The 57,671-nt window shown below is 35.4% G+C and carries 58 protein-coding genes (2 of these 58 running past the window's edge); 30 read left to right on the forward strand and 28 right to left on the reverse strand.

Annotated features, from left to right (window positions below; genetic code table 11):
- The 3 genes from O0955_RS06810 to O0955_RS06820 form a co-directional block, all read right to left on the reverse strand.
- A protein-coding gene (locus O0955_RS06810; RefSeq protein WP_269426788.1) for an MbnP family protein crosses the window boundary here: on the reverse strand, positions 1-449 show its 5' portion. The gene continues 325 nt to the left of window position 1, outside the view; 449 of the gene's 774 nt are visible here — the first part of the coding sequence; the start codon lies at positions 447-449; its stop codon lies off the left edge, out of view.
- Positions 450-647: 198 nt separating this feature from the next.
- On the reverse strand, positions 648-1,019 hold the full coding sequence (locus O0955_RS06815) for a hypothetical protein (protein ID WP_269426789.1): 372 nt from the start codon (positions 1,017-1,019) through the stop codon (positions 648-650).
- A 189-nt stretch (positions 1,020-1,208) separates the two neighbouring features.
- Complete coding sequence (locus O0955_RS06820) at positions 1,209-2,945, reverse strand: phospho-sugar mutase (protein WP_269426790.1); 1,737 nt, start codon at positions 2,943-2,945, stop codon at positions 1,209-1,211.
- 183 nt (positions 2,946-3,128) lie between these two features.
- On the opposite strand from O0955_RS06820, the gene O0955_RS06825 reads away from it, so the two are divergent.
- A complete protein-coding gene (locus O0955_RS06825) occupies positions 3,129-4,442 on the forward strand; it encodes an aspartate kinase (protein ID WP_269426791.1) in 1,314 nt (437 codons plus the stop codon).
- On the opposite strand, the gene O0955_RS06830 is transcribed toward O0955_RS06825, so the two are convergent.
- Positions 4,431-4,595: a hypothetical protein gene (locus O0955_RS06830; protein ID WP_269426792.1), complete on the reverse strand. Its 165-nt coding sequence runs from the start codon at positions 4,593-4,595 to the stop codon at positions 4,431-4,433. The two genes, O0955_RS06825 and O0955_RS06830, sit on opposite strands and share 12 nt — an antisense overlap.
- A gap of 223 nt (positions 4,596-4,818) precedes the next feature.
- Here O0955_RS06830 and lysA point away from each other — a divergent pair, with 223 nt between their 5' ends.
- Positions 4,819-5,973: a diaminopimelate decarboxylase gene (gene lysA, locus O0955_RS06835; RefSeq protein WP_269426793.1), complete on the forward strand. Its 1,155-nt coding sequence runs from the start codon at positions 4,819-4,821 to the stop codon at positions 5,971-5,973.
- 95 nt (positions 5,974-6,068) lie between these two features.
- Here lysA and O0955_RS06840 read toward each other — a convergent pair whose 3' ends face one another.
- From O0955_RS06840 to O0955_RS06850, 3 genes are read right to left on the reverse strand one after another with little or no spacing between them, the layout of a single operon-like run.
- Positions 6,069-6,281: a hypothetical protein gene (locus tag O0955_RS06840; RefSeq protein ID WP_269426794.1), complete on the reverse strand. Its 213-nt coding sequence runs from the start codon at positions 6,279-6,281 to the stop codon at positions 6,069-6,071.
- Between the two features lie 48 nt (positions 6,282-6,329).
- Positions 6,330-6,707: an SRPBCC domain-containing protein gene (locus tag O0955_RS06845; protein ID WP_269426795.1), complete on the reverse strand. Its 378-nt coding sequence runs from the start codon at positions 6,705-6,707 to the stop codon at positions 6,330-6,332.
- Positions 6,708-6,740: 33 nt separating this feature from the next.
- Positions 6,741-7,931 carry an acyl-CoA dehydrogenase family protein gene (locus O0955_RS06850; protein ID WP_269426796.1) on the reverse strand — a complete coding sequence of 397 codons (1,191 nt, stop codon included), beginning with the start codon at positions 7,929-7,931 and terminating at the stop codon, positions 6,741-6,743.
- 113 nt (positions 7,932-8,044) lie between these two features.
- On the opposite strand from O0955_RS06850, the gene O0955_RS06855 reads away from it, so the two are divergent.
- The 3 genes from O0955_RS06855 to O0955_RS06865 are packed head-to-tail and all read left to right on the forward strand — an operon-like array spanning position 8,045 to position 10,787.
- Complete coding sequence (locus O0955_RS06855; RefSeq protein ID WP_269426797.1) at positions 8,045-8,413, forward strand: dihydroneopterin aldolase; 369 nt, start codon at positions 8,045-8,047, stop codon at positions 8,411-8,413.
- 1 nt (position 8,414) lies between these two features.
- Positions 8,415-9,824 (forward strand): FAD-binding oxidoreductase, encoded by a 1,410-nt coding sequence (locus tag O0955_RS06860; RefSeq protein ID WP_269426798.1) that lies wholly within the window; start codon positions 8,415-8,417, stop codon positions 9,822-9,824.
- 33 nt (positions 9,825-9,857) lie between these two features.
- Positions 9,858-10,787, forward strand: coding sequence for an alpha/beta fold hydrolase (locus O0955_RS06865; RefSeq protein ID WP_269426799.1), 930 nt, complete (start codon positions 9,858-9,860; stop codon positions 10,785-10,787).
- Here O0955_RS06865 and O0955_RS06870 read toward each other — a convergent pair.
- Positions 10,781-11,221 carry an acyl-CoA thioesterase gene (locus O0955_RS06870; protein ID WP_269426800.1) on the reverse strand — a complete coding sequence of 147 codons (441 nt, stop codon included), beginning with the start codon at positions 11,219-11,221 and terminating at the stop codon, positions 10,781-10,783. The two genes, O0955_RS06865 and O0955_RS06870, sit on opposite strands and share 7 nt — an antisense overlap.
- A 115-nt stretch (positions 11,222-11,336) precedes the next feature.
- Between O0955_RS06870 and O0955_RS06875 the strand changes: the two genes are divergently transcribed.
- Together O0955_RS06875 and O0955_RS06880 are read left to right on the forward strand one after the other, a co-directional pair.
- Entirely contained in the window at positions 11,337-11,771 is a 435-nt protein-coding gene (locus O0955_RS06875; RefSeq protein ID WP_269426801.1) for an Hsp20/alpha crystallin family protein, read from the forward strand.
- A gap of 150 nt (positions 11,772-11,921) precedes the next feature.
- Positions 11,922-13,235 carry a nicotinamide mononucleotide adenylyltransferase gene (locus O0955_RS06880; protein ID WP_269426802.1) on the forward strand — a complete coding sequence of 438 codons (1,314 nt, stop codon included), beginning with the start codon at positions 11,922-11,924 and terminating at the stop codon, positions 13,233-13,235.
- Positions 13,236-13,266: 31 nt separating this feature from the next.
- Here O0955_RS06880 and O0955_RS06885 read toward each other — a convergent pair whose 3' ends face one another.
- On the reverse strand, positions 13,267-14,292 hold the full coding sequence (locus O0955_RS06885; protein WP_269426803.1) for a S66 peptidase family protein: 1,026 nt from the start codon (positions 14,290-14,292) through the stop codon (positions 13,267-13,269).
- A 761-nt stretch (positions 14,293-15,053) separates the two neighbouring features.
- Between O0955_RS06885 and O0955_RS06890 the strand changes: the two genes are divergently transcribed.
- Complete coding sequence (locus O0955_RS06890) at positions 15,054-16,355, forward strand: DEAD/DEAH box helicase (protein ID WP_269426804.1); 1,302 nt, start codon at positions 15,054-15,056, stop codon at positions 16,353-16,355.
- 94 nt (positions 16,356-16,449) lie between these two features.
- On the opposite strand, the gene O0955_RS06895 is transcribed toward O0955_RS06890, so the two are convergent.
- The 4 genes from O0955_RS06895 to O0955_RS06910 form a co-directional block, all read right to left on the reverse strand.
- Positions 16,450-17,727 (reverse strand): OmpA family protein, encoded by a 1,278-nt coding sequence (locus O0955_RS06895; protein WP_269426805.1) that lies wholly within the window; start codon positions 17,725-17,727, stop codon positions 16,450-16,452.
- Between the two features lie 210 nt (positions 17,728-17,937).
- Positions 17,938-18,603 (reverse strand): YdeI/OmpD-associated family protein, encoded by a 666-nt coding sequence (locus O0955_RS06900; RefSeq protein WP_269426806.1) that lies wholly within the window; start codon positions 18,601-18,603, stop codon positions 17,938-17,940.
- A 33-nt stretch (positions 18,604-18,636) separates the two neighbouring features.
- Positions 18,637-19,167, reverse strand: coding sequence for an RNA methyltransferase (locus O0955_RS06905; RefSeq protein WP_269426807.1), 531 nt, complete (start codon positions 19,165-19,167; stop codon positions 18,637-18,639).
- Between the two features lie 20 nt (positions 19,168-19,187).
- Positions 19,188-20,339 carry a galactokinase gene (locus O0955_RS06910; RefSeq protein ID WP_269426808.1) on the reverse strand — a complete coding sequence of 384 codons (1,152 nt, stop codon included), beginning with the start codon at positions 20,337-20,339 and terminating at the stop codon, positions 19,188-19,190.
- 75 nt (positions 20,340-20,414) lie between these two features.
- Here O0955_RS06910 and O0955_RS06915 point away from each other — a divergent pair, with 75 nt between their 5' ends.
- Both O0955_RS06915 and O0955_RS06920 read left to right on the forward strand, forming a co-directional pair.
- Entirely contained in the window at positions 20,415-21,464 is a 1,050-nt protein-coding gene (locus O0955_RS06915; protein WP_269426809.1) for an aldose epimerase family protein, read from the forward strand.
- A gap of 3 nt (positions 21,465-21,467) precedes the next feature.
- Entirely contained in the window at positions 21,468-21,863 is a 396-nt protein-coding gene (locus tag O0955_RS06920; RefSeq protein WP_269426810.1) for a DUF1398 domain-containing protein, read from the forward strand.
- A 119-nt stretch (positions 21,864-21,982) separates the two neighbouring features.
- Here O0955_RS06920 and O0955_RS06925 read toward each other — a convergent pair whose 3' ends face one another.
- From O0955_RS06925 to ribD, 4 genes are read right to left on the reverse strand one after another with little or no spacing between them, the layout of a single operon-like run.
- Positions 21,983-22,843, reverse strand: a complete 861-nt coding sequence (locus O0955_RS06925) for a nucleoside phosphorylase (protein ID WP_269426811.1) — start codon at positions 22,841-22,843, stop codon at positions 21,983-21,985.
- 42 nt (positions 22,844-22,885) lie between these two features.
- Entirely contained in the window at positions 22,886-23,500 is a 615-nt protein-coding gene (locus O0955_RS06930; protein WP_269426812.1) for an IMPACT family protein, read from the reverse strand.
- The gene (locus O0955_RS06935; RefSeq protein WP_269426813.1) at positions 23,490-24,356 is read right to left on the reverse strand and encodes a DMT family transporter; all 867 of its coding nucleotides are present in this window, start codon (positions 24,354-24,356) and stop codon (positions 23,490-23,492) included. The genes O0955_RS06930 and O0955_RS06935 overlap by 11 nt, the downstream gene beginning before the upstream one ends.
- The gene (ribD, locus tag O0955_RS06940; protein ID WP_269426814.1) at positions 24,356-25,408 is read right to left on the reverse strand and encodes a bifunctional diaminohydroxyphosphoribosylaminopyrimidine deaminase/5-amino-6-(5-phosphoribosylamino)uracil reductase RibD; all 1,053 of its coding nucleotides are present in this window, start codon (positions 25,406-25,408) and stop codon (positions 24,356-24,358) included. Before ribD ends, O0955_RS06935 begins: the two co-directional genes overlap by 1 nt.
- Before the next feature lie 88 nt (positions 25,409-25,496).
- Here ribD and prmC point away from each other — a divergent pair, with 88 nt between their 5' ends.
- On the forward strand, positions 25,497-26,357 hold the full coding sequence (gene prmC, locus O0955_RS06945) for a peptide chain release factor N(5)-glutamine methyltransferase (protein WP_269426815.1): 861 nt from the start codon (positions 25,497-25,499) through the stop codon (positions 26,355-26,357).
- Here prmC and O0955_RS06950 read toward each other — a convergent pair.
- Complete coding sequence (locus O0955_RS06950) at positions 26,347-26,865, reverse strand: hypothetical protein (RefSeq protein ID WP_269426816.1); 519 nt, start codon at positions 26,863-26,865, stop codon at positions 26,347-26,349. The genes prmC and O0955_RS06950 overlap by 11 nt on opposite strands.
- Positions 26,866-26,883: 18 nt before the next feature.
- Complete coding sequence (gene xerD / locus O0955_RS06955) at positions 26,884-27,783, reverse strand: site-specific tyrosine recombinase XerD (RefSeq protein ID WP_269426817.1); 900 nt, start codon at positions 27,781-27,783, stop codon at positions 26,884-26,886.
- Positions 27,784-27,941: 158 nt separating this feature from the next.
- Here xerD and aroQ point away from each other — a divergent pair, with 158 nt between their 5' ends.
- A complete protein-coding gene (gene aroQ / locus O0955_RS06960) occupies positions 27,942-28,373 on the forward strand; it encodes a type II 3-dehydroquinate dehydratase (RefSeq protein WP_269426818.1) in 432 nt (143 codons plus the stop codon).
- A complete protein-coding gene (locus O0955_RS06965; RefSeq protein ID WP_269426819.1) occupies positions 28,366-29,085 on the forward strand; it encodes a TlpA family protein disulfide reductase in 720 nt (239 codons plus the stop codon). Before aroQ ends, O0955_RS06965 begins: the two co-directional genes overlap by 8 nt.
- A gap of 82 nt (positions 29,086-29,167) precedes the next feature.
- On the opposite strand, the gene O0955_RS06970 is transcribed toward O0955_RS06965, so the two are convergent.
- Together O0955_RS06970 and O0955_RS06975 are read right to left on the reverse strand one after the other, a co-directional pair.
- Complete coding sequence (locus tag O0955_RS06970; RefSeq protein ID WP_269426820.1) at positions 29,168-30,181, reverse strand: glycosyltransferase family 2 protein; 1,014 nt, start codon at positions 30,179-30,181, stop codon at positions 29,168-29,170.
- Between the two features lie 6 nt (positions 30,182-30,187).
- Complete coding sequence (locus O0955_RS06975; RefSeq protein ID WP_269426821.1) at positions 30,188-31,060, reverse strand: lysophospholipid acyltransferase family protein; 873 nt, start codon at positions 31,058-31,060, stop codon at positions 30,188-30,190.
- Positions 31,061-31,099: 39 nt separating this feature from the next.
- On the opposite strand from O0955_RS06975, the gene O0955_RS06980 reads away from it, so the two are divergent.
- The 4 genes from O0955_RS06980 to bioB all read left to right on the forward strand — a co-directional run bounded on the left by O0955_RS06980 (position 31,100) and on the right by bioB (position 35,364).
- Positions 31,100-31,711 (forward strand): WbqC family protein, encoded by a 612-nt coding sequence (locus O0955_RS06980; protein WP_269426822.1) that lies wholly within the window; start codon positions 31,100-31,102, stop codon positions 31,709-31,711.
- Between the two features lie 3 nt (positions 31,712-31,714).
- Positions 31,715-32,836, forward strand: a complete 1,122-nt coding sequence (gene corA / locus O0955_RS06985) for a magnesium/cobalt transporter CorA (RefSeq protein WP_269426823.1) — start codon at positions 31,715-31,717, stop codon at positions 32,834-32,836.
- 93 nt (positions 32,837-32,929) lie between these two features.
- Positions 32,930-34,279, forward strand: coding sequence for a magnesium transporter (mgtE, locus tag O0955_RS06990; RefSeq protein ID WP_269426824.1), 1,350 nt, complete (start codon positions 32,930-32,932; stop codon positions 34,277-34,279).
- 80 nt (positions 34,280-34,359) lie between these two features.
- Positions 34,360-35,364, forward strand: a complete 1,005-nt coding sequence (gene bioB, locus O0955_RS06995) for a biotin synthase BioB (protein WP_269426825.1) — start codon at positions 34,360-34,362, stop codon at positions 35,362-35,364.
- A 62-nt stretch (positions 35,365-35,426) separates the two neighbouring features.
- Here bioB and O0955_RS07000 read toward each other — a convergent pair whose 3' ends face one another.
- The gene (locus O0955_RS07000; protein ID WP_269426826.1) at positions 35,427-35,837 is read right to left on the reverse strand and encodes an organic hydroperoxide resistance protein; all 411 of its coding nucleotides are present in this window, start codon (positions 35,835-35,837) and stop codon (positions 35,427-35,429) included.
- A gap of 435 nt (positions 35,838-36,272) precedes the next feature.
- On the opposite strand from O0955_RS07000, the gene O0955_RS07005 reads away from it, so the two are divergent.
- Genes O0955_RS07005 through O0955_RS07015 form a run of 3 tightly spaced genes read left to right on the forward strand, consistent with a single transcriptional unit; the run spans position 36,273 to position 40,129 of the window.
- Positions 36,273-38,687, forward strand: a complete 2,415-nt coding sequence (locus tag O0955_RS07005; RefSeq protein ID WP_269426827.1) for a T9SS type B sorting domain-containing protein — start codon at positions 36,273-36,275, stop codon at positions 38,685-38,687.
- Positions 38,687-39,685: a PorP/SprF family type IX secretion system membrane protein gene (locus O0955_RS07010; protein WP_269426828.1), complete on the forward strand. Its 999-nt coding sequence runs from the start codon at positions 38,687-38,689 to the stop codon at positions 39,683-39,685. Before O0955_RS07005 ends, O0955_RS07010 begins: the two co-directional genes overlap by 1 nt.
- A 3-nt stretch (positions 39,686-39,688) precedes the next feature.
- The gene (locus O0955_RS07015; RefSeq protein WP_269426829.1) at positions 39,689-40,129 is read left to right on the forward strand and encodes a hypothetical protein; all 441 of its coding nucleotides are present in this window, start codon (positions 39,689-39,691) and stop codon (positions 40,127-40,129) included.
- Here the strand turns inward: O0955_RS07015 and O0955_RS07020 are convergent.
- Positions 40,126-42,285: an FUSC family protein gene (locus tag O0955_RS07020; protein ID WP_269426830.1), complete on the reverse strand. Its 2,160-nt coding sequence runs from the start codon at positions 42,283-42,285 to the stop codon at positions 40,126-40,128. The genes O0955_RS07015 and O0955_RS07020 overlap by 4 nt on opposite strands.
- A 784-nt stretch (positions 42,286-43,069) precedes the next feature.
- On the opposite strand from O0955_RS07020, the gene O0955_RS07025 reads away from it, so the two are divergent.
- Both O0955_RS07025 and O0955_RS07030 read left to right on the forward strand, forming a co-directional pair.
- Positions 43,070-44,422 carry a PhoH family protein gene (locus O0955_RS07025; protein ID WP_269426831.1) on the forward strand — a complete coding sequence of 451 codons (1,353 nt, stop codon included), beginning with the start codon at positions 43,070-43,072 and terminating at the stop codon, positions 44,420-44,422.
- A gap of 38 nt (positions 44,423-44,460) precedes the next feature.
- Complete coding sequence (locus tag O0955_RS07030) at positions 44,461-45,249, forward strand: hypothetical protein (RefSeq protein ID WP_269426832.1); 789 nt, start codon at positions 44,461-44,463, stop codon at positions 45,247-45,249.
- On the opposite strand, the gene O0955_RS07035 is transcribed toward O0955_RS07030, so the two are convergent.
- Positions 45,224-46,435, reverse strand: coding sequence for a TCR/Tet family MFS transporter (locus O0955_RS07035; RefSeq protein ID WP_269426833.1), 1,212 nt, complete (start codon positions 46,433-46,435; stop codon positions 45,224-45,226). The two genes, O0955_RS07030 and O0955_RS07035, sit on opposite strands and share 26 nt — an antisense overlap.
- Positions 46,436-46,627: 192 nt before the next feature.
- Here O0955_RS07035 and gyrA point away from each other — a divergent pair, with 192 nt between their 5' ends.
- The 5 genes from gyrA to O0955_RS07060 all read left to right on the forward strand — a co-directional run bounded on the left by gyrA (position 46,628) and on the right by O0955_RS07060 (position 52,954).
- The gene (gene gyrA / locus O0955_RS07040) at positions 46,628-49,201 is read left to right on the forward strand and encodes a DNA gyrase subunit A (RefSeq protein WP_269426834.1); all 2,574 of its coding nucleotides are present in this window, start codon (positions 46,628-46,630) and stop codon (positions 49,199-49,201) included.
- A 31-nt stretch (positions 49,202-49,232) separates the two neighbouring features.
- Positions 49,233-50,315 carry a tetratricopeptide repeat protein gene (locus tag O0955_RS07045; RefSeq protein ID WP_269426835.1) on the forward strand — a complete coding sequence of 361 codons (1,083 nt, stop codon included), beginning with the start codon at positions 49,233-49,235 and terminating at the stop codon, positions 50,313-50,315.
- A 105-nt stretch (positions 50,316-50,420) separates the two neighbouring features.
- Complete coding sequence (locus O0955_RS07050; protein ID WP_269426836.1) at positions 50,421-51,566, forward strand: tetratricopeptide repeat protein; 1,146 nt, start codon at positions 50,421-50,423, stop codon at positions 51,564-51,566.
- 236 nt (positions 51,567-51,802) lie between these two features.
- Positions 51,803-52,192, forward strand: coding sequence for a VOC family protein (locus O0955_RS07055; RefSeq protein WP_269426837.1), 390 nt, complete (start codon positions 51,803-51,805; stop codon positions 52,190-52,192).
- Positions 52,193-52,255: 63 nt separating this feature from the next.
- A complete protein-coding gene (locus O0955_RS07060; RefSeq protein ID WP_269426838.1) occupies positions 52,256-52,954 on the forward strand; it encodes an endonuclease V in 699 nt (232 codons plus the stop codon).
- Here O0955_RS07060 and hemF read toward each other — a convergent pair.
- The 4 genes from hemF to O0955_RS07080 form a co-directional block, all read right to left on the reverse strand.
- A complete protein-coding gene (gene hemF, locus O0955_RS07065) occupies positions 52,951-53,844 on the reverse strand; it encodes an oxygen-dependent coproporphyrinogen oxidase (protein ID WP_269426839.1) in 894 nt (297 codons plus the stop codon). The two genes, O0955_RS07060 and hemF, sit on opposite strands and share 4 nt — an antisense overlap.
- Before the next feature lie 144 nt (positions 53,845-53,988).
- The gene (locus O0955_RS07070; protein ID WP_269426840.1) at positions 53,989-55,218 is read right to left on the reverse strand and encodes an MFS transporter; all 1,230 of its coding nucleotides are present in this window, start codon (positions 55,216-55,218) and stop codon (positions 53,989-53,991) included.
- 169 nt (positions 55,219-55,387) lie between these two features.
- The gene (locus tag O0955_RS07075; RefSeq protein WP_269426841.1) at positions 55,388-55,597 is read right to left on the reverse strand and encodes a coproporphyrinogen III oxidase; all 210 of its coding nucleotides are present in this window, start codon (positions 55,595-55,597) and stop codon (positions 55,388-55,390) included.
- A gap of 74 nt (positions 55,598-55,671) precedes the next feature.
- Positions 55,672-55,980 (reverse strand): phosphoribosylpyrophosphate synthetase, encoded by a 309-nt coding sequence (locus O0955_RS07080; RefSeq protein ID WP_269426842.1) that lies wholly within the window; start codon positions 55,978-55,980, stop codon positions 55,672-55,674.
- Positions 55,981-56,059: 79 nt separating this feature from the next.
- On the opposite strand from O0955_RS07080, the gene O0955_RS07085 reads away from it, so the two are divergent.
- The 3 genes from O0955_RS07085 to O0955_RS07095 form a co-directional block, all read left to right on the forward strand.
- A complete protein-coding gene (locus tag O0955_RS07085; RefSeq protein WP_269426843.1) occupies positions 56,060-56,545 on the forward strand; it encodes a PaaI family thioesterase in 486 nt (161 codons plus the stop codon).
- Positions 56,546-56,556: 11 nt separating this feature from the next.
- On the forward strand, positions 56,557-57,186 hold the full coding sequence (locus O0955_RS07090) for an AlbA family DNA-binding domain-containing protein (protein ID WP_269426844.1): 630 nt from the start codon (positions 56,557-56,559) through the stop codon (positions 57,184-57,186).
- 215 nt (positions 57,187-57,401) lie between these two features.
- Positions 57,402-57,671, forward strand: the start of a protein-coding gene (locus O0955_RS07095) for an MATE family efflux transporter (protein ID WP_269426845.1). 1,101 nt of this gene lie beyond the right edge of the window; the window shows 270 of its 1,371 coding nt (coding positions 1-270); the start codon lies at positions 57,402-57,404; its stop codon lies beyond the right edge, outside the window.

A 57,671-nucleotide genomic window follows, 5' to 3' on the forward strand; every position in this document is an offset into this window, starting at 1 on the left:
CTGTTCCAGGTCCAGAACATGCCATTTGTTGGATCCAAAGCGCCTGTTTGCGCACCTGCAAAATTACGGGCATAGTCAACGCCGATGGTGTATTCAATTTTGGTATAATCACCTGTTGGAATGTTATTTAAGGTGATCATTTTAGAGTTGTCTTTTGAAGCATCTATTAAAAAATAACTTTCTGGTACTGCAAATACGGTTCCATCAGCTTTAGTTAATTTAACATTGCTTACATAATATTTAAAAACATTGATCTTAAAATCTTCGCCTTTAGCGTTTTTATAAGTACTTGTTCCTAAGGTTAATGCAGCACCATTAACCTGGTTTTCAAACTCTATATTAAAAGAAGATTTAGTGTCTGTAGCAATGCTATCGTTGTTTTTTTTGCATGAAGCAGATAAAAGTATAACAGGACAAATTAATGCCAGTAAGTATTGTGATAATTTCATTTTTTGAAATATGGATAAGTGAATTCATAATCTTCTGTCATTTCTGAATGCAATGAAGATCTACATTTTAGTAGAAATTGGTATTACAGCAGAAAGCAGATTAGTAGTTCCTGGCCTAGAGATTCTTCGCTACGCTCAGAATGACAAATAGCCTAAAACATGCGGTAGCAGAGCTATCACATAAAAGAATAAATTTATTTAAACCAGTTTCGGTGGCTGGAAAATGGATAAATGTAAAGAAGGAAGTGGTTTTTGTAAATAACCAATTTCAGATTTTATCTCAAAGAAAGGAATATCATGATTAAGAACAACGAATTTAAAAGAAGGCTCTGCTTCAATTACCCTGCGCAGATTTTCCTGTTCTGTTTTATTCTTTTTTTCAAGTTCTTTTAATTTGGTCGCTAAAAAACATTTACCATCACAATGTAGTTCAGGATGTTCTTTATTGATACAAAATACGCTTGTGATGTATTCTTTATTAAGTTTATAGCCAGAATATACAACCAACTGCATGGCGCCGTTGGATAATATTGATGTGATTAAGAAGAATATAAGGATTCTTTTGAACATAGCTATTGGTTGCAAATGTACAAACGAATTTGATTGCAACAAATAAAATTTTGTTTCCTTTGTTCAATGTAATCACCTAAAATGTTTACACTGATTGTTATTGCAAGGCACGTTTAAATAATTTGCCACGGAAATCACAGATTAACACAGATAATTCTGTGCATTCAATGCCTCCGTGGCAAAATTGAATTATGCTTGTAAATCAGTCATTACAGCTTTAATTTTCTCTGCAAGTTTTTCGTTAACAGTATCAAAATCTGCTCTGCTGGCTAATGGTGCATTAACGCTGCAATAAAATTTAATTTTAGGCTCTGTTCCACTCGGGCGGGCAGAAACAATACTTCCATCTTCGGTAATAAATTGAAGCACATCCGATTTAGGTAAGGCTAATTTACTTACTTTTCCGGTGGATAAATCAGTTTCATTTCCTAATTCATAATCTTTTAATAATGAAACTTTTGAACCTCCTAGCGTAGCAGGTGGATTATTTCTAAATTTTTCCATCATTGCTTTAATTTCTTCTGCGCCGGTTTTGCCTTTTTTGGTTATAGAAACTAAATCTTCTTTATACAAGCCATATTCTATGTAGGTATCAAGCAGAGCATCGTATAAACTATTTCCTTTATCCTTATAGTAAGCGGTCATTTCTGCAATAAATGCAGCAGAAACTACCGCATCTTTATCACGTACCAAATCGCCGATTAAATAACCGTAACTTTCTTCACCACCGCCAATAAAGTATTTTTTACCCTCAAGCTCAGTCATAATCTGACCGATCCATTTAAATCCGGTTAAGGTATTGTAAAAAGTAACGTTCTTTTTCTTAGCAATTTCTTCAATCAGGTTAGAAGTAACAATGGTTTTAACAATAAACTTATTTCCATCTAACTTACCTTTTTCTTCCCAGGCACTTAATAAATAATTAATCAGCAAACTTCCAGTTTGGTTACCATTAAGCAATAACCATTCGCCGGTATTATCTTTTACTGCAATACCTACACGGTCAGCATCCGGATCAGTTGCTAAAACTAAATCTGCATCAATTTCTTTAGCTTTTTTAAGCGCCAGTGTTAATGCTTCTTTTTCTTCAGGATTAGGATAAACTACCGTAGGAAAGTTTCCGTCCGGTATACTTTGTTCTTCAACCAGCGTTACATTGGTAAAACCAAATTGTTGCAGCGCTTTAGGTACTAAAGTTATTCCGGTACCGTGAATAGGAGAATAAACAATTTTTAAATCATGCTGTCTTTTTATGGCATCTGGTGAGATAGAAAGGGCCGTAATGCCATCTAAGTAAAGTTTATCTACATCCTCGCCAATTAACTCAATATTTGCATCAACGCGATCAAATTTAACTTCATCAATGCTGGAGATTTTATTGACTTCATCAATAACCAATTTATCATCAGGCGCAGTAAGCTGACCACCATCGGCACCATAGGCCTTATAACCATTGTATTCTTTAGGATTATGGGAAGCTGTTAACATTACACCACTTTTACAACCAAAATGACGAACTGCAAAAGAAAGCTCAGGTGTTGGTCTTAGTGCGGAGAAGAAATAAACATGTATTCCGTTTGCAGAGAAAACATCCGCTGTGATTTTTGCAAAATAATCAGAGTTATTGCGACTGTCATGCGCAATGGCCACCTTAATTTTTTCTCCAGGGTATTTATTGTTCAAATAATTAGCTAAACCCTGAGTTGCCGTACCAATAGTATATTTATTTATCCGGTTAGAACCTGCACCCATGATGCCGCGTAAACCTCCGGTTCCAAATTCTAAACTTTTATAAAATGCATCAGTAAGTTCTGTAACTGCATCTTTATCTACAAGAGCCTGAATTTCAGCTTTTGTATTTTCATCGTAATTTCCACTTAACCACTTATTAATGGTGGTTTGTGTTGCTTGATCAATTGCTTGCATTGAGCTTGTTTTTAATTTAATATCTGGTTTTGAACAATTTTAAATGAGGGATGTTTGGTGTAAATCAAAATATTTTGATTTGTTCCAAATTTTATTTTGTTGAGGATGTTGATTTTAAACTCCTTTTGTTTAATTTCACGCCCCGATACAATAATAAAGAAAATTACATATTCCAGTATAAAAATGAAAATATTAAAATTTGGGGGTACCTCTGTAGGTAGTCCCGAGCGCATGACGAAGTTGTTGGATATCATTAATCCAAATGAAGAGCAGATTGTGGTTTTATCGGCTGTTGCCGGAACTACAAATAGTTTAGTAGAAATTGCAAGTAATTTTTTAGCTGGAGATAAGAAGAAGGGAAGCGATTGCGTTGAAAACCTGTATCAAAAATATAAAACCTTTGTTATTGAACTTTTGCCGGCTGCAGAGTTTCAGGAGCAGGGTAATGAAGTAATTGATTACCATTTTGGTTTTTTAGCAGGTTTGGCCAACGATATTTTTACTACAATTGAAGAAAAAGTAGTTTTAGCGCAAGGCGAATTGTTATCGACAACTTTATACCACATTTACTTAAAATCTATCGGAGTACCTTCTGTTTTACTTCCGGCTTTAGATTTTATGAAAACTGATGAGGATAGTGAGCCCGATATTCCTTTTACAACGAAGCACTTAACGCCTTTATTGGAAAAACATAAGGATAACAAACTTTTTATTACTCAAGGTTACATTTGCCGCAATAGTTTTGGCGAAGTAGATAATTTGCGCCGTGGCGGAAGTGATTATACAGCCTCATTACTAGGTGCTGCTATTTTAGCAGAAGAAGTTCAAATCTGGACAGATATTGATGGCATGCATAACAACGACCCACGTATTGTTAAGGGGACCAAACCAATTGCTCAGTTATCTTTTGATGAAGCAGCCGAGCTGGCTTATTTTGGAGCGAAGATTCTTCACCCACAATCTGTTTTTCCGGCGCAGAAATATAAAATTCCGGTTCGTTTATTAAATACCATGGAGCCGCAAGCCGCCGGTACATTAATTACGCACGATAGCGAAAAAGGTAAAATAAAGTCAATCGCTGCTAAAGATGGCATTACGGCAATCCGTATCCAGTCAAGCCGCATGTTGCTGGCTTATGGCTTTTTACGCAGGGTATTTGAAGTTTTTGAACGTTATAAAACACCAATTGATATGATTACGACATCTGAGGTTGCTGTATCTTTAACGATTGATGAAACTGCTCATTTACCAAAAATCATCGAAGAACTGGAAAGTTTTGGTACTGTTGAGGTTGATACCGATCACAGTATTGTTTGTGTAGTTGGCGATTTCTGTTCTGAAAAACATGGCTTTGCAAGCAGGGTTTTAGAAGGGTTGAAACACATTCCAATCCGTATGATTTCTTACGGAGGAAGCAATTACAATGTTTCTTTACTCATATTAAGCGAGTATAAAACTGAAGCTTTAAGAAGTTTGCACAACCGTTTATTCGAATAATAAAAAGAAACAGGCGGTAAGCACCATAAGGCCGATAAAGAGATGAATGGCTAAGAAATTTATCGGTAAAAGTCCTTTTTTATACTTCTGGTAAGAATTTAATAAACCCAGGGTAATGATAAGCGTAATAAATATGGCGGCTGCAATTTTCATAAAATGTTGTTTGTAAAAGATGGTGAACTGATCAGAAAAATTAAGACCAGGTCATAATCTTCTAAAGAATAATAGAAATAAAACAATAAAAAGTAAAAGGATAAAAAACCTGATTTTACCATCATATTGTTTCCGGGTAATTCTTGCATGCTTAAAATCCAGGTGGTTACCCCAATAAATTAGGCCAAAGAAAATAATTAAAATTATAATAAGGAATTTGAACATGTTCGCCGATAAAGATATATCAAAGTTTAACAATATAGAAACACCTTTTTACTACTACGATACTAATTTGTTGCAGAAAACATTGCGCACTTGTGCTGATGCTGCCGCTGCATATAAATTTCATATCCATTATGCTTTAAAGGCTAATTTTAATCAGGTTTTGCTTGATCAGATCAAAGAAATTGGTTTTGGTGCGGATTGTGTAAGTGCTGGTGAGGTTAGAAAAGCGGTAGAAATTGGTTTCGATCGTAAAAAAATCGTTTTTGCAGGTGTTGGTAAATCTGATAAAGAAATTAATGAGGCTTTAGATCTTGATATTTTCTGTTTTAATGTTGAATCTATTCAGGAATTGGAAGTTTTAAATGAACTTGCTGTAAAAAAAGGAAAAACCGCTCAGGTGGCTATCCGCATTAACCCAAATGTAGATGCACATACACACCACAACATTACCACAGGATTGGATGAAAATAAATTCGGAATTAACTCATGGGATTTACCGGAATGTGCCGAAACTTTAAAAGCATCTCCAAATCTTAAATTTATTGGTATTCACTTTCACATCGGATCGCAGATTACAAACTTAGACGTTTACAAAAATCTTTGTGTTCGCGTAAATGAATTTGCCAAATGGTTTGAAGATAAAGGTTTTACTTTAAAAGTTTTAAACGTAGGCGGTGGTTTAGGTATTAATTATTACGAACCTGATCACCAGATCCCTGATTTTGAATCCTATTTTAAAATATTCAATGAATTTTTAGACGTTAAACCAGATCAGGAAGTTCATTTTGAATTAGGCAGGGCTTTAGTTGGACAGTCTGCCTCCCTAATTACCAGGGTGTTATACATTAAAAATGGCAAGAAAAAGAATTTTGTTGTTCTTGATGCCGGGATGACCGAATTGATGCGTCCTGCATTGTATCAGGCCTATCATAAAATTGAAAACTTAACCAGAGGTGCAGGCAATTCTACCAAATATGATATTGTTGGACCAATTTGTGAAAGTACAGATTGCTTTGGTAAGGAAGTAGAACAACCTGAATCTTTTAGAGGTGATATTTTTGCCATCCGTAGTGCAGGTGCGTATGGAGAGGTAATGGCTTCAAAATATAACTTAAGAGATGCTATAAGATCTGTTTATAGCAACGAGATATAAAAAAACGTCATGCTGAGGAATTAAGAACCTGTTTCTGAATATCAATTATTTCAATCATTTACAGGTTCTTCATTCCTCCAGAATGACAAATTTAATTATTTCCTTCGTGCAGTTACGAAAATAAAAACTCCGGCAATTAAAATAATGCCACCCACATAAGGCGGCCAGTTTACATTTTTCTGCTTATCTGCAGATATCTGAATGGGACCGGCATCAACAACTTTTTCTTTTTTGGTATAAGAAAAACCTGTCCAAACCAACATGATAACGCCCAGAAAAATTAATATAACTCCAAATGTTTTGTTCATGATTTTAGATATTGGTTAAAATCATAACAAGCAAGGTGTATTTAAGTTTTAATCTTCAAAGAAATCAATCAGTCCGCCAAGGTAATTTTCTTCAATACCTTCGGTAAATTCTTTAAAGTCTTCTTCAGGAATATTAGTTTGTCTGTATTCTAAAGATGTTCCCGGTTTATCCTCATGCAGTTTAATGGTTACAATAGAAGGTTCGTTATCTTCACCAAAATACCATTGCTGTACAATTTTTTTATTAGGTTCAAATTCCAGGTTCTTTCCTACAATATCACCATCCCATAAAGAGAATTCAGTATCAGCCTTTTCTTCAAATTCTACTTCAGCACCCGTCCAAAGTTTTATACTGATGTCTTTTGTCAAAGCCAGATAAACCTCTTCAGGAGTAGCTGGAATGTAGACGTATTTCTTAAAATCCATTTTGTCTTTTATGTAAAATTTAAACGTACAAATCTACTTAAAAGCATTTAAACCCGTTACATCCATTCCGGTAATCAATAAATGAATATCATGTGTGCCCTCATACGTTACCACAGATTCCAGATTCATCATATGGCGCATAATTGAATATTCACCTGTAATACCCATTCCACCAAGCATTTGACGGGCGTTTCTGGCAATATCCAATGCAATTTCTACACTATTTCTTTTAGCCATAGATATTTGCTCGGCTGTTGCCCTGTTTTCACTTTTTAAAACACCCAAACGCCAAACCAATAATTGTCCTTTGGTAATTTCGGTAACCATTTCGGCCAGTTTCTTTTGTTGTAACTGAAAACCTCCAATTGGTTTTCCAAATTGAACCCTTTCTTTAGAATATCTTAAAGCCGTATCGTAACAATCCATTGCCGCACCAAGTGCACCCCAGGCAATACCGTAACGGGCCTGATTTAAACAACCCAGAGGCCCTTTTAAACCACTTATCTCCGGAAAAATATTTTCCTTAGGGATTTTAACATTATCAAAAACTAATTCTCCGGTTGCCGAAGCCCGCAAGCTCCATTTATTGTGGGTTTCAGGGGTAGAAAATCCTTCCATGCCACGCTCCACAACCATTCCTCTGATTTTTCCTGACTCATCTTTAGCCCAAACCACGGCAATGTCTGCAAATGGTGCATTGCTGATCCACATTTTAGCTCCATTTAAAACATAATGAGATCCTGCATCTTTTATATTGGTCACCATACCGCCAGGGTTCGATCCATGATCTGGTTCTGTTAGGCCAAAACAGCCCATCATTTCGCCACTGGCCAACTTAGGCAAATATTTTTTACGTTGTTCTTCCGTTCCGTATGCATAAATAGGGTACATCACTAAGGAGCCCTGAACCGAAGCGGTAGAACGAATTCCAGAGTCTCCACGCTCAATTTCCTGCATTAAAATTCCATAGGCTGTATAATCCAGTCCTGCACCACCATATTCAACCGGGATAGTAGGGCCAAAAGCGCCAATATCTGCCAATCCTTTAATTAAATGTTTCGGAAATTCTGCTTTTTGTGCATAATCTTCAATAACCGGGCTAACTTCTTTTTTTACCCATTCTCTTGCAGTAGAACGGATTAATTTGTGTTCGTCTGTTAAAAGTTCATCTAATAAATAGTAATCCGGAGCTTCGTAAAGGTCTTTTTTTGCTGATTTGCTCATGTAAAGTGAAATTATCTGGTTAAGAGATTATGTTAAATTCAAAGGTAACAATTTACCGCAATGGGCATTATATTCATGAATAAAAATTTAATTTTGTTTCACAAACAGATATAATGAGTTATTTAAAACAAACTGTCGCCTTAAAAGATGTAAAATGTTTTGCTTTGCATGGTTTTTACCCTGAAGAACAATTAACAGGCAATCATTTTATTGTAGATTTGGAAACTATATTTACACCTTCGGGCTTTGATGACGAATTGAAGCAAACGGTAAATTATGAAGACCTGAATGCAATTATTTTGGCAGAAATGAAAAATACACAAAAGCTTTTAGAAACCGTTTTGCACAATATGATTTCAAAAGTTGCAGCCTTATATCCGTTTGTAGAGATTATAAATGCAAGCATTAAAAAATTAAATCCACCAATGCCCGGACAAATAGGCCATTCTTTTGTAAAACTAACCTATACAGCAGCAAAATAAAATGAACTTTACCAAATTAAACCCTCAGATATTAGCAGAAATTAAAAGCATTTTAGGCGAAAACGCAGTTTTTACAGATGCCGAAAGTTTGGATAATTATAGCCATGATGAAACAGAAGATTTACGTTACCAACCAGAGGTTGTTGTAAAACCAAAAACAACTGCCGAGGTTTCTGCTTTGCTTAAACTTTGTAATGGTTATGGCATTCCGGTTACGCCGAGAGGTGGCGGGACTGGATTAAGTGGCGCCGCTTTGCCAATTTATGGAGGCGTTTCTTTATCCATGGAAAAATTTAAAGCCATTATAGAAATAGATACAGAGAATTTACAAGCCACTGTTGAGCCCGGGGTAATTACCGAAGAGTTTATTAATGCAGTGGCTGAACAAGGGCTTTTATATCCGGTAGACCCAAGCAGCAAAGGTTCTTGTTTTATAGGTGGAAACGTGGCGCATGGATCTGGTGGACCAAGAGTTGTAAAATATGGAACCATTCGTGAGTATATCTTAAATCTGGAAGTCGTTTTACCTAATGGAGAGGTAATCTGGACAGGCGCCAATACGTTAAAATATGCTTCAGGTTATAATTTAACACAGTTGATGATTGGTTCGGAAGGAACATTAGCTGTTGTAACTAAAATCGTGACTAAGCTTTTGCCCAAGCCACAAAACTCAGTTTTAATGATGGGTTCTTTCAGCACAAATGAAGAGGCTTGTGCAGCTGTTTCAGCAATATTCAGGGCTGGTGTAACGCCATCTGCTTTAGAGTTTATGGAACGGAAAGGAGTGGAGTGGGTAATTAAATATGACGACATCAAATTTGATCTTAAAGATGATGTTAAAGCCTTATTAATGATTGAATTTGATGGAGATGATTTGGATGACATTTTTAAAAATTGTGAGAAAACCAATATCGTTTTAGAAGATCATAAATGTACGGAAGTGCTTTTCGCTGATTCCTCGGCTCAAAAAGAAGAATTGTGGAGGATGCGCCGAACAATGGCCGAATCGGTCAAATCTAATTCAGTTTATAAGGAAGAAGATACCGTGGTGCCAAGAGCTGCTTTACCGGAATTAATTAATGGAATTAAAGAAATTGGTGCAAAATATGGTTTTGAAAGTGTTTGCTATGGACATGCTGGTGATGGAAACCTACACGTAAACATTATTAAAGCCGGAATGAGTGATGATGACTGGAAAAACAAATTGAAATTTGGCATTACAGAAATTTTTGAACTTACAAGAGATTTAGGTGGAACTTTATCGGGAGAGCACGGCATTGGCCTGGTTCAAAAAGATTATATGCCAATAAAATATTCAGAGATTCATTTAAATCTAATGCGTGGAATAAAACAGGTTTTTGACCCAAAAGGCATATTAAATCCAGGCAAAATGATTCCTGACTTAAAATAACCAACTTAAACGTCATTTAGATTATTAATGCTCATGAAACCTATTTTAGTTTCACTATACCTTATTTTAAGCATATTCTTTGCGAAAGCACAAACAATTTATAGTCACGCATATGGTAATCGCACCAATAAAGCCGTTATATTTATTCACGGCGGACCAAGTGGTAATTCAACACTTTTTGAAGGCACAACTGCTCAAAAACTGGCTGATAAAGGCTTTTATGTAATTGTTTACGATAGAAGAGGTGAAGGCCGGTCGGCAGATCCTGATGCAAAATTTACTTATCAGGAGGCTTTTAATGATCTAAATGGTATTTACGAAAAGTACAACCTTAAATCGGCTAATATTATTGCACACAGTTTTGGCGGATTGGTTGGTACATTGTTTTCAGAAAAATATCCTAAAAAGGTAAATACATTAATATTGGCTGGCGCTTTATTCTCCCAGCAAGAAACTTATAACCATATTTTAACCTCGGTTAAAAAGATATATGCCTTAAAAAATGATACCACTATGCTCAAAACAGTTGCCTATGTAGAAGGTTTGGATAAAAATTCAGCCGAATATAGAAAAGGTTGTTTCGATCTGGCCGGAAAAAATGGTTACTTTAAATTGGAGCACCCAGATAAAGAGGCGGTTGATTTAAACAAAAATTATGAAGCTGGTATTTTTTATAAAACCAATATCAGGAATCACAATGCCCCAATAAATTTTTATAAGAACGAACCACTTAAAAACATTGATACAAAAGCCATTCTGAAGAAAATAAAAGATAAGAAAATCCGTCTTTTTGCAATTTATGGTAAGCAAGACGGAATTTTTTCTGACAAGCAAATTGAGGATATGAAACATATTACCGGAAAAAATAACTTTGTTTATTTGGATAATTGCTCACATTATCTTTTTGTTGATCAACAACAGTCATTCTTATCGGCAGTTAAAAAATGGCTTAAAGTTTATTGATTTAGTTGTTCAAAATCTAACATTTTTTGTTTTTCGGCTTCAGGTATGGCCACCGGTTTGCCATTTGCATAATCAACTGCAATACACACAGTTTTTCCCTTACTGCAAATTACTTCTTCAGTACCTTTAATTTTTACAATCTGATAATCCAGATCAAAACTGGTATTGCCTATTCTGGATGTTTTAACATGTACGGCTATTTTATCATCCATCAAAATTGGTAAAATATAGTCCAGCTCGGCATGCGCTATAACAATCCCGGTTTTTTTCCAGTCCCAATTAATAATCTCTTCCCAATATTTTGTACGGGCTATTTCCAGGTAGGTAAAATAAACCGAATTGTTTACATGTCCCATCATATCAAAGTCTATAAAACGAAGTGGAATATTGGTTTTATAGTTAAAAAAGTCAGAAAAACGCTTTATGTCTGTCAATTTGTCTTTTGATTTACTTGTTTTTTGCCAAAATGTCTTAAAAATCATAAAAATAGGGATTGGTATATAAGTTGAATAGGATGAATTATCAATTTAAAAATAAAAAATTAAAGATATGACACTTGTAAATTTCAACAACAAAACCCGCAACACAGCTCCTTACTTTAACAATGTTTTTGATTCATTGTTTAGCGATGCGATAACTAAAAATAAAATGGTTGATAAATCGCCAAATGTTAATATTAGCGAAAGCGAAACTGCTTACGTAATTGAATTGGCTGCACCGGGTTTAAAGAAAGAAGATTTTCAAATTAATTTAAAGAAAGATACCTTATCGGTTTGGGCAGAAGTTAAAAAAGACGAAACTCAGGTTGTAAAAGATTTTACACGTAAGGAGTTTGATTACAGTTCGTTTGCAAGATCATTTAACTTACCAGACAGTGCGGATGGCGACAAAATTACTGCCGAGTATAAAGACGGTATTTTAAGCATCAACATTGGTAAAAAAGATGAGGCTAAATTACAACACAAAGAAATTGTAGTCGCATAAAAGTTTTTTCATAATAGTTTAGTTTAAGTTTAGGTTTATAAGGATAACGCTGGATGGCGTTATCCTTATTTTTTGTTCTGTACAGTATTTAGATTCATTTTATATTGCATCTGGATTTATCCTAACGTCATTTTTTTGTACTTTTGCGCCATGGAAAGAGAAATTCTGGATACTAAACGAAAAGCATTAAAAATAAATCTTGACCCGGCTATATATGGCACTTTCGCTGAGATTGGAGCAGGTCAGGAAGTTTCCAGAAACTTTTTTAATGCAGGGGCAGCATCCGGAACAGTAGCAAAAACCATGTCGGCCTACGATATGACTTTTAGTGATGCCATTTATGGAGCAGAAGCTTCGGGCCGTTACGTGAGTCAAAACCGGCTTCTACAAATGCTCGACCATGAATTTGGCTTGCTGAATGAGCGTTTATCTGGTGAGAAATACGAAAGCCGTACTTTTTTTGCCTTTGCAGATACCGTAACCACCCTGAATTATAAACGTACTAACGAACCTCATGGTTGGGTCGGGCTCCGTTTCCAAAATGAACCGGGTGGTTTGCCTAACGAAATCTTTTTTCACGTACGCCTGTTGGATACTGATGTAAATATGCAACAGCGTGTTTTGGGGATTATTGGCGTTAATTTACTTTATGCGGCATTTTATCATTACCGGGATCCTAAATTAATGGTAGAATCTTTAGCTGATAACCTGACTATCGGCTCAGTAGAAATTGATTTAATTTCTGTAAAAGGTCCTGCTTTTCCCGATACAAACAATATTCTGCTTAATCTTTATATGATTATGAAGGATTTTTCTGCAGCTGCAATTTTTGATGCGGATGCGCACCCCCGTCAGGCTAAAGATTTATTGTATAAAAAGGACATTATGATTTTGCGTACCAAATATGGTCAGAAATCTAATCCTAATTTTAACTTATTTAATAAAGCAACAGAGCAATTTAAGCGTACCAATCATGTAGAGGAAGGAAATTTGGCCGTGATGATTGAGGTTTTATTGACCAATGTTTTAACTGAAGCGCAGGAAACGCCTGATGATATTGATTTGGAAGCAGTAGCGAAGAGAACCCAGGATATGTGTGATACCGGGAACATTGTGATTGTATCTAATTTTACGCGTCATAATCGCCTTGCAAAATATTTAGACCGTTGTAAACCAAAAAGTGTTGGCTTGGCTACTAACATCAATAACTTGAAGTTTGTATTTAATTCGACCAACTTTGGTGAGAATTATTCTGGTCAGTTATTGAGCTATGTAAATGACATGTTCAGCAAAAATGTTAGGTTATTCGCCTATCCATTTTTGGATAAGAAAACCAACGAGGTGATTACTACAGCCAATATGCCAATAACTGCTGAAGCTAAACCTTTATTTGACTTCCTGCTTATAAACGGCTATATTACAGATATTAAAGATTACAGCGAAGACGAAGTGAAAACCGTTTAGATTGCTTTTTGAAATCATTTCTGGTGGTTATCTATATTGTTTTTAATACCGTTCCGGTTTCATTAACCTGTAACTGATATTGACTTCCGCACTTCAAAGCGAAGTTATTTCGCTGATGGCCAACCGGAAAATCAAAGGCAACGGGGTAATTATATTCTTTGATTTTTTCCGTTACAATTTCATAAATAGTTTTACCAAATTCCTCTCCGGCATCATCCGGTTTAACTTTAAAACCACCAATAACCAATCCTTTAAGTTTATCCAGCTTTCCGCTTCGTTTTAAGTTCCAAAACATTCTGTCTAAACTATAAAGATATTCTCCGGTATCTTCCACGAAAAGAATTTTATGATCTGTATTTAAATCAGACTGACTCCCACAAAGCGTTTCAATGATGCTTAGGTTTCCGCCAACTAAAATACCCTCAGCCTTTCCTGGTTTATTATTTACATGGGCGGGGGCAAGCGCAGCCATATCTTCGCCAATTAATGCGTTTTTAATGGATAGAATGGTTTCTATTTGTATAGGCTCTGCTTTGTTCCAGTCATCAGGAAAACTATTGCACATTTTAGAATGAATAGATGCAATACCAAATTGTCTGGCTAAATGGCAATGTAAAACTGTGATATCACTAAAACCTATAATCCATTTTGGGTTTCTTTTAAAGCCAGAAAAATCCAGTTGATCAACAATACGCACAAAACCGTAACCACCCCGTGCGCACATAATGGCCTTAATGTTAGGATCATCAAGCATTTTTTGAAAATCTATCAGTCTTTCGGAGTCGGTACCACCATATGTAAAATCACGTTTGCCTATCGTATCGCCAATTTTTAGGTTAAAACCCCAGCTTTGCATTTGTAAAACAGAAGGTTGGATTTGTTCGGTTGTAATGTATCCGGCCGGACTGGTTATGCCAATGGTATCACCGGCTTTAAGATATGGCGGAATTTTAAAATTGGAGGAATTGTCAGGCTCGATTGTATTTGCTAAACTTTTAAATGCAGGCAATAATGCTGCTGAAGCAATAAATGAAGAAAGGAAATGTTTTCGGTTCATCTAAAATGTGATATTTTAAACGAATATAGGATTTGAAATGCTGAAACTAAGGTAACAAAAATATGAAAAGGGATTTATATCCATAAATCCCTTTAAACCAAACAAATTAATCTGTAAAAGATTAGTATAATGTGAATTAACTATATAACCAGATAAATTAAAAATTGTTTTTTAATCGGATATTTTTTTCAAAAAAATAAGGCTATCCATCGCGGATAGCCTTAGCTAACAACAAAACAAATATATGATAACCAAATCATCAAGCCTGCGTGCAGACTTGTAAAGCATGTGAGCGCATACTTTGCGGCCTAGTAATGGATTCGAACCATTATGTGTAAGTTTATGAAACTCCAACCTTTCCTTTCAGTCAACTGGCCAGAATTTCTATAATTGTTTGAGTGTTAAATAATCTTTCAGTTCAGCAATTTGTTCATCGTTTAAAGTATCTTTATCCTCTGGAATTATCTCTTTCTGTTCTTCATTTTTAAGAGGATAGACGAAAATTGGATATTCATCTATTGCGGGATATTGAAAATAAATAGACATAATTATAATCCTTTAAAATTTTAACCATAAACTACATTAACTGCTAATGTTAGGCAAAGATATAAATTAGTATATAATTTCTATAGAATTAGTAGTATTTATTTTAAAATAATTTTCACCTCTTAAATAAGGTAAACAGCGCATTATAAATTCATGTTCTTAAAAGCTAATTATTTTCAGGATATTTGCATTCTTATTCACTAATCAAAAAAATTGTGTCTTTAGATAAATTAAAACTCAGTAAGCCACTTGTTGCGGCCATGACAGATGCCGGATTTCTAACTCCAAAAGAGGTTCAGTTAAAAACAATGTCGAGGATTTTAGGCGGGCAGGATGTTATTGCTGTTGGACCAGAGGGGATTGGCAAAACTACTACATATGTACTAGCTACGCTGATGAAGCTTAAATATGCTTTTGAAGAAGCACCAAGAGCCTTAATTTTAGTGCCTGATGCAGAACATGTGGCTGAAGTAATAGCGCAATTTAATTTGCTAAACAGAAATAAAACATTTCGTATTGCAGGCATAGATAGTTCTGGAAGTATTGATGCACAAATGAACGAGCTTACTGATGGGGTGGATATTATTGTAGCTGTACCAGACAGGGCACGCGCTTTATATTTAAAACTGGCTTTAAATACGAACAAGATTCAAATGTTTATCGTAGATAATGCGGAGTTAATTGTTAAAAAAGGTTTGCAATTGCCTGTTGTAGAACTCGCAAATAGTGCTCAGAAATCACAGCATATTATTTTTACCGAGGTTTTGCATGATAAATTAAACCACATGCTTAATCCTTTTATGAAATTTCCGGCAGTTATAGAAATTCAGGAACTTGGAGAGAAGGAAGCAGAAGTGCATCAGCAACTATTATATCAGGTACCTAATTTTAGAACCAAGCTTAATTTACTGACTCTTTTATTGGGCGATGCTGAAGTATTTGATAAAGTAGTTGTGTTTGTAAATACCAAATTAACTGCTCAAACGGTTTATAAAAACTTTAATCATGTTAATGAGGGTGAAATAAGCATTTACAGGCCCTTATTTTTTGATGATGCGGGTTTTGATGACATTCAGGATTTTAAAAATATTGCTGAAGCAAGGGTTTTAATTGTAGCCAATGAAGGTTTACAGGATCTTGATATTTCGGGTATTCCATTTGTTATTCATATGGAATTGCCTGAACAGAAAGAAACGCTGATTAAAAGAATTGTAAAACATGGCGACGAAGAAGTGGTGGCCATTACTTTTTCAACAGATATTGAATTAATAGAAGTTAGAAAAATTGAACATGCAGTGGGCGAGTTGATGCAGGTTATGGATTTGCCGGATGATTTAAAAGTGGTAGATCCTGCGAGTGCAAAAACTAAAAAGAAAAAAACAACTGAAGAAGAGGATGAAGCTTCTGATCGTGGTGCTGCATTTCATGAAAAGAAAGCTAGTAATGTTAAAAATTATAACTACAGCGCTGGCACAAAAGCTAAAATGACTTATAAAAACAAGAAAGGATTATCTTAACTCTTTCTTTTAGATTATTTATTCATCATAAAATCCTGAACATAAAAAAAGTCCCGATTTTCATCGGGACTTTTTTATTATCGTTAATTTACGACTAGTATAAAGTAAACTCTACACGACGGTTTTGTTGACGACCAGTTGCAGTTTTGTTTGTTGCAATTGGTTGATCAGGACCGTAACCTGTAGCTTCAACTCTTGAAGCATTAGCACCTTGAGATACTAAATAAGCTTTTACCGCTTCTGCTCTGTCTTTAGATAAACGTAAGTTTAATTCTCTTGAACCTGTGTTATCTGTGTGACCAGCTAATTTTAAGCTGAAGTTTTTCTCAACTAATAAAGCAGCAACACGATTTAAAGTAGCATAAGATTTAGAACGGATAGTCGATTTACCTAAATCGAATTCTAAGTTAGAAATCGCATCTTTAACAACTTTACGATCTTCGTCTGTTACAACAACTTTAGTTTCTTTAATTACTTCACGTTGAACTTTGATAGGGCAACCTGAACCATCAACTACAGTACCTGAAGCAGTTCCAGGACATTTGTCAAATTTGTTTGCAACACCATCATTATCATCATCACCTAAATCTTTAGCATATTGCTCACGGTCTCTTGCTGCATTTTGCTCTGCTGTAGATAATGCTCTTCTTAGATCAGCACTTTCTTCAGCACTTTCTTTACGTAAATGCGCTAAAGAACTATAGTTTGCTAATTGAGGCTTGTCTTTACTTCCTAAAGCAAACTCTAAACCAGCATGTGCATAAGCAAACCTAGGTTTAGTGTCTGTTCCATAATTAGGAGATTTAACAAAGTTTACATCATAACCTAAATCTAAGTTAATCCCTTTTGCAATACCTAATTTAGCACCAGCACCAACTGGAATAAACCATCCTTCTCTGCCACCATCATTAACAGTATTAGAACCTGATGTTGCACTTGATTCTACGCCCATATAACCAGCACCAGCTTTGATATAAGGAATTAATACAGCATTTTCTTTGTTAATATTAATGTTTGCTACATTTAAAACCGCTGTTAAAGCACCAGACCAATTAATTGATGATTTAGTGCTAAAATTATCTCCAACTGTTTTAATGTTTCCTCTTAAGAAATCTGCTTGCAAACCTAAGCTAGGAATTATTTGTTTCTTAATAAATGCACCATAACCAATACTTTTAAATTCTTCAGCTCTATAGCTTTCAGAACCGAAAATGGTGTTTGGAGATAAAATGCCACCATGAACACCTACAGACCATGTTCTGAAGTCTTGAGTAGAGAAACGACTTGTCGTCGGCGTCTCTTGTGCAAATAATTGTGACGATAAACCTAATAAGGCAACCAACATTGTTGATTTTGTAATCTTGGAGTTCATATTTTTTCCTTTTTGTTATTTAATAGTTTTTCCTACTGTTGTTGGTATCCCCTAAGAAAAAACCCTGCCAAAAGAACTAAAATTGCTCCAAATCACATAAAATCAGAAGTTTACGATGAGTTTTGCTGTTGATTGTTTTGTTACCTTAAAAAGAAACAAAGGTTAAATTATGTATAGTATTGTATACAAATTTAACCTTGAGGTAATATTTTAACCTTTTGCTGATGGATTCTTTTTGCCATTTAAGAGCATTTCTAAGGTCTTTTCGAGCCTACTGGTTCTGGTTTTCTCCTGTTTTGCAGTTAAAATCCATAACACATACTCTTTTTTATTGGTATAGGAGAGTGCATTAAAATGCTGTAAAGCCGATGGATGATTAATTAATATAGCCTCCAAATCTGCAGGAAGTTTAACAATCTTTTTATCTACATCAATAAATTCGGCAAATTCATTTTGTTTTATTTCAGCGTTGCCAACACCAGATGCTTTAACTTCTGAAGCAAGTTTTAATCTTAGTCCAGTCCAGATGTTATCAATAGCGGCTGAAGCGCATGGCGCTAAACCATAAGTTTCCAATTCTTTCCAGCTATTCATTAAATCAAGATCAGATTTAATTTTAGAAGACTTTTTAGGGTAAAAAATCCAGATTACAGCACCTGGTTTAATTTCCTTTAGATTTCGTTCTATCTGACTATATAAATCTGCCTTATTAATGGAAAAGCAAATTAGTGCATCAAATTTTGCTGAACTATTATATGTAAAGGAAATATCTGCAGGGATTTCTCCAAAAATTGCCGCCGCGTTTTCAGGCGCAGCATCAACCTTTACCACATGCCCTGATTTAATCTGAAGTTTTTTTAAAAGTAGATTTTGCATCTGAATCTATATTCTAAATGTTTATCCGATAAATTATAATTTTAATTTAGCAAAGAAATCCCAGAAAACAATTCCTGCTGAAATGGTGATGTTAAAGGAATGTTTGGTTCCAAATTGTGGAATTTCAATACACTCATCAATTTTTGCCATCACTTCATCACTTACACCATCTACTTCATTTCCGAATATTAAAGCATATTTTTTGTCCGGGTTAGGTTGGAAAGTATTTAACATAGTGCTGTTTTCGGCTTGCTCTATAGCTACGATTTCATAACCTAGTGCTCTTAAAGCATCAACAGCCTGGACGGTATCGGTATAATGAATCCAATCTACTGATTGAGTGGCACCTAAAGCCGTTTTTTCGATTTCACGATGTGGAGGTTGAGCCGTAATTCCACAAAGTACAACCTTTTCCAATGCAAAACCATCGGCTGTTCTAAAAATGGAGCCTACATTATGCATGCTTCTTACATTATCTAAAACTGCAATAACAGGTAATTTTTCCTGCGCCTTAAATTCTTCTATATCCGGACGATTTAACTCGTCCAATTTTAGTTTTTTCATTAAAATAAATGCCCTTCTGCTTAAAGTCTTGCCGGACCGTTTCCTATTTCACTAATATAAATTGCTGCCGGATAACCAATTTTATCTACATAATAATCTGTTAGATGTTTGGCGAAGTCCTCCTCAAATCCTTTTTCAAGCAAAGCAATTGCACAACCGCCAAAACCTGCACCCGTCATACGGGCACCTATAACATGATCGTAATCTGCACAAAAATCAACAACCGCATCCAGTTCCTGGCCACTTACTTCGTATAATTCTCTCAACGATTGATGAGAAGCATACATTAAACGACCAAATTCATTCAAATCGCCTGCATTTAATACTTTAGCGGCTAAATGAACGCGATCGTTTTCTTTAACCACGTGAGTTGCCCGGTTTAAAATCACTTCATCTTTAATTAAATGACTGTGCAACGCAAATTTTTCAGCGGTTAATTCGCAAAGATTATGCAATGTAATTTCATCATTCAATGCTTTTAAAGCGGTCTGACATTCAGCAACACGCTCATTATATTTGGAATCTGCAAGTTCTCTGGGTTTGTTTGTATTAATAATGGCCAAAACATAATTACCAAGATTAATGTCTACCATTTTATATTTTAAGGTATCACAATCCAGTACAATTGCCTTATCTTTTTCACCAAAAGCCACTGCAAACTGATCCATGATGCCGGAGTTAACGCCAATAAATTCATTTTCTACTCTTTTGGCCATTTTAACCAGGTCAAGCTTATCGTAACCTAAATTAAAATAATCGTTCAGGGCAAAGGCCGTTGCAATTTCTATGGATGCAGAAGAGGAGAGACCGGAGCCTATCGGAATATTGCCAAAGTATAATAAATCTACCGCCGGTATATTTTTACCGTCTTTAATAAACTCATTAAGAATACCTATCGGGTAATTAGACCAGGAATTACCTTCTTTTTGCTGAATTTCATTGCTGTTAATTTCAGTTGTAGTTTCAAAATTTAAACTTTTAAATCTAAATCGTTGGTCATTATTCGGTGCTAAAGCCAACCAGGTACCAAGCGTTACCGCACAAGGCATTACAAGCCCTCCGTTATAATCAATATGTTCGCCAATTAAATTAACCCGGCCAGGGGTAAAGTACACTGCATCAGCATTTTTATGATAGTGCTCAGCAAATTTTTCAGCTAATTCAATCTTCATTCAGTTAAAAGTATTTATAAAAGCAAGTATTAATAGTATGTTTGTTTAGAAAACAAAAGCCCTAAGTTACAATTTATGAGCGTTCAGCAAATACCAACAGGAAAATTTATTGATGGCGAAGAAGTTATCGCTATCGAACTAATCAACAGCAAAGGCACTTATGTTAAAATATTTAACTATGGCGCTATTATAAACAAGTTTATTGTTCAAAATGCACAAGGCGAAAAACAGGATATTGTTTTAGGTTTTGATACGTTTGAGCAGTATTTAGATGAAAAGTACCTTGAAAATAATGCTTTGATTGGTGCTGTTGTTGGGCGTTATGCCAATCGAATTAAAAATGGCCGATTTACCATTGAAGGTAAAACCTATCAGCTGGCACAAAATGCAGGTACGGATTGTTTACACGGCGGGATAACAGGTTTTGATAAAAAAGTTTGGGATGTTATAGATACTTCAGAAGCACCTCATGCATCGGTTACGCTGGAATATGAGAGTGTAGACGGGGAAGAAAACTTTCCTGGAAACCTCATTGTGGCCTTAACATTTGAATTAACAGATAATGATGAGCTTATTTTAAGCTATGAAGCGGAAACCGATCAGGCTACCGCTATAAACTTAACGCATCACGGATATTTTAATCTGTCGCCAAAAGGTGGTAATCTGGCTGATCATAAACTTCAGATTTTCGGCTCTAATTATTTGGAACAGGATGATAATTATTCGGTCACTGGAAAAGTGATTCCGGTTAAAGATACGCCTTTAGATTTCACTAAGATGAAAGCAATAGGGCATGATTGGAATGCAGAAGAAGGTTACGATCAAACCTTTGTATTGGATAAGACCTATGGAGATTTATCTTTAGCAAGTAAAACAATTGATGAGGAAAGTGGTTTAGTATTAAGTGTTTATACAACAGAACCCGTAGCGCATTTATATACTTCGAAATATTTAAGGGCAAAAAATGGCAAAGGTGGACGTGATTATATCGGTTATGATGCTTTTTGTATTGAAACACAACACCACCCAAATGCGATTAATATCCCTGAATTTCCAGGTACAGTTTTAAAACCTGAAGATTTGTATACACAAACTACCATTTACAAAGTTTCATTAAATAAATAAGATATGTTTACCATTGAAGAAATAAAAACAGCTGAATCGAAAATAAAAACAGGTGCAGATTTCCCCCGTTTTATTAAAGAAATAAAAGCAATGGGTGTAAAGCGAAATGATGTTTATGTTTCTAATGGACTTTCTATATACTTTGGAGATGATGACCATACTGAGCAGGCCAGTCCGGAAAATTATCCTGATTTGATTATCAATGAAACCTCGTCAGCAGAAAAATTACAACATGCATTGACCATTCATCAGCGTGGCGAAACTGATTATTTTACTTTTTGTAAGCAAGCCGCAGATGCTGGTGTTGAAAAATGGGTAATTGAGCTGGAGGATTTAAGCGTGGTTTATCTGGATAGTGAGGGGAATGAACTGGTTAAAGAACATATACCTGCAGTTTAGATTTAAAAACGAGGAGAATCGTTAACGGATTTTCTTTTTCTATGTCGTCATCCTGAGTTTGTTGAAACGTTTAAAGTTTATTTAAAATGGTCTTTCGATAAACTCAGGATGACATTTTTTTAGATTCTTTCTAAAACCATTTTAATTGCTTTTTCAACAATATCGTTTGGATTTCTACTGAACTCAAACTTTACCCGGCTGGCCAGAATTGCATTAACAGACAGTGCTTTATGCCCTAATACTTTAGCTAAAGCATAAATACCAGCCGTTTCCATTTCCAGATTGGTTACCCGTAAATTTCCACTTCTAAAACTGTTGATTAAACCTATAAAATTAGGTACTGCATTTTTGGCTCTAACTTGTCGGCCTTGTGGAGCATAAAACCCTGGTGCCGTAATTGTAATGCCTTGTTCCATCTCTTTACCAATACTGTTTAATAAGGTTTCACTGGCTGCAGTTAAGTAGGGGTTGATATGCTTTAAATGCCCAAAATGGGCCTGTACATCATCCAGTAAGCTATGCTCATCTCCTGATAATTCCTGCACGTAATAATTCATTAAAGCATCCATTCCCAGCCCATACGAAGAAGCTAGAATAGTGCCCATAGGTATATCGGGCTGTACCGCACCTGAAGTACCCACACGAACAATATTTAATGAAGTAAGCTCTTTCTTTACTTCCCTGGTCTTAAAATCAATATTGACCAGCGCATCAAGTTCATTAAAAACAATATCTATATTATCTGTACCAATGCCTGTAGAAAGTACAGTAACCCTTTTGGAGCCAACAAAACCTGTATGGGTAATAAATTCACGTTTGCCTTTTTTAAGCTCAATACGATCAAAATATTTGCTTACCTCACTCACCCGGTCAGGATCACCAACCGTAATTACCGTTTCAGCCACATCTTCAGGTAAAATATTCAGATGGTATATTGTTCCATCGGGATTGATAATTAAATCACTTTCTGCTATTTTCATCTGTATAATTTTTGAGGATTATATTTGGTTATACCTATTTCGTTAAGTGGTTTGAAGGTATTTAAGTTTAGTTCCTTCAATTTTATCAAACTTACCTAAAACAATATTTAACTGCGCTTTTCTGATCTCAAATTTTAAATTGCATTGCATATCAAAATTTTGAGCCAACACCAGTAAATTTTCTTCTTTTACCAATTTCATTACATCGTTCATCTGTAAATAGTCAAACTGGACTTCGTAAACATCATTAATGGTTTTGGTTATGATGGCAGAAGCCTTAATTGATTCAACAGCAGCGGTTTTATAAGCATGGATTAAACCAGGGACGCCCAGAAGCGTACCTCCAAAATACCTGACCACTACAATCAAAACATTGGTAAGGTCTTCGGATAATAAGGAATTTAAAATTGGTCTTCCGGCGGTGCCCGAAGGTTCGCCATCATCGTTAATTCTAAAAACCGACCGGTCGGGCGTTAAGCGGTAGGCATAACAAAAATGTCTTGCCTTAACATGCTCAGCTCTTAAATTTGTTAAAATAGGCTTAACTTCTTCTTCAGATTGAATTGGGTTGGCGTAAGCAATAAATTTACTTCCCTTGTCTCTAAAAATGCCTTCAGCACTACTTTCTATTGTTTTATAAGAATCATTAAACAGCATAAATTTGCGATAAAGTGATTAATATAACAGCGGCAAGCGCTAAAACTATTCCTGCATAATTAAGCCTGCTTAGTTTTTCTTTAAATATTAAAATGCCAATTAAGCTACCAACCACAATAACGCCCAAATTCATAGCCGCAAATACAGTCGATGGATTTTTAGCCAGTGCCTGATGCGCTTTTAGATAGAATAAGATATTTCCAAAATTAAATAACCCCAGAATAATACCGCAGATCAGATTAACCAATTGCAACTTGATTTTTTTTACTAAAACCATCACGATTACAATAATCAGTGATACCAGAAAAGCCAGGCAGAAAACAGTAAAAAGCGAAGTGGTATAGGGGAGTTCTTTGTGTAAGGCAATTTGTTTAAAAAGTACATCAATAACCCCAAAACCGACAAAAACAAAAACAGGGTAGATCCATTTATTTGATTCAGATTGTTTATCATTTTTGCGGATAAACGTTAAAAGTATGGCTACAAAACCTACTGCGAGGCCAATAAACTTTAAATTATTAAAATCTTCTTTAAAAATAAAATAAGCCGCTAAAATCGGGATAAATAAGGAAAGGCGCTGGGCTATGTCTGTTTTAACAATCCCTAAATTTTTAACTGAAGCAGCTAAAAAGAGAAAGATTGAGGGTAAAAGTACTGCTAAAGAGATATAGATTGGCCATGGTGCCGCTGGAGTGATAACAGATACATCAGGTTTAAAAAATAGAAAACATAAGATTAAAGCAGTTAAATAATTATAAGTAACGGCTTGAATAATACTAATTTGATACCTTTTTGCAAGTTTTAATAAAACGGCAACTGTTACACTGCAAAAGATACTTAAGGTGATGTAAATCATTAATTTATGTCGTTTGTATAGATAGAAAGTTTGTCGGATCCAAGGTTAAGTTCTTCCTGTAAGTGGCCGTTTATAGTAGGCGCAGCAATACCTTCGGTCCAGCTGTTGGCCGATGTAAAAATACGGGCTTCATCCCAAAGATTAGCTTCCAGAAACTGGTTTAAAATATGTGCGCCACCTTCAATAATAACCGATTGAATATCCATGAGGTACAACTGAAAAGAAACCTTTTGAGCAAGATAAAAATGCATATCCTCCATTTGAATATAGTGAACGTTATCCACTACATCTGTTTTTAACTCATTTAAAATGATGGTTTTAGCCTCTTTATTAAAAATATGATGATCCTGAGGGATTTGTAAATGCTTATCAATAACCAAACGAACCGGATTTTTACCTGGCCATTCTCTTGCCGTTAGGTGTGGATTATCTACAATTGCCGTTTTTTTACCAATTAAAATGGCATCTTCTTCAGTGCGCCATTTATGCGCCAAACGTTTTGCTAAAGCACCACTAATCCATTTTTGATGACCATCATTTGTAGCGAAATAACCGTTAGCAGTTTCAGCCCATTTTAAAATAATATAAGGCCTTTGTTTTTCTATTCTGGTAAAAAATCTTCTGTTAAAACACCTGCATTCTGCTTCTAAAATACCACTCACTACTTCTATATTGGCATTTCTTAATTTTTCTATGCCCTTACCATCAACACCCGAAAATGGATCTCGGTTGCCAATAACTACTTTTTTTAACTGATGTTTTACAAATAAGTCAGCGCAGGGAGGAGTTTTTCCAAAATGGGCGCAAGGTTCTAAATTAACATATGCGGTGGCTTGTTTTAAAAGATTTTCAGCTTCAGGTCCGTACTGATCAAAAACAGCTTTAACCGCATTGGGTTCTGCATGTGCCTCACCAAATTTCTGGTGGTAACCTTCTCCGATGATTTTCCCCTTTGCTACAATTACACAGCCAACCATCGGGTTTGGACTTACGTTTCCAATCGCTATGGCTGCCAGTTCTAAACAACGTTTTATGTAAAGTTCATCGCTCATCTGCGCAAAAGTAGTTAAAGATTTTTATCGATAAGGTAAAATAGAAAATGTAATTAAAAAAGCTAAACTATGTTTAGTTTTGCAGCACATGAAAATAGGAGAATTAACGCAAAAATATATTTCAGACTTAAGTAATCTGTACGATACAGAAGAAGCCAGGGTTATGTTTAACCTGGCGGCAGAATATGTTTTGCAACTTTCGCCGACGAAATTAAGAATGCAGAGCGGTGTGTCGTTATTGCTGAATGATTATCAGCAATTATTGCTTATTCTGGAAGATTTAAAATCAGGTAAACCCATTCAACACCTTACTGGAGAAGCTCATTTTTATGGTTCAGTTTTTAAGGTTAATGAAAATGTTTTAATTCCAAGACCTGAAACGGAAGAGTTAGTAGACTGGATCATTAATAAAGTGGGGCAAATAAAAACTTCTGATTTCCAGATACTGGATATCGGAACGGGCTCTGGTTGTATTCCAATAACCTTAAAAAAGTATTTACCTGATAGTAAGGTATCAACGCTTGATGTTTCTGCAAAAGCCATAGCCGTAGCAAAAGAAAATGCGGAGCAAATGAAACAGGAAGTTAATTTTATTGAAGCGGATATATTAACTTACCGTGATGACCAAAAATACGATGTGGTGGTAAGTAACCCACCGTACATCAGGCTTTTGGAACAAAAAGATATGCACAAAAACGTATTAATCTTTGAACCACATTTGGCGCTGTTTGTTAGTGATGAAGATCCGCTTATTTTTTATAAAGCAATTGCCGATTTTGCCTTTGATAGCCTCAAAGAAAATGGTTTATTATTTTTTGAAATTAATGAATATTTGGGTAGAGAAACCCTTGAAATGTTAAAATCTAAAGGATTTAATACAATTGAGTTAAGAAAAGATATGCAGGGCAAAGACAGGATGATTATGGCTACTAAGACCTCTATATATTGAAATAACTAAGCTTAGATTTGCTTAGTTCAATAATTTCATTGAATTGTTCAAAACTGACTTCGGAGCGATGAAGCATGGAGTATATTTTTTTATCGATGAAAAGTATAAAATAATCCTTCTTAATTGAATAACCAGATAGAGCTTTCCATTTGACTTGAAATTTCTTTTCATCATCAATATAGGTGAAATCTTCGTCGTTAAATTCAAAAGTAAAAGTAAAGTTCAGGTTTTCGTATTTTTCCCCAACGAGTTCTATTTTTCTCAAAAAAACTCCGCGTAAGTTTATTATTCTAATAATATAATTCATTGTTAACACAGAGAGAATAACACCTACAATCCCATAAAACGATGATGGACTTTTATCAAACGAAATTAGAATCATTAAACCAACCGTAATAATGATATAAAGAAATAGCCAAAAGAACGAGTTTTTGTTTTCTAATCTAAATCTTAACTTATTCGCTTTAATAAATAACGCCTTATTGAATGGTAATGTTATGCTAATCATATTATGAAATTACTTTTATTAAGACCTCGGGTGAAACTGTGTAATGACTTCTCTCAGATAATCGCGGTCTATATGTGTGTAAATTTCTGTGGTGGTAATGCTGGAGTGACCTAACATTTCCTGTACTGCCCTTAAATCGGCACCACCTTCTATTAAATGCGTTGCAAAGGAGTGGCGTAAGGTATGTGGACTAATTGTTTTTTTAAGCCCTACATGAATTGCTAAACTCTTAATCAGGTTAAATATGGTGATTCTGGAAAGTTTAGCACCAAAACGGTTTAGAAAAATATAATCTTCATTGCCCTTTTTAATATTGGCATGCACCCTTACTTCTTTCAGATAAATATCCAGCAATTTTAAGGCAACCCCACCAATAGGTACTAAACGCTCTTTATTTCCTTTACCAATCACTTTTATAAATTCTATCTGAGGATATAAATTGGATATTTTTAAATCAGTTAACTCACTAACCCTTAAACCACAACCATATAATACTTCAATAATTGCTTTATTACGCATGCCTTCAGGTTTAGAAGCATCGATGGCATCAATCAAACTATTAATTTCATAAATATTTAAAGTATCCGGTAATTTTCTGCTGAGTTTTGGCGCTTCAATTAATGCAATAGGATCACTTTGAATAATATCTTCCAGCATTAGAAAAGAGAAAAAAGCCTTTAATCCAGAGATTACCCGGGCTTGTGTACTGGCTTGCATACCTAACTCATTTAGCCAGGAAATAAATAATTTTAAATCAGCAGTACTAATTTCGCTTAACTTCGGCTCTTTTAATAGGCTTTGATAATATTGAGATAGTTTATCAATATCATTTAAATAGGCCTCCACAGAATGTGCGGACAATGATCTTTCGAGCTTTAAATAAGCTTTAAACCCTTTAATGTACGATTGCCACAGCATAATTAATGTTTACAGGGTTTAAAAATTGATAAGATCATTGTACAAAAATATGGTTTACATCTTACAAAATTGCTTAAACCGGTTTTAAACTCCATTATTCATTTTAATCCTGAATAAAACATTTTAACTTTACGGTATCATAAACCCAATAATAAGCAATGAAAATACAAATTATAAACGGACCAAATTTAAATCTTTTAGGCGTTCGTGAGCCTTCTATTTATGGTAATGAAGGCTTTGACGACTATGTTAAGCAACTTAGAACCGTTTATGCTATTTTAGAAATTGATTATTTTCAAAGTAATGTAGAGGGCGAAATTATTAATAAGTTACATGAGGTTGGCTTTAGTTACGATGGCATTATTCTTAACGCAGGCGGGTATACTCATACTTCAGTAGCCATTGCTGATGCTATCGCAGCAATCAAAACACCTGTAGTTGAAGTACACATTTCTAATATTTATGCCCGCGAAGAATACAGACATGTTTCTTTAACCGGAAAAAATTGTAAAGGTGTTTTAACAGGTTTTGGCATGAATGGATATCGGCTGGCTATAGAAAGCTTATTAATAACTGCTCAAAATGCTTAAAAATCTACTATTAATTGCGCTATTTTTCTCTGTGTCTTTTGTTAATGCGCAGCAAGGAAGCTTGAAAAAAACGACCTTGAATGAGCAATCTGTAGTGAGGGGTGAAGATGGCATGGTTTATCCTTATACAGTATGGAAAAAACTCATGTCGACTGGTAAATATGGGCTAAAAAATAGAGGCACGGTTACAGAAAGTGGCAAACCTGAATATGTTGTTTATGAATTAACCCCCGAAAAGAAAGCGGCATATGTGAATCAAATGCCCAGACCAAGATCGAGTGATTCTTTTCCTGAAGGCGAATTGTTTAACGGTCTGAAGGTTACGGATATGAATGGTAATAAATATGACCTTAGAGACAGTACAGGTAAGGTAATTGTACTCAATTTTTGGTTTATTAATTGTCCGCCTTGTAAAAACGAAATTCCACTACTTAATGAACTTGTAACAACATATAAGGACAAAAATGTTGTTTTTCTGGCCATTGCATTAGATGAAAAACATGATTTAAAAGATTTTTTAAAAACAACTTCCTTTAATTACAATATAGTTGATGGTGGCCGGTATATTGCCAATAAATACGGTGTAAAAGGCTATCCAACACATGTGGTCATTGATAAAAGTGGTTTTATTAAATTCAGTACTTTAGGTTTGGCAATTAATACCGTTCATTGGCTCGAAAAATCGATTAATGAGGCTTTAGCCAGTAAGTAAGAAACCTATTTGAAAATTTATTCTGCTACCAGAATTCTTTTAGGGATTCTGACTGATTTTGAAACAAATTATAATGAGCTGATTAATTAAGTTGAGAAAAGAATTTAATTTTCTTAATAAAGAATGCCCAAACCACACTTCCATTAAAAACGCCTGTGTGCTGAGCATAAGGTTTTTGATGCCGGGCCCGTTTCTTTGCTGTTTTTAAAATTGATTTTATAAAATGCCAGTGACCTTTGCTTACAGCTAATGTAAATTTTGGTTTCCCGCTTAATAAAAAATGCCACCAGGCAATAAAATCAATCCACATTCTAATCATTATACGAAAGAAAGCATCACCTGCGGGCAGGTTTTTCTGCATAATAATCAGGTTATTTCTAAAATTCAGGTAGGTTTTAAAAGGATTTTCAGTTTGTAAAGTTCCGCCGCCAATATGGTATACTTCTGCATCAGGGGAGTACACAACTTTGTAATTCAGGTTTTTAAGGCGCCAGCAAAGATCAATTTCTTCCATGTGCGCAAAAAGATCGGCATCTAATCCACCTGCTTCTTTCCAGCATTTACTTTTGATAAAAAAGGCCGCACCACTTGCCCAAAAAATTTCTTTAATATCATTGTACTGGCCTTTATCCATTTCGTAAACATTAAATAAACGTCCGCGGCAAAAAGGAAAACCAAACTGATCTAAATAACCACCGGCAGCACCGGCATATTCAAATTGGTTTTTATCACCATGCCACTTAATTTTTGGTTGCGCAGCAGCAATAAGATCGTCGCTTTCCATTAAAGTAATTACAGGCTTTATCCAGTTTGTGGTAACCTCGACATCAGAATTTAAAAGAATAAAATAATCAGCCTCAACCCGTTCCAAAATTTTATTGTAGCCGCCGGCAAAACCATAATTAACATCATTGGTAATGATTTTAACCTGAGGGAATTTTTCTTGTAAAAAGGTTACTGAGTCATCAGTTGAACCATTATCGCCAACAACGACCTGCAAATTATCATAATCTGAAAGGAGTATTCCTGGCAAAAACTGGTTTAATAATTCTTTACCATTCCAATTTAAAATTACAACCGCTACTGAGGGATTCATGCTTATCTATTCGGGTTTTACTTTCCAGCGTTTATGGCTCCAAAGCCAATATTGAGGCTGTTCTTTAATAATATCTTCTAAAAACTTAAAATGCAAATTCGTTATTTCAAACTCTTCTGTTTTCGAAGGATCGGGACACATCGGTAAAACCTCTACCTCATAAAACCCTTTCCCAAGCGGAGAAACTTTAAAATAATAAATTGGCCTGTTGGTTTGCTTCGCAATTTTTTCCACTCCAAGCAAAGCTGCTGTAGGTTGGTTTAAAAAATTAACAAAATATTTAGTTTCGTCTTTAACCGGCGATTGGTCGCTGGCCAAACACAGCAAAGTTGTTTCATTCTTATAAGTTGCAATTCCTCTAAGTGTTTGCCGCATGGCCAAAAATACATTACCATATTTTGTCCGTAAAGCATCAAACCAAAGTTCAAATATTTTATTGTTTATTGGTTTATAAATTACAATTGCTTTAGCCGAAATATTTAAACCCAAAGCTAAAGTTCCTAATTCCCAGTTTCCATAATGCCCGGTACAGGCTAAAACACTTTGCCCGGCTTTAAAATGGTTTTCCAGTTGTTCTAATCCCTTAAACTTTACCCTTTTTAAGGTTTCTGCTTTAGAAATAGAAGCCAGTTTAATAATTTCAAAAATCAGTTCTGCTAAATATTTAAAGTATTTTTTTTCGATACTTCGTATTTCAGCAGCACTTTTGTCCGGAAAAGAATTTACTAAATTTTGCCTGACAACATTTTTTCTATATCCAATAACGTAATAAAGCAGATAATATAGTAATCTTGCAAAAAAAAACAGCAATTGCAGAGGCAGTAGCGAAAGCAGGCATAAAAAAAACACGCCTGTATGCGCAATTCCTCTTTTTATCATTATTTTTAAAACGTTTGGGCTACAAACATAAATTTTCAAATGCAGAATACAGCTATACTTCCATTATTTTATATTCCACCGGTTGGTTATTTTAGTTTAATGCAAAAGCTTAATCCCGATTTTTTGATTGAGCAATATGAGCATTTACCAAAACAAACTTACCGCAACCGGGCAAGCATTTGTTCGCCAAATGGAAAACTGGATATCACTGTACCTGTTGTAAAAGGATCTAAAACGCACACAACTGTTAAAGATGTTAAAATTAGTTACGATTTTAACTGGCAGCGTTTACACTGGTTAAGCTTTGAAAGTTGTTACCGCAGCTCGGCTTATTTCGAATTTTACGAAGATGAACTGGCCAGGTTTTACAATGAAAAATTTGAATTTTTATTTGATTTTAATTTCCAGCTGTTAGAGTGGCTGAGTAAAAAACTGAAAATAAATACAGAATTTAACTTTACTGAAGAATATATTGCAAATGTTGGCGCAAATCTTGATTACCGTAATATGATGAATCCAAAGAAAATGGAAGATATCGTAAACAATAAGCCATATTATCAGGTTTTTGAAGATAGAAATCAATTTATGCCTAATTTAAGCATTGTTGATTTATTGTTTAATCAGGGGCCGCAAGCCCGGTTGTATCTATAAATTATGGGTAAAAACAAACCTCGTCACCGTCATAAACATTATAAAGTACCTGAGCCGGGCACAAGTCCGGGTTTATACGCTATTGATGAAAATGCCCTGAAATCAATTATTACGCTTCACACTTATAATGAAAAGAGTTATAAGAAGGAGGTAATCGAAAATTTCGATAACCTGAGAAAAATGGCTGAAAATCAGGAATTTAATTTTTGGATTGATGTTAAAGGTTTGGCCGACGGCAGTATGTTTGAGGCTCTTTATTCGCAATTGAATGTAAGTCGCCTGGTTTTGGAAGATATTACCAGCTCTTACCAAAGACCAAAACTGGATGAATATGATAATGATAAATATGTTTTCGCTGTTAGCAGGCATCTTTATCTGGGCGAAGACAGCAGCCTATGTAATGATCAGATTTCATTTATTTTAACCCCGAACTTACTGATTACCTTTCAGGAAACTTATGAAGACTGTTTTGAACCCGTTAGAAAACGACTGGAAATAGGTAAGGGTAATATTAGAATTGGTGGAAGCAGTTACCTGATGTATGCCATAATGGATGTAATTGTAGATAACTACTTTACCTTACTGAATTTTTGGGGTGAAGAGCTTGATGCCATTGAAGACCGTTTGTACGATAATCCGGATAAACGGATTATGTACGATACCCAAGCCATTAAAAGATCGCTGATTATGATCCGTAAAGTAGCCTGGCCTGAACGTGATAAATTAAACGACATTTTAAGAAGTGATACCCCTTTAGTTTCAGATTTAACGAAAACCTATATTAAAGATGCTTATGATCACTGTATTCAAATCATTGATTTTATTGAGTCTTTAAAAGAAATTGCATCCGCAAATATTGATATGAACTTATCCATTATCAGCAACCGGATGAATGAAATTATGAAGGTTTTGACCATTATATCTTCTATTTTTATACCATTAACCTTTATTGCGGGTATTTATGGAATGAACTTTAGCCGTGAGGATCCCGTCACAGGCAAAGTTTTAAAAGACAACATGCCTGAGCTTTACATGGCACATGGTTATTTATACACTTGGTTAATTATGGGGGTAATTGCCATTTTACAGGTCATCTACTTTTGGAGAAAAGGTTGGTTTAAATAAACCGGGTAGTCAAAAGCTTTTTAAAGCAAAAATATATTAGTGCAATAAATACGACAGAATTGAGCTTCCTGGTACAGGAATAAGAGGGGATATATGCAATCATTCGAAATAGATAAAAGCGACGTACTCAAAGTTAAAAACGCGATTTCAGCGGGAGATGAAATTTTAAAAGAAGTTTTACAGGATTATCATGCCTCGGAGATTGCAATTTTATTTGAACGTTTAGATAAAGCTGAACAGCAACATATTATAAATTTATTGCCGGCAGAGATTGCTTCAGAAATTATTTCTGAAATGGATGAAGAATCTCACCCCGAGGATTTACTTTTTAAACTACATCCTGATAAACGTACAGAAATTGTTGAAGAACTTGATTATGACGACGCAACTGATATTATTTCTCAGTTGGAAGATCATGAGCAAAAGGAAATTCTGGGCGATTTAAACGAGGAAGATGCATCCAACATCCGTAATTTATTAACGTACGACGAGAAAACAGCCGGGGGACTGATGAACACAGATTTAATCTGTGTAAACATTAACCTGACTAAAAAGGATGCCATTGATGAAATTATCCGCCAAAGTGAGGAAATGGAAGAGTTCTATACCATATATGTTGTAGATGATCAGGAAATTTTTAAAGGCATTGTTTCACTTAAGGATATTATTAAAGCCAAACACAATGCCCAAATAACAGAGCTTGTAAAAACAGATGCCGTTTATGTGCATCCGGATACCGACCAGGAAGAAGTTGCTTATTTGATTTCTCAATATAATTTAACCAGTATTCCGGTTATTGACGATCATCAAAAATTACTTGGAAGGGTAACCTTTGATGATGTTATTGATGTAATGCAGGAAGAAAGTACAGAAGATATCCTGAAGATTTCTGGGGTATCAGAAGACGAGGAATTAAGTGGAAACTGGGTAGAAGCGGTAAAATCACGTTTACCCTGGTTAATTATAAACCTGGGAACAGCTTTTCTGGCTTCATCCGTAGTGCGTTATTTTGATCCAACCATTAAATTAATTCCTTCATTAGCAGCCTATATGACCATTATTGCCGGAATGGGAGGGAATGCCGCTACACAGGCCCTTGCGGTTACGGTAAGACGTATTTCGCTATACGATTTAACAGATAAGCAAGCTTACCGAACAGTATTAAAAGAATTTACCGTTGGTTTAATTAATGGTGCGGCCAACGGATTAATTGTATTTATTTTCGCTTATTTTTTCGATGGAAATCCCATGCTTGGATTGGTTATCTTCCTGGCTATGACGGGTAATTTGGTTATTGCAGGGATTACTGGTGCCGGAATTCCGTTAATTTTAAAACGTGTAGGTATCGATCCGGCCATTGCTTCGTCTATAATTATTACTACTTTTACCGATGTTTTCGGCTTCCTTTTAATTTTAGGATTAGCCAGTAAATTATTGTTGTAACGTTAAATATTAAAATTGATGGATTGTTATGATCAATACAATCTTACAAATCCTTAAATCAACAAAATCCTGATCAAACTATGCAACCAACAAGACACGACTGGAGCAAACAAGAAATAGCAGCTATTTACAATAAACCATTTTTGGATTTGGTTTACGAAGCTGCAAGTATACATAGAGCGAACAAAGATTATAATGAAGTTCAGGTAAGTTCATTAATTTCCATTAAAACTGGCGGTTGCGCTGAAGATTGTTCTTATTGTCCGCAAGCTGCACGTTACCATACAGATTTGGAAGTTCAGCCATTAATGCAGGTTAGCCAGGTGGTTAGTGCGGCTGTAAAAGCTAAAGAGGGCGGAGCTTCCCGTTTATGTATGGGAGCAGCCTGGAGAGAAGTTAGAGATAACCGTGATTTTGATCGTGTTATTGAAATGGTTAAAGCGGTTAACGATATGGATATGGAAGTTTGCTGTACCTTGGGTATGCTTACCGAAAACCAGGCACAACGTTTAGCCGATGCGGGTTTATACGCTTATAACCACAATATTGATACTTCTGAAGATGATTACAAACGAATTATCTCCACCAGAACTTACGACGATCGTTTAAATACGATTAAAAATGTACGCAAAGCGAAATTAACAGTTTGCAGTGGTGGTATTATTGGATTGGGCGAAACGGTTGAAGATCGGGTTTCGATGTTACAAACCCTGTCTAACATGCCTAAGCACCCTGAATCAGTACCAGTAAATGCTTTGGTACCTGTAAAAGGAACTCCTCTAGAAAATCAGCCGCGTGTTCCAATCTGGGATATGGTTAGAATGATTGCTACGGCACGTATTGTAATGCCAAACTCTGTTGTTCGTTTATCAGCAGGAAGAAATGAAATGAGCACTTTAGAACAGGCCTTTTGCTTTATGGCTGGTGCAAGTTCTATTTTTGCCGGTGATAAATTATTGACTACACCAAATCCGGCTTTTGTTGATGATATGGCTATGTTTGAATTGCTTGGTTTAAAAACCAGGGAGGCTTTTAAAAATGGCAGACCGGCCAACACTAATAAGGTTGAAGCCACAGCACTTTAAAGAAAAATATAAATTAATAAAAAAAGCGATCGTTTGATCGCTTTTTTTATGACTGGTGATTTTTAAATTGCTGTTACGCGAACTTCAATATTACCTCTGGTTGCTTTAGAATAAGGACAAGCTCTGTGTGCCTTATCAGCAAGTTTTTGTGCTTCTTCGTGAGAAACCCCCGGAATATGCACATCCAAATCTGCAGACAATACAAATGAGTTTCCATCTTTATTAAATGAAACTAAAACATTCACGGTAGCCTCACTTACATCAATACCTTCATGCTCTGCAACTGAACCCAGTGCACCTAAATAGCAAGGGCCCCAGGCCGCGGCAAATAATTGTTCGGGGTTGGTTGCACCACCTTGTCCACCCAATTCTTTTGGTTTTCTTAAATCAAATTCAATCAAACCATCACTAGATTTAATGTGACCATCACGGCCACCAATTGCTGTTACTTCAGCTGTATATAACTTTTCCATAAAATATCTTACTAAGAACACAATTCAACAGTTGAAACCAAGCGATTGTTTTAAATTTTGTTGTAAAATTAGCCTGTTGCGTTTTAAACCTACTTTATCTTATCTGATATCCTTTGGTTAGGGTTGCTAAAACAAGATAAAATACCCCTTTTTGGAGTATGTAATATTCCTGTTCATGTAAAAAACACAAAATTCTTCCCGGTTTATTTTTTTGAAGTTTTTCACCTCAATAAAATGGAAAGTTTGATTAAATAATTGCTTTATAATAGTTTAAAGGCCGATTTTAATTTTATTCACAGCATGAATAAAATGAATGAGTTAAAAACGACCAAATTAAAATCCGGGTTCGTGTAAAAAAGGGTCGTTTAACGGGTATTCGAGTTTGACAGGTATACTAAATTGATATTTTTACATCAACTGTTTAATCGTCCCTAAATGATAAATAGATATTTTTTGATGCTTTTTATGGTCTGCATGACTATAACAGCTAAACTGTACGCCCAGGCTTGCCCTGAAAACATTGGATTTGAAAATGGAAATTTTCAAAACTGGAAGTTGTATACGGGTACGACATCAAATACCGACAATAAAAATTTTGTGTATTCGAATGAAGTTGCTGCACCAATAATTGGCCGGCATACCATCATTAGCAATAAAACTGCAACAGATCCTTATGGTCACTTTCCTTTAATTCCAAGTGGTGGCGGAAATTTTTCGGTAAAACTGGGAGATGACGGTGCAGGATCTCAATCAGAGGGCATTTCCTTTTTAATTAATGTTCCAAGTGACCGTCCCGATTTTACCTTAACCTATCAATACGCAGTTGTTTTAGAAGATCCTGCACATAAACCTGCAGAGCAACCCCGGTTTATCGCACGGGTAAAAGATGTTGAAAAGAACGAATACATTCCATGCGCATCTTTTGAATATATCGCCACGTCTTCATTACCGGGATTCAAAAGATCTGATATGAGTAATCTGGTTATTTATAAGGAATGGACTCCGGTAACCATAAATTTATCCGGTTACCAGGGCAAAAAACTTATTGTTGAATTTATCAGTGCTGATTGTACTTTAAGTGGTCACTTCGGATATGCTTATGTAGATGTAAATAATCTTTGCGGTGATATTATTGTAGGCAATACTTATTGTAAAAGTGCAGATCAGCTTACCGTGTCGGGACCAAGTGGTTTTAAAACTTACAACTGGTATAATGAAGACCGGACTGTAAAATATGCATCATCTCAATCGGCTGTAATTAAACCAACACCGCCAGAAGGTTCAAAAATTTTGCTGGATCTGATTCCCTTTGATGGTTTTGGGTGTCCCAGTACCGTTTTTGCAACAGTAAAAAGCGTTAACTATCAAATTGAGGTAGTACAAAAAAGAATTGTTTGTAAGGATACCGAAATTGATTTAACCTCAACCGATTATATTCTGAACAAAACCCCGGATTTTACCTATCTGGTGTATGAAGATAAAGACCTGACAAAAGAAATTAAAGGTTTAGCCAAAATAACTGAAGATAAAACATACTATTTACTGGCAACCAATTACAAAGGGTGTGAAAGTGTTGCAATTATAGATTTAAAGGTTAATAATCTGGCCGCGATTACGGCAAAGAATCCAGATCCCGTTTGTTATACAGAAACGGTTGATATTACAGGAAACAGCTTACTAACAGGTGATTTGACAGGAATAACCAAATCGTTTTTTACGGATGCCGCTATGTTGAAACCACTTGCAGACCCTGCTCATGTAAATAAATCAGGAATCTATTACATTAAGCTTAACAACAATACGGGTTGTGATGCGGTGGTTCCGGTTACTGTACAAATTAGTGCTAAGCCCTTATTAAAAATAACTAATCCTGCAGCGGTTTGTTTTCCATCTAAAGTTGATATTACCAAACCGGCTAATTTTAATGGAAGTGATGCAGACTTTAAATACAGTTTTTTTGCCGATAATAATTTAAGCCAGCCCATTGCAGATCCTAAAAACATAGATAAAACCGGTATATATTATGTTAAGGCTGAAAATGCCAAAGGTTGTGTCGTTAGCGATAAAATTAATGTCACAATTAATGAATTGCCATTGTTAACCATAAATGATCCGGCAGCGGTTTGCTACCCTGAAAAGGTAGATATTACCAATTCGGTTTTATATAGTGGAAGCAGTGCTAATGTAACCTATACTTATTTTTATGATGCCGCACTGACCAATAAAATTAACAATCCAAAACAAATAGATAAAACCGGTACATATTATACTAAAATAACCAATTCCAGCGGCTGTTTTATTTCTGATAAAATAAATGTTGTTATAAATCCGTTGCCAATTATTGTTTTAAATCAGCCTGCAGCCATTTTTGATAGTGAGTTTATTGATTTAACCTCTGCCAGCATTATTCAGGGAAGTAAAGGTTATGCAAAGGTTAGTTATTTTCAGGATGCAGCTCTGCTTAATCCATTATCAAACCCTGCTAAAATAAATAAGGCCGGGCAATATTATATTCGTTTAGAAAATGATAAGGGTTGTTCTGTTTCTTCTTCAATCGAATTAAAAATACTGCCAACACCAAAAATAATTGTACCAACTGCTTTTACCCCGCAAAAAGCAACTAATAATCGCTTATATCCATTTTTAGTGAGCATTACCAAATTAACCAGCTTTAAGGTTTTCAATAAGTGGGGCATTTTAGTTTATCAGACAAATGATTTAGATGCAGGTTGGGATGGTCGCTTTAGAAGCAAGATGCAACCTTTGGAAACCTTTTCGTGGGTTGCAGAAGGAATAGATTCTTTCGGTGGAAAATTTCAATCTCAAGGTAAAACCATATTAATATTGTAATGTACAAAACGCTATTTAGTTTATTATTGTGCTTAATTACGGTATGTTGTTCGGCACAAGACCCAAAATTTTCTCAATATTTCGCTTCACCACTAACCCTGAATCCGGCTTATACAGGCTTTTTTGATGGCGATTACCGGTTTGCTGTTAATACAAGGCAACAGTGGGGCAATTTGGGAGATCCTTATAACACTTACAGTGTATCCGGAGATTTAAAATTAATACAGGATGAGAACTTTACCAATAGTGTGTTTAGTATTGGTTTAAGTGGCTTATTTGACGAATCTTTTAATAAAGCCTTAAAATCGCAATACATCAGCGCCAGTTTTTCCTATTATCAATATTTAGATATTGAACACAGATTTAAGTTTGGCCTGGCCCCACAAATATCCTATGTTTCAAAATATCTGGATTACAACAAACTTACTTTTGCTTCGCAATATGACGAAGACGGCCATTTTGATATGTCTTTACCTAATCATCTCGACTTAAAAAACGATAGAACATCTTATTTTGATCTCAATCTGGGCGGAAATTTCTCAGCAACCTTTAACCGCTTAAGTTTAGCGCTGGGCTATTCATTTTATCACATTTCAAAACCCAGGGAAAATATGTTAAACGGGAATGAAGATATTGTTCCCTACCGCAGAACCATTCATTTAAGTATGCTTTACAAAGCCAATGAGCTGGTGGATTTAAATTTTAGTGGCATTAGTCTGGCCCAACGGGCTAACCGCGAAACCATTGTAGGTGGTGTGGTTGGCTTTAGACCGAATGAAGAAACAAAAATTAAAGTTAATGCCGGCTTGTGGTATAAATTTAATCAGTCTGCCGTTTATCCATATCTGGGTCTTTCTGTTGGTAACATTACTGCAGGTTTAAATTATACTGTTGCAGCAAATAAAATGTTGAATAATACCCCGCGTACCTATGAAATTTCTCTGATTTATACGCACAATAACTCTAAAGGCTATAAACTTGCCTGCCCTAAATTTTAAATTATGAAAACATCCTTATTTATTCTCGTATTTCTTGCTTTCGGCAAAATAACTTATGGCCAACAGCTCAAACAAAGTATTGATTATCAGTTTCACCGTGAGGGTAAAAATTATTATGCTTTCGAATTGTTTAAAGATGCGAAAGACCTAAACAACAATCAGTTGATGCTTAATTTTATATCGAGTGCAAACTTTAAAAAGGTTGATAAAATTTTAATTAAAGCAGGAGAGGTGGAGGTTAAGCTAAAATTTAAACTCAGAGAAGAAAAAGTAAATTCTGATAATCCTGAGCAAAGATTTTACCCTATTGTTTTTGATTTAAAGTCTTTAACAGATAAAAAAATGGAATGTAATGCCCAGATTATTTTTAAGCTGGATGACGGTTCTTCTTTGACCTTACCTTTCACAACCTGCTCAATTAAAGAGTTGGTAGTCAAAAATTAAATCTTAATTTTTACGGATAATTTATAAATATCGTAGGCAACTTTTTGAATCAGATCGAATTGTTCAGGAACTAAATCTTCACCACTTTTTATTAATATACCATTATCATTAAGCCTGATTAACGGAACATTTTCGATGGTACTTTTCCCTTGAATCAGGTTTTCGATAGAAGCATCCAGCAGATAAATGGTATTGTTGTACATCGGTTTTAAGGAATCAAAATTTTCAAAGATAAAATCGTGCTCCTTATTGTAAAGCGATAAAGTGGCAATATATGACGATAACAAATGACTTAGCGCCGTAAACTGATGCACATCCTTAATAAAAAGCTGTTTACTTTTAGGCTCCGAGAACATTCTCTGAAATAGCGAAGCCAGATTGGCTGTGCTTACATAGACCTCTTTTCTGGCCAGCTTATATTCGGTACGGTTATAGTTTTTCTCAAAATATAAAAAGCTTATCTGCTCAAAATAGGCTTTGTTTGCCTTTAATATATCCGTCATGGCCTCTTTTAGTTTTTCACGCTCCCAGGTCGGGAAAAGCGAATAACTAGCCAATAAAGCAATGCCTGAACCTATAAAAGTATCATAAATTCTTTCGCGGGCCAGTGCAAGAGAACCCATACCTAAAAAATCAAACAGAATTAAGATGTATGGCGTCATAAAAAGCACACTCACTACATAGTTTTTTCTTTGAAAACTATAACAGCCAATCATGCAAATCAATAAAATGCCAAAAAGTACATGTTTGTCATCAATAAACGTCAGCACACCCATTCCAATAAATGCCCCAACTGTTGTTCCGATTAAACGCTGATAATTGCGTTGTTTGGTTAAACTAAAACCGGGTTTGGAAATCACAAGGATGGTTAACAAAATCCAATAACTATGAGAGAAATTTAAAAGCTGTGAAACCACAAAACCCAAAAGCATCACCACGGTTACCCTTAACGAATGCCTGAAAGTAGACGAACTATAAGTTAAATTCTCTGTAAAAAGCTTAAAATCAAATTTTTGCCGGGTTATAAACTTTTCGGTATCTACTTCTGCCTGACGAATATCTTTACTATTTCTGATTTTAAAATAGCTAAAAATGGTTTTCACCCTGGAAAGGATATTTTCAATATTAACTTCAATATTTTTAAGGGCAATTATACCAATGGTGCTATATTCCTGATTTGTATTATTGCGTTCGAGCTCATTTATTTTAACCTTTAAACGCTCAATTTCAATTAAAAGGCGTTTGGATACCGTAGGTTTGCCGCCACTTTTTAATGCAAAGGCAATATCATCAAGCGCATAGGAAATGCGTTTAATCGTCATTTCATAGTCAGATAAAATTCCTGATTTATCAAACTGATCATGCAATTGCTGATAATTATAATAAGTAGACATCACCTGCTCAAACAAATCTACCATATCAACAAAAACCAATAACAAAAAGCGACCTTCAGGAGTGGAATCACGAATAATTTCACGGGTTTTAAAAAGCAATTCCCTTACGGCATCTTGCTTTTCGTGTACAGAAACCTGTAATTGAAGTAAATCTGCATAGGTTTTATCGTAATTATTGTTCTGGTGATAAAATTTGGCCTTTTCCCTCAAAAACTCTGCAACCTCTAAAATTGAATCGCTTAATGATTGCTGAACCAGGCGATAGGGGCGTATGCGGTAAACAAAATAACTCAAGCCCGTGTACCATAAACTTCCGGCCAAAACCATCAGGGCATGCATTAAAACATCCTGCCATGGACGTATATCATCAATGCTTAAAACAATAATTAATAAAGTAGCGGTTCCAACGGCTGCAGCCCTTACCCCATAAATGTAAAACATGGAGAGTACAAAACTGGATACAGCCAGTAAAAAGCCAATGAAATAGTGGTTTTTATTGGTTAAGCCTGTAAGTATAGAGAATACAAAAATAAGTACTGTGGTAACCAGCATGGCATTACGGCGGTGTACCATAGGGCCGGGGGTATCTACAACGCTTACACAAAGTGCGCCTAAAGATAAGGTCATACCATATTTAAGCATTCCAAATTGCGCAAGGATCAATGAAGGCAAAAGTACACCAATGGTAATTCGTAAGCCATCTGCAAAATATGTACTTAACAAAAAATCCTGGATGTTTCTTATGGGCTGCCTGATCTGCATGGGTACAAAAATAACATATTACCCAGGCTTTTGCTGCCAATTTTGTTTAAGTTTTTTAGATGTTTCGATATTTTACGCAGAAAATGAATAAAATAATTGCTCAATAATTTTAAGTTGTTGTTAATAAGATACATATCGCTTTATGTTGATAAACTTGATTATTGCCTTTTTTATGCTTAAAACCCATTAAATACATGTTAATAAACTGATTTTAAGGTTAATAACTTTGTTTATAAGTAATAAACGATTTTTCTTGACAGCGAAGCCTTTAAACCCTAAATTAGATAATATCAAATACGAAGTACTTTGAATTCTGATTAAGCTATCCAAAAGAGATAAAGAACCGAAAGGGGAAGTATTTCGGATAACAAAAGGGGAAACAATTAGCTTCTGAAAGGGTTAAACCAAGTAAGAATATAGAAGTTGATCGCAAGATTTAACATCCGAAAATTAAACCCAGCAGAAATTATTGAAAATTGCAGAATTTTACGGAAGGAAGCAGTTGGAAATAAATTTTCACGAAGCACAAAAGTTTGCAAAAACCTAGTGAAAACGGAAAAATCAAAGTAACAAAGATTAGATGCTTTAGAAATGACTATGGTTATTTTTAAGGTTAAAACGGGGAACTAAATCGAAAGAAGAGGAACCCCGTTTTTATTTTGCCCGTATTTTTCGTGATTATCAATGTTTTCGGTAATGTAAATTTTCAGTAAACAACCAATATTTGGTAAATAATATTGAGTCATGCACTTAAAATAATCTTGATAAGTGCTAAATTTACCAAATGGCCAAGAAAGGTAAATTAACTCCCAATCCAGTAAAAAAGATTTTCGTTTTAGATACATCCGTTATTTTATACGATCACGATGCAATAAATAATTTTCATGAGCATGATGTGGCTATTCCAATCCAGGTTTTAGAAGAACTGGATAATTTTAAAAGCGGAAACGATACCCGGAATTTTGAGGCCAGAAGTTTCATCCGTTTAATAGATCAAACCTCCAAAGAACAATTAATTAGCAACTGGGTAGCTTTGAAAGGAGCCAATGCCGGCATGTTTAAAGTGGTATTAAACGAAATGCCATTGAAAGTAGATGCAGAAGAAGTTTTTGGAAAAGGAAAATTCGACCATAAAATTTTAAATGCAGCGCTTTGCCTTAAAGAAGAAAATCCTGGTAAAAAGGTTGTGCTGGTATCAAAAGACATCTGTTTACGTTTAAAAGCCAAAGCGCTTAATTTATATGCAGAAGACTATGAAACCGGGAAAATTAAAAATGTTGAAGCCCTGAATAGTGGTAAAACTGAACTTAACAATTTTTCGGAACAGATTATAGAAGAAATTAAGAAAAACAGCATTATTGATGCTAATGACTTCGATTTTCCTGCCCCCGATGCCAATCGTTTTTATACTTTAAAGAACAAAAGAAAAACAGCCAATGTATTTTACAATTATGGGCAAAAAACAATATCAGCTGTTTCAACAGATCCGATATTCAAAATTAAGCCCAAAAATATCGAACAGGCTTTTGCAATTCATGCACTTTTAGATCCTGAAATTAAACTGGTGAGCATACAGGGAAATGCCGGAACAGGTAAAACGCTTTTGGCGGTGGCCAGTGCTTTGGAGCAACGAAAAAATTTCAGACAAATTTATGTAACCCGGCCGATTGTTTCGTTAAGTAATAAGGACATTGGTTTTTTACCGGGAGATGCAAAGTCGAAAACGGATCCTTTTATGGCCCCGATATGGGATAACCTCCGGTTTATAAAAGAACAATTTGTTGGGGACGATAAAATGTCGGCCAAAATTGATGAACTTATCAATACAGAAAAAATAGCCATTGCTCCGCTGGCATTTATAAGGGGCAGAACCCTGACTAAAATATTTTTTATAGTAGATGAAGCACAGAACCTAACCCCGCATGAGGTAAAAACGATTATTTCGAGAGCCGGGGAGCATACCAAAATTGTTTTTACCGGAGATATTTATCAGATAGACACTCCTTATCTGGATTCGGAAAGTAATGGTTTATCTTACCTGATTGAAAATGCAAAAAACCACCCTTTGTACGCACATATTACCTTGCAGAAAGGTGAACGCAGCGAACTGGCTAATTTGGCCAATGAACTGCTTTAAAAATAATTTTATTAACGTTAAATCTCACAAAAAATTAAATGTTCTCTTTACTTATTCTTTTTGTTTTAATTCGATTAGCCAATAAATATCTTGATAAAGGCGCAGATAAATTAGCCGTTATAGAAAACCCAAATATGGGCAATAAGCCTATACAAAGTTATTTTCCATTGGTTTTTCATTTGCTAATCACAGTTTTACTTCTAATTTCTTGCTTTACTCCAGGGGTACTCAACGAAGAAAGAATCCATATTCTAGTTACAGATGGAATTTTCCAATTTGTAAGCACATTTCTGATTTTAATTATTAGCATGATAAACCCATTTGCACCGCTTTCTGCAGGAATCAGTGAAAAGCTACTGGAAAAATCAAAAGAGCAGGATTTTAAATGGATGAATTGGTTTTTAAAAGGACGTAACTGGCAGCTTGTTAAAGGTTTAGCATGTGTATTAATTGTTGCCTACTTTATCAATAGCGGCTATTTAGTTATTCCCGATTTTAACAAAGGAATACTGTCAGGCGTAATCGTTTTTTTAATTGTATTCTTTATACTGAGCAATCTTATCCAATTGATTAATAACCCCATATATTTTAAAAAGGCTACTTTGTTTAGGCTATCGATGCTTTATCGTTCATTTAAGCTATCGTTTTTTATTGCAGGTGGAATAATATTATTAATTTTTATTATTTCGCTGGTACTAAACCTGGAAATAAAAAATATTGTAAACTTAGAAGGTATAGCTTTATTGGTTTACAACATCATTATGGCTTATAACGAGTATAAAGTATTAGATACCAGATTGATTAATGATACTTCCGTAGTGCCCTAATTGCAATAAATAAACCTATTAAAGTTAAAATTGCACTTAATATAAACGGAGCGCCCGGAAAATATAAGGGGGTGCCTTTTTCAATAAAATAAACAAAAATATGGCTGGCTAAAAATGGACCAATAATGGCTGCCAAACTTTGCAAACTTGTTGTAATGCCCTGAATTTCGCCCTGTGCATTTTCCGGTACCTGATTAGAAATAATGCTCTGCATGGCAGGACCGCCAATTCCGGCAAAACAATAAGGTAAAATAAAGAGCATCATCATCCATCCGGTTGTTGCAAATGCAAAACACACAAAACCAACGATATACAACATTAAACCATAATAAATGGCTTTTCTGTTGCCGATTTTAGGAATAATAATCCGGATTAATCCACCCTGAACAATGGCTATTACAATGCCAACAACGCCCAGGGAATAACCAATCATTTTTGAATCCCACTTAAATTTTTCAATTACATAATAAGACCAGTTTGATTGTACCGAGTGACTGGCAATATACAAAAGGAGCAGGGTAGCCAATAAACCTAATATTGCCGGATATTTAGCCGCATTTAAAAAAGCCCCAACAGGGTTGGCCCGTGCCCATGAAAATTTTCTTCTTTTATCCTGTGAAAGAGATTCCGGTAAAATGAAATATCCGTATAGCCAGTTAATAAGGGCTAATCCTGCCGAGATCATAAAAGGTACCCGCAAGCCATAAGTACTGAAAAGACCACCTATAATTGGCCCTAATATAAAACCTATACCAAATGCTGCCCCAACCATTCCAAAATTTTGTGCTTTTTTTTCTGGTTCAGAAATATCGGCTATGTAGGCCATTGCTGTGGTAAAACTTGCGCCGGTTATACCAGCAATAATCCGCCCGATAAAAAGCCAGAATATAGAAGGAGCAAAGGATAAGAAAATATAATCAATGCCTAAGCCAAATAAAGAGAAAAGAAGAATCGGTCTGCGGCCATACTGGTCACTTAAACCACCCATAATAGGCGAAAAAATAAATTGGGCTAAAGCAAAAGCCACCATCAGATAACCGCCGTAATCGGCTGCAACACTTAAGGTTCCACCGGTAAAATCCTGAATTAATTTTGGCAAAACAGGGATAATTATTCCAAAACCGGTAAAATCTATCAGCAGAGTTACCATAATAAATGCCATTGCAGACTTCTTTTGTTCAGCCATTTGATAATCGGATTAGAATACAAAAGTATTATAAAAATTATTTTCCCGTCAGGTTATTTTTTTATGGTTTTGTAAGTCCTTTTTTACCCTAAAACTTTTCAACAATGCCTTATTTCGGCATAATTTTGCTAAATTCGCAAGGTTATAATAATACCTTTTTAAACTTCGTTTTTGATAACGATAAAATAATTTATGGCAGAAGATTTAGAAAATCAACAAAACGACAAAATCATCCAAATTAACATAGAGGAGCAGATGAAATCTGCCTACATTGATTATTCAATGTCGGTAATTGTATCAAGAGCCTTGCCTGACGTGCGTGATGGATTAAAACCGGTTCATCGCCGTGTTTTATACGGAATGCTTGATCTTGGCGTAACCAGCAATAAACCACATAAAAAATCTGCCCGTATTGTGGGTGAGGTTTTAGGTAAGTATCACCCTCACGGTGATGCATCCGTATATTTTACCATGGTTCGTATGGCTCAGGATTGGAGTTTACGTTACCCGATGGTAGATGGACAGGGAAACTTTGGTCACATTGATGGTGACTCTCCGGCTGCAATGCGTTATACGGAGGCACGTTTCTCTAAAATTGCAGAAGAAATGCTTGCCGATATCAATAAGGATACGGTAGATTTTCAGCTAAACTTTGATGATACTTTACAGGAGCCAACGGTTTTACCTGCAAAAATCCCTAACCTTTTGGTTAACGGATCGTCAGGTATTGCTGTAGGTATGGCCACCAATATGGCACCGCATAACTTAACTGAGGTTATTGATGGAGTGGTAAACTATATTGATAACCGCGACATTACCATTGAGGAACTGATGAAGTTTGTAAAAGCGCCCGATTTTCCTACAGGTGGTATCATTTATGGTTATACTGGTGTTAAAGAAGCTTTTGAAACCGGTCGTGGCCGTATTGTAATGCGTGCTAAGGCTGAAATTGAAAACGCCAAAGACCGTGAAGTGATTATTGTTACTGAAATTCCTTATCAGGTTAATAAAGCCCAAATGATTGAGCGTACAGCTGAATTGGTTGGAGAGAAAAAATTGGAAGGCATTTCAAACATTAAAGATGAATCGAATAAAGATGGTATCCGTATTGTTTACGAAATTAAGCGTGATGCAAATGCATCTATCGTTTTAAACAACTTATATAAGTACACCGCATTACAAACCTCTTTCAGTGTAAATAATATTGCATTGGTAAAAGGTCGTCCGCAAATGTTAAATCTAAAAGATTTAATCGTACATTTTGTGGATCACAGACATGATGTAATTGTTCGTCGTACGAAGTATGAATTAGCTGAAGCGGAAAAACGTGCACATATTTTAGAAGGTTATTTAATTGCTTTAGATCATTTAGATGAGGTAATTAAATTAATCCGTGCATCCGAAACACCTGAAGAAGCCCGTGTTGGCTTGATGGAGAAATTCGGACTGAGCGATATTCAGGCCCGTGCTATCTTAGATATGACGCTTCGTCGTTTAACAGGACTAGAGCGTGATAAGATTAAAGAAGAGTATGCCGAATTAATGAAAACCATCGAATACTTAAAATCTATCCTTGATGATGAAGGTTTGCGTATGCAGATCATTAAAGATGAGTTAGAAGAGATTAAGCAGAAATTTGGTGATGAGCGAAGAACAACCATCGTTCACTCGGCTGAAGATATGAGCATGGAAGACTTCATCGATGATGAAGAAGTTGTAATCACCATTTCTCACGAAGGTTATGTAAAACGTACCGCTGCAACTGAATTCAGAGCACAGGGTAGAGGCGGAAAAGGATCAAAAGGCAGTACTTCAAGAAATGAAGATTTTATTGAACACATGCTTGTTGCCACCAACCACAATTATATGTTGTTCTTTACCGAGGCCGGAAGATGTTTCTGGTTAAGGGTTTACGAAATTCCTGAAGGTTCAAGAACCAGTAAAGGAAGAGCGATTCAAAACATCATCAACATTCCTAAAGAAGAGAAAATTAAGGCCTATATTAAAGTTAAAAACCTTAAGGATCAGGAATATTTAGAGAATAACTTTATCATTATGTGTACCAAAAAAGGTACCATTAAGAAAACTTCTCTTGAGGCCTATTCACGTCCGCGTGTTAACGGTATCAATGCCATTAACATTAACGATGGCGATCAGTTACTTGAAGCTTGCTTAACTAACGGAGAAAGTGAAATTGTAATGGCTTTACGTTCAGGAAGAGCCATTCGTTTCAACGAAAAAACCGTTCGTCCGATGGGTAGAACTGCTACTGGTGTACGTGGTGTTACGCTTGGACATGAAAAAGATGAAGTGGTTGGTATGATTGCCATAAACAATCCGGAGGTTACGGTGTTAGTAGTATCAGAAAAAGGTTATGGAAAACGGACGGACATTGATGATTATCGGGTAACTAACCGCGGCGGTAAAGGGGTAAAAACCATTAACGTTACTGAAAAAACAGGGCAATTAGTTTCCATAAAAGACGTTACTGACAGTGAAGATTTAATGATTATTAACCGTTCGGGTATTGTAATTAGAATTGCAGTAGCAGATTTAAGAGTAATGGGACGTGCAACACAGGGCGTTAGGTTAATTACTTTTAAAGGTGATGACGAAATTGCATCGGTGACTAAGATAGACCATGAGGAAGAGGAAGAAGAAACAATCGATGCAGAAGGTGTAGTAATAGATGGAGAAACAGCAGAAGGGGAAGAAACTAAAGAAGATCCTGCAGATTCTGATTCAACTGAAGAAAACGAAAACTAAATCAATTTATAAAAAAAGTATAATATTAATTATGAAAAAAGTAATTCTTAGTATATTGTTTGTAGGTGCAGCCACCTTAACATTTGCGCAGAAAAGCGAAATTGCGGAGGCTAAAAAAGCCTGGGGTATTTTTCAGGCCATGGGCCAGGGCTTACCTTTGCCTAAAAAATTAGAATCTTTAAAAGCGGCAATAGCACACACTGATAAGGCTATTGCTGATGAGAAATCTAAAGTAATTCCTGAAGCATGGTCATACCGTGCATTACTAACTTCATCAGTAGCTGTTTTAGATACTACCGATGCTGCAAACGCAAATGCAAACATTAAACTTGCTCAGGATGCAATTACAGAAGCTAAAAAATTAGATACTAAAAATGCAGAGAAAGAAAATATCACTTTAGCTGAAACTAATATTGCAAACGCGGTTAGAAATGGCGGTGTAATGGCTTATACCAAAAACGATTTTAAAACAGCTTACGAAAAATTCGTTGAGGCAACTGTAATTAATCCAACCGATACAGCAATGTATTTAAATGCAGGTATTGCAGCCAGAAACCTTGAGGATTATCCTAATGCCATTAAACAATTTAAAAAAGTAATTTCTTTAAATTCTCCTCAGTCTAAAGAGTTGTATGCAGAAGTTATTGATATGACTTTGAAAAAGCAAAAAGATACAGTTGCCGGTTTAGAGTTGCTGAAAGAAGCAGGTGCTAAATATCCGGATAATGCAGATTTTATTAAAACTGAAACTCAAATTTATATTGACAAAGGTGATGCTGCAAAATCGGAGCAAATGTTAAACGCATTAGCCGTTAAAGAACCGAATAATGCAAATTATCAGGTTTTATTAGGCAATATTTATTTCACTCAGGCTTTAAAATTACAGACTGACAGAAATAAAATTGACCCTAAAAAAGTTAAAGAATTTAATGAGGTAACAGCGAAAATGACTGGCTTGTTAGATAAATCATTACCATATTACAAAAAAGCACTAGCGGTTGATGCAAACAATCAGGGTGCTTTAGAAACTTTGAAAACAATCTATGCCTTCAAAAATGACACAAAAAATTATGATGACATTAAGAAACGTTTAGATGCATTGCCTAAACAGTAATCGACCAATTAATTAAAAAAAGAGTCTTGATTTTATCAGGACTCTTTTTTTTTGATTATTTTTACGTTTTTAGCCGGGTGCTTATTGCTTAATTTATATTTTCTTATGCAAAGTCGTTTTAAATTATTGATTCCGTTTTTAGTATTTATTTCGTGTAGTGCTTACGCTCAAAAAAGCCAGATTCTTATTGCCAGAAATGCAGTAGGTAAACTACAGGCTTCAATAGCGAATAAAGAGGATGAGAAAAAACAATTAACAATCATTGCAGAAGGGCTTAAAGCATCAGAATCAGCCGAAAAAGATAAAAAAACCATGAATTGGCCCGAAACCTGGTCAATTAAGTCTTACTTAACATCTTATGCTTCGTTAATCGATACAGATCCGGCAAATTCAGAAAGATATTATGATTTAGCTGTTGCTGCAGTAAAACAGGCAAAAGAGCAGGATAAATATGAAGATAATGCAGGTTTGATTAAGGCATCCCAGCACAATATTTTAATAAAAAAGCAGGATAGGGGAACTGCTTCCTATTTTAAAAACGAGTTCAGAGAGGCTTTTGATGATTTAAAAGAGGTAAGCGACAATTTCCCTGCTGATACTACATTAGCCTTAAATACAGCGATTTGTGCATTAAATATCCAAAATTACGATGAATCTCTTAAGTTTTTCAAGAGAGCTAAAGATAATGGAATAAAAAATCCGGCTGTTTATCAAAAAATGGCCGAAATGTATGTTTCAAAATTTGATAATGAAACAGCTGTTAAAACCTTAGAAGATGGTTTAGCGTTTAATCCTTATAATCATTTCTTAACCAATGATTATATTAATCTTTTATTAGATACCGAAAATTACGATAAAGCACAGACTTTAATTGATAATAATTTAAAAGTTGAAAAAGGAAATAAACTTTTATTTTTTCTGTATGGTTATTTACAGCAAGTAAAAGGAAATAATTCTTCGGCAATTTCAGCTTACGATAAAGCTTTGGTAAAAGATCAGAATTACTTTGATGCACTTTATCAATTAAGCTTAGCATATATCAATACTGCAAACGACGTTTTAAAGAAAAATAGCGCTGATAAAAATGCTCAGTATAGTTCGTTAATTAACCGTGCACAATTTGCTTTACAACGTGCAAATGAAATTAATCCCAACGATCGTAAAACAGTTCAATTGCTAATCGATATTTACACCCGTAAAAACGCGTTAGACAAAGTACAGGAACTAAAAAGAAAACTTCAGGAATTTTAATATTTAATAAAATGATCAAGAGGTGAGTGATATATTTTTTACAAGTTAACATAATATTAATTATAAGACATTAATTCATTTAAAAATAAACAAACATTTAATATGAATTCTTGGTTATTTATTTTTAGGTGTTTTATTGTCACTTTTGCCCCTGTAAGTTGTCGTTTATACCACCTACAATGCATTAGTAATCTTTAGAAATTTGTGATAATCAATACATTCAAAACATATTAATTATGAAAATACAGATATGGGCCAATTTAGGCGTTAAAAATTTAGAACGAACTGAAGAGTTTTACACTAAACTGGGTTTTAAGAAAACTCCGGGGCAAAAAAGTGATGAGTTAACCAGTTTTTTATTTGGCGATGACGATTTTGTGATTCACTTTTTTAAAGATGAAAATTTAAAAAAAGCGATGAAAAGTGATTTATCTGATCTCAGCAAAGGCAACGAAGTTATATTTTCGATCTCGGCAGAAACTGAGGCTGAGGTTAACGACTGGGCTGTAAAAGTAAAGGATGCCGGTGGTAATGTGTTTAGCCCACCAGAAGGCTTTCAAGGCATGTATGGTTGTGCCTTTACCGATCCTGACGGACATAAGTTTAACATTTTAAAATGGAAGTAAGCAGATTAAAAGGATACCGCAACACACTATTAAGCCGGTTAGATTTTATATTTATTTTTAACCATGTACGATCACTTTACCCTTCCTGAAGCCGATGCTTTACAAATAGCCCTATCCAGGAAACTTATTTTACAGCCATTAAAAAGGATTAATACGATTGGCGGAGCTGATATTTCTTTTAATAAAGGCAGTTCGACTATGTATGCCGGAATAGTGATTTTAAGTTTTCCGGAGCTGATTGTACAATCTTACGCACTCGAAACGTACGAAACAACTTTTCCTTACCAACCCGGATATTTGGGTTTTAAAGAAGTACCTGCATTGTTAAAAGTGTGGGATTTGATTCCGGTAAAACCGGATGTTGTAGTACTGGATGGCAACGGGATTCTACATCCCCGACGAATGGGTGTTGCCTCACATTTTGGCGTACTTACCAACCAGGCAACTATTGGTTGCGCCAAAAGCATTTTATATGGCGATAATCACCTGCCGGAGAAATCTAAGTTTAGTGCTGCAGAAATAAAAAGTCACGGTGAAACTTTGGGTTATGCTTTAAGAACCAAAGACAATAATAAACCGGTTTATGTATCAGCAGGCCATTTAATTACGACTGAACAGGCCCTAGCTGTGATTAAAAAATGTATCGGAAATTACAGAATACCTGAACCTACTCGGTTAATTCACGATCTGGTAAATGATTTTAGAACGGGTAAATTAAAGGCTGGTTTTCATATTAAAGATCAGCCCCTAACCCTATTTTAAATCCAGTTAATTCCTTTTTTTAATAATTGAAGTGTTTTTTCTTCTTCCGAACCTTTTACAGGCTGAATATTATACCCCCAATTGGCTTGCGGAGGTAAACTCATTAAAATCGATTCTATCCTTCCATTGGTTTCCAAACCAAATTTAGTTCCTGAATCGTAAACCAGATTAAACTCTACATACCGGCTCCGACGCTGAAACTGCCATTCTTTTTGTTGCGCTGTAAATTCTTTATCGCGGTTTCTGTCAATCAGTTCAGTATATACCGGCAGAAAAGTTTCGCCAATGTTTATTGAAAAATCTAATATTTCCGACCAGGTTAAATTTGTGTTCTCCGGTTTCAACCGGTCATAAAAAATTCCACCAACACCACGGGTTTCTTCACGGTGTTTAATAAAGAAATAGTCGTCAGCATGTGTTTTAAACTTTGGATAAAACTCAGGATTAAACTCATCGCAGGCATCTTTTAGCTTATGATGAAAGAAACGGGCGTCGTTTTCAAAAACATAATGTGGCGTTAAATCAATACCACCACCAAACCAACGGGTGTTTTCATTCAGTTCAAAATACCTGATATTCATGTGAATAATGGGTACCAAAGGATGATTTGGATGAATAACAATAGAAACCCCGGTTGCAAAAAAATCTTCTTCACTCACGTTAAAAGCCTTTTTTATGGCTTCAGGAAGTTTACCGTAAACAGCAGAAAAGTTTACCCCACCCTTTTCAATAATATTGCCCTTTTGCATAATGCGGGTACGACCTCCTCCTCCACCTTCACGTTGCCAAAGTTCTTCCTCGAATTTGCCTTTTCCATCAGCAATTTCTAACCCTCTGCAAATCTCATCCTGAATTTGCTGATATCTTTCTGCTACCTCTTCTTTAAACATGGCTCCTCGTCTTTTGTAAAACAAATTTAAGGCTATTCATTTAGCTATTTCGATTTAAGTTTAGATAGTACAATCTGTTGACAGTTGATCAAATGATATGCAATTGTCAGCATATTCAAATTTATCACGAAAAAAGAATAAAGGCTATTCTTCCAGGTAATCCAAATCTTTATTGAAACTTTCTTTTAACTGGCTAAGTGCAAAAACTGCAATTACCGTTAAAATGGCCATTAAGATAAAGCCGGCAGTAATGTTACTGTATTTCTTCGCCAAAAACAGAAACAGAAAATTAATTGGAATTAATGCGCCCCTTACGAAATTTGGAGCCGTGGTTGTAACTGTTGCCCGGATATTGGTTCCAAACTGTTCTGCAGCAATGGTTACAAAAGTTGCCCAATACCCTACTGAAAAGCCCATAAATAAGCATAAATAAATAAAAGTCTGACCATTTAAACCATAACTCGTCAGGTAAACAATTACACTTATGGCAGATAGAAGGTGAAAAATGAAGACTGTTTTTCTCCTCGATTTTAAAACCTGAGCCAATAAGCCAGTCACCACATCGCCTATGGCAATTCCAAAATAGGTAAACATAATTCCCGTTCCGGCATTTAAAGGTTCAGTTGAATGTAGTTCTTTCCCAAATTCAGGAGAAAGAGTAACTAAAATACCAACCACAAACCACAGCGGAATACCAATTAAAATGCAATATAAATATTTTAGAAATCGTTTTTTATTGCTGAAAAGCATGAAGAAATTCCCCTTTGATACTTCAGAAGATTTTACTGCATTTTTAAACATGCTCGATTCGAATGTACCAACCCTTAATAAAAGTAAAAGTATACCCATTCCGCCGCCAACAAAATAAGAAGTTTGCCAGGTAAAATTTTCTGAAATTAAAGTTGCTGCCGCCGCTCCCAATAAACCCACGCCGGCGACAATCATGGTTCCGTAGCCACGTTTTTCTTTATCCATGGTTTCGGTAACCAGGGTAATACCTGCACCCAATTCGCCTGCTAAACCTATACCTGCAATAAAACGAATAATGGCATAGCTGTTTACAGAATTTGCAAAACCATTGGCGATATTTGCCAGCGAGTATAATAAAATGGAACCGAAAAGAACTTTTATTCTGCCCAGCTTATCGCCCAAAATCCCCCATAACAAACCGCCTAAAAGGAGTCCGAACATTTGCATATTGATAATGAAAATTCCGTTTTCCTTTAAATCCGATGCCGAAACACCAATTTCAGTTAAGCTTTTTACACGCACTACTGAAAACAGCACGAGATCGTAAATATCTACAAAATAGCCAAGTGCGGCTACGATAACTAAAAAAATGATATTACGATTGTTTGCTGTTTGGGATTCCATTTATTATCTGGTTGAATTTAATTGCTGAAAGTACAAATTCATCCAAATAAAAAGAAGGGGTATCATAAATTTATTTCCGCTATCTTAAACCAGTTGAATGCTTAAAAATGCTTTCGACAGGCTCGGGATCACAGATTTATATTTATGGATACCCCCTCTTGGTATGCCCCTACATTGGCGGCATATGTTTTGTTGTATCAGGTGGCGTTTTTTTAGAGGTGTCCGCCGGATTTTTCTTGGTAGTATCCAATGGCGGAATTTTAGTGGAATCCATCGTCGTACTGTCTGAAGAACCAGCCATATTTTTTGATGAATTGCATGCTGATGCAGCGATCATTAAAGAACCCGCAAAAGCAAGACTTAAGATTATTTTTTTCATAGTTTTAATGTTAACTATAAATTTAACAACCTTATAGTCATTTGGTTTTATTTTTCTTTGGCAGTGTAATTTATTCAGCCGTGATGAATCTTTAATTTATTGAGCAATTCTGGCGAAACATTTTCGGCATAAACCCCGTAACCATCTACTAAAACACCCCTTAAATTGCCCACATTCGAAGAAATTGCATATACAACAGCACTATCGGCCGGATCTGTCATACCCTCGAAACGGTACACCTCATCAATCTCAAATTCTTCGGGCATTAGGCGTAAATCAATTTCTTTACACTCCAGATATTCCGGCGTAAGGTTAAAATCTAATTCATAACCTCTTTTATCAAGGCCGGCAAGTGCCGCAGTAACTGTATCGTAAATATGCATAGTCTAATTTACCAAAATATTACTTAAACATCATCTTCAAAACTTTAAAACCTGATAAAACTTTCTGATATTAGCCATTATGATCATTTCTCAAAACACCCTTAAATGGGTAATGCGCTTTTATCCGCCCTTATTCTTTCAGCGCATTTGGGTTAAAAAGTTCGAAAACGAATTTAGAAGCTGTACCGTTAAGCTAAGTAAAAGCATTTGGAATAAGAATTACAATGGCTCTATTTTTGGTGGTACCATTTATGCAGCAACAGATCCTTTTTATGCACTGCTATTTGATCAGCTTATGCAAAGACGTGGTTTTAAAGTTCGTGTATGGCTAAAAAGTGCTTCCATACAATATTTAAAGCCTGGCCGGTCTACCCTTTATTTTACCATTAACATTAGCGATGAAATGATTGCTGAGGCTGAGCAAGCCCTTAAAACCGTAGGCAAATTTGTGAAGGCTTACCCAATGGAAATTACCAATAAGGATGGTGAGTTGTGTGCTACTGTAATGAACGAAGTATATATCCGAAACCTGCATCAGGGTGAAACACCCCGTGTTGCTTACTAATTTGATGATTTATGGCTGGTATTAAGAATTTAATTTTGCAGGGCGAAGGTGTTAGCCTTGATTTTAAGAAAACGATTACCAATAATGAGAAAATAGCTAAAAGTCTTGTTGCCTTCGCTAATAATAAAGGTGGCAAATTATTAATTGGCGTAGCCGATGACGGGAGCATTAAGGGTGTAAAATCTGAAGAAGAAGAAAAATATATGATTCTTAAATCTGCCCATCAGTTTTGCAAACCCGCTTTAGAACCCTCTTTTGAAGAAGTGTATGTAGATAATAAACTTGTATTGGTGGCCAATATCCCCGAAAGCGATACCAAACCCCACTATGCTTTGGACGATCAGAAAAAATGGTGGGCTTATATTCGCATTGATGATAAAAGTGTTTTAGCCAGCCGCATTATTCTGGATGTTTTAAAACAAGACCAGAAAAATAATGGTGTAATGATTTCTTATTCTGATAATGAGAAGAAACTGCTGGAATTTTTAAGCGAAAATGATAAAATCACCCTAAAAGAATTAAGTAAACTTTTGCGGTGCTCCTATCGCAAAGCACAAAAAATATTGGTTAACCTTATTTTAACCAATGTTATAAAATCGCATACCACCGAAAAGGAAGAGTTTTTCACAGCTGTTAAATAATATCTTTTTTAATGCGGTTTAAAAATCCGATTTTTGCAATCTCTTATTGTTATTATTGGTTTTTCATTCCGGGCATCGCGAAGAATCTCTAAACCATTATCCATTGTACAATCAGCTTTCATTTAGCCGGTATTTCATTGTCCGAAGGTTTTTCGTTACAATCTGAACAGACAATAGAGCATAACTTATTATTGATTTTTTGAAGCAACTACCCAATGTCATCTACTTTCTATACTAAATATAAATCTTATTACAAAGAAAATCTTCACCTGGCCCTGCCAATTGTAGGTTCTCAGCTGGGGCATACGCTTGTACATATGGCCGATAGTATTATTGTCGGGCATTTTACCGATACCGAACAATTGGCCGCTGTATCTTTGGTAAACAGTATTTTTATGTTGGTTTTAGTTATCGGTTTGGGTATTTCTTATGGCTTAACCCCGCTAATTGCACAAGAAAACGGCAGGCAAAATTATACCGAATGC

Source organism: Pedobacter punctiformis, assembly GCF_027213715.1.
GTDB classification, from domain to species: Bacteria; Bacteroidota; Bacteroidia; order Sphingobacteriales; family Sphingobacteriaceae; genus Pedobacter; species Pedobacter punctiformis.

What these genes read in the sequence shown, in the direction of transcription:
- O0955_RS06815 (WP_269426789.1), bottom strand. Translation starts at nt 1,019, where the DNA reads ATGTTCAAAAGAATCCTTATATTCTTCTTAATCACATCAATATTATCC.
- O0955_RS06820 (WP_269426790.1), bottom strand. Translation starts at nt 2,945, where the DNA reads ATGCAAGCAATTGATCAAGCAACACAAACCACCATTAATAAGTGGTTA.
- O0955_RS06825 (WP_269426791.1), top strand. Translation starts at nt 3,129, where the DNA reads ATGAAAATATTAAAATTTGGGGGTACCTCTGTAGGTAGTCCCGAGCGC.
- O0955_RS06830 (WP_269426792.1), bottom strand. Translation starts at nt 4,595, where the DNA reads ATGAAAATTGCAGCCGCCATATTTATTACGCTTATCATTACCCTGGGT.
- lysA (WP_269426793.1), top strand. Translation starts at nt 4,819, where the DNA reads ATGTTCGCCGATAAAGATATATCAAAGTTTAACAATATAGAAACACCT.
- O0955_RS06840 (WP_269426794.1), bottom strand. Translation starts at nt 6,281, where the DNA reads ATGAACAAAACATTTGGAGTTATATTAATTTTTCTGGGCGTTATCATG.
- O0955_RS06845 (WP_269426795.1), bottom strand. Translation starts at nt 6,707, where the DNA reads ATGGATTTTAAGAAATACGTCTACATTCCAGCTACTCCTGAAGAGGTT.
- O0955_RS06850 (WP_269426796.1), bottom strand. Translation starts at nt 7,931, where the DNA reads ATGAGCAAATCAGCAAAAAAAGACCTTTACGAAGCTCCGGATTACTAT.
- O0955_RS06855 (WP_269426797.1), top strand. Translation starts at nt 8,045, where the DNA reads ATGAGTTATTTAAAACAAACTGTCGCCTTAAAAGATGTAAAATGTTTT.
- O0955_RS06860 (WP_269426798.1), top strand. Translation starts at nt 8,415, where the DNA reads ATGAACTTTACCAAATTAAACCCTCAGATATTAGCAGAAATTAAAAGC.
- O0955_RS06865 (WP_269426799.1), top strand. Translation starts at nt 9,858, where the DNA reads ATGAAACCTATTTTAGTTTCACTATACCTTATTTTAAGCATATTCTTT.
- O0955_RS06875 (WP_269426801.1), top strand. Translation starts at nt 11,337, where the DNA reads ATGACACTTGTAAATTTCAACAACAAAACCCGCAACACAGCTCCTTAC.
- O0955_RS06880 (WP_269426802.1), top strand. Translation starts at nt 11,922, where the DNA reads ATGGAAAGAGAAATTCTGGATACTAAACGAAAAGCATTAAAAATAAAT.
- O0955_RS06885 (WP_269426803.1), bottom strand. Translation starts at nt 14,292, where the DNA reads ATGAACCGAAAACATTTCCTTTCTTCATTTATTGCTTCAGCAGCATTA.
- O0955_RS06895 (WP_269426805.1), bottom strand. Translation starts at nt 17,727, where the DNA reads ATGAACTCCAAGATTACAAAATCAACAATGTTGGTTGCCTTATTAGGT.
- O0955_RS06900 (WP_269426806.1), bottom strand. Translation starts at nt 18,603, where the DNA reads ATGCAAAATCTACTTTTAAAAAAACTTCAGATTAAATCAGGGCATGTG.
- O0955_RS06905 (WP_269426807.1), bottom strand. Translation starts at nt 19,167, where the DNA reads ATGAAAAAACTAAAATTGGACGAGTTAAATCGTCCGGATATAGAAGAA.
- O0955_RS06910 (WP_269426808.1), bottom strand. Translation starts at nt 20,339, where the DNA reads ATGAAGATTGAATTAGCTGAAAAATTTGCTGAGCACTATCATAAAAAT.
- O0955_RS06915 (WP_269426809.1), top strand. Translation starts at nt 20,415, where the DNA reads ATGAGCGTTCAGCAAATACCAACAGGAAAATTTATTGATGGCGAAGAA.
- O0955_RS06920 (WP_269426810.1), top strand. Translation starts at nt 21,468, where the DNA reads ATGTTTACCATTGAAGAAATAAAAACAGCTGAATCGAAAATAAAAACA.
- O0955_RS06925 (WP_269426811.1), bottom strand. Translation starts at nt 22,843, where the DNA reads ATGAAAATAGCAGAAAGTGATTTAATTATCAATCCCGATGGAACAATA.
- O0955_RS06930 (WP_269426812.1), bottom strand. Translation starts at nt 23,500, where the DNA reads ATGCTGTTTAATGATTCTTATAAAACAATAGAAAGTAGTGCTGAAGGC.
- O0955_RS06935 (WP_269426813.1), bottom strand. Translation starts at nt 24,356, where the DNA reads ATGATTTACATCACCTTAAGTATCTTTTGCAGTGTAACAGTTGCCGTT.
- ribD (WP_269426814.1), bottom strand. Translation starts at nt 25,408, where the DNA reads ATGAGCGATGAACTTTACATAAAACGTTGTTTAGAACTGGCAGCCATA.
- prmC (WP_269426815.1), top strand. Translation starts at nt 25,497, where the DNA reads ATGAAAATAGGAGAATTAACGCAAAAATATATTTCAGACTTAAGTAAT.
- O0955_RS06950 (WP_269426816.1), bottom strand. Translation starts at nt 26,865, where the DNA reads ATGATTAGCATAACATTACCATTCAATAAGGCGTTATTTATTAAAGCG.
- xerD (WP_269426817.1), bottom strand. Translation starts at nt 27,783, where the DNA reads ATGCTGTGGCAATCGTACATTAAAGGGTTTAAAGCTTATTTAAAGCTC.
- aroQ (WP_269426818.1), top strand. Translation starts at nt 27,942, where the DNA reads ATGAAAATACAAATTATAAACGGACCAAATTTAAATCTTTTAGGCGTT.
- O0955_RS06965 (WP_269426819.1), top strand. Translation starts at nt 28,366, where the DNA reads ATGCTTAAAAATCTACTATTAATTGCGCTATTTTTCTCTGTGTCTTTT.
- O0955_RS06970 (WP_269426820.1), bottom strand. Translation starts at nt 30,181, where the DNA reads ATGAATCCCTCAGTAGCGGTTGTAATTTTAAATTGGAATGGTAAAGAA.
- O0955_RS06975 (WP_269426821.1), bottom strand. Translation starts at nt 31,060, where the DNA reads ATGATAAAAAGAGGAATTGCGCATACAGGCGTGTTTTTTTTATGCCTG.
- O0955_RS06980 (WP_269426822.1), top strand. Translation starts at nt 31,100, where the DNA reads ATGCAGAATACAGCTATACTTCCATTATTTTATATTCCACCGGTTGGT.
- corA (WP_269426823.1), top strand. Translation starts at nt 31,715, where the DNA reads ATGGGTAAAAACAAACCTCGTCACCGTCATAAACATTATAAAGTACCT.
- mgtE (WP_269426824.1), top strand. Translation starts at nt 32,930, where the DNA reads ATGCAATCATTCGAAATAGATAAAAGCGACGTACTCAAAGTTAAAAAC.
- bioB (WP_269426825.1), top strand. Translation starts at nt 34,360, where the DNA reads ATGCAACCAACAAGACACGACTGGAGCAAACAAGAAATAGCAGCTATT.
- O0955_RS07000 (WP_269426826.1), bottom strand. Translation starts at nt 35,837, where the DNA reads ATGGAAAAGTTATATACAGCTGAAGTAACAGCAATTGGTGGCCGTGAT.
- O0955_RS07005 (WP_269426827.1), top strand. Translation starts at nt 36,273, where the DNA reads ATGATAAATAGATATTTTTTGATGCTTTTTATGGTCTGCATGACTATA.
- O0955_RS07010 (WP_269426828.1), top strand. Translation starts at nt 38,687, where the DNA reads ATGTACAAAACGCTATTTAGTTTATTATTGTGCTTAATTACGGTATGT.
- O0955_RS07015 (WP_269426829.1), top strand. Translation starts at nt 39,689, where the DNA reads ATGAAAACATCCTTATTTATTCTCGTATTTCTTGCTTTCGGCAAAATA.
- O0955_RS07020 (WP_269426830.1), bottom strand. Translation starts at nt 42,285, where the DNA reads ATGCAGATCAGGCAGCCCATAAGAAACATCCAGGATTTTTTGTTAAGT.
- O0955_RS07025 (WP_269426831.1), top strand. Translation starts at nt 43,070, where the DNA reads ATGGCCAAGAAAGGTAAATTAACTCCCAATCCAGTAAAAAAGATTTTC.
- O0955_RS07030 (WP_269426832.1), top strand. Translation starts at nt 44,461, where the DNA reads ATGTTCTCTTTACTTATTCTTTTTGTTTTAATTCGATTAGCCAATAAA.
- O0955_RS07035 (WP_269426833.1), bottom strand. Translation starts at nt 46,435, where the DNA reads ATGGCTGAACAAAAGAAGTCTGCAATGGCATTTATTATGGTAACTCTG.
- gyrA (WP_269426834.1), top strand. Translation starts at nt 46,628, where the DNA reads ATGGCAGAAGATTTAGAAAATCAACAAAACGACAAAATCATCCAAATT.
- O0955_RS07045 (WP_269426835.1), top strand. Translation starts at nt 49,233, where the DNA reads ATGAAAAAAGTAATTCTTAGTATATTGTTTGTAGGTGCAGCCACCTTA.
- O0955_RS07050 (WP_269426836.1), top strand. Translation starts at nt 50,421, where the DNA reads ATGCAAAGTCGTTTTAAATTATTGATTCCGTTTTTAGTATTTATTTCG.
- O0955_RS07055 (WP_269426837.1), top strand. Translation starts at nt 51,803, where the DNA reads ATGAAAATACAGATATGGGCCAATTTAGGCGTTAAAAATTTAGAACGA.
- O0955_RS07060 (WP_269426838.1), top strand. Translation starts at nt 52,256, where the DNA reads ATGTACGATCACTTTACCCTTCCTGAAGCCGATGCTTTACAAATAGCC.
- hemF (WP_269426839.1), bottom strand. Translation starts at nt 53,844, where the DNA reads ATGTTTAAAGAAGAGGTAGCAGAAAGATATCAGCAAATTCAGGATGAG.
- O0955_RS07070 (WP_269426840.1), bottom strand. Translation starts at nt 55,218, where the DNA reads ATGGAATCCCAAACAGCAAACAATCGTAATATCATTTTTTTAGTTATC.
- O0955_RS07075 (WP_269426841.1), bottom strand. Translation starts at nt 55,597, where the DNA reads ATGAAAAAAATAATCTTAAGTCTTGCTTTTGCGGGTTCTTTAATGATC.
- O0955_RS07080 (WP_269426842.1), bottom strand. Translation starts at nt 55,980, where the DNA reads ATGCATATTTACGATACAGTTACTGCGGCACTTGCCGGCCTTGATAAA.
- O0955_RS07085 (WP_269426843.1), top strand. Translation starts at nt 56,060, where the DNA reads ATGATCATTTCTCAAAACACCCTTAAATGGGTAATGCGCTTTTATCCG.
- O0955_RS07090 (WP_269426844.1), top strand. Translation starts at nt 56,557, where the DNA reads ATGGCTGGTATTAAGAATTTAATTTTGCAGGGCGAAGGTGTTAGCCTT.